Below are 47,320 nucleotides of genomic sequence, written 5' to 3'. Positions count from 1 at the left end.
AGCAAGGGCGGCCGGACCGAATATGCCCACGACGAGCAGCAGAAGGACGAACTCCTGCGCACCGTGTTCGGCGGCAAGGCCGAGATGACACGCTTCAAGGGCCTGGGCGAAATGCAGTCGGTCCATCTGCGCGAAACCACGATGGATCCGACCAAGCGCATCCTGCTCAAGGTCGACGTGCCGACCGCGGCCGACGTCGACGCCCGGCGAGAGGCCATGCGCACGGCGACCCTGGTCGAGGACCTGATGGGGCGGAAGCCCGAGAAACGCTATGCCTTCATCCAGGAAAACGCCAAGTTCGCCCGCGATCTCGACGTTTGATCCGGCCGGCGCGGTCACGTATCGTGGGGAGTTGAAAGAGGTACCAGGGAGAGGGTTCGCATGCGTTATGCGAAGAAAATCGCCGCGGCGATCGCGGCCATCATCGCTGTACCTGCGATTGCCGGCGCAGCGACCATCGGTGGCACCTACTACGCGCCTCAGTACGATTTCATCGACTTCTGGAACGCAGCCGACAACAAGACCTTCCAGGTTATCCTGGACGGCAACCCGTTCCCCAATGTCCCGGCCGACGACGTGGCGCGTCGCCTGCTGCCGACGATGCAGATCGCCAAGCCGCGCCCCAACCTGACCTTCACTTACGACAATCCGGCAGAAATGCCGCGCCCCTACTACCGGCTGGTGCTGGTGTTCGACTACGCCAACGATCTCGGCGCCGATTCGGTCTGTGCCGGCGCGCGGCGAACCGGCCCCGGGACGCCCGGCGTCTTCAAGCTTTTTGCCGTCTACTGCCGCAACGACTTGTCGCTGTCGCAGACGACTGCCTGGACACCGGCGACGGGCCCGGACGATCCGCGCATCGAGCAGCTTTTCAGAGAATTGTTCCTGGTTGTGTTCAGCGATTCAATGTCGCTCCGGCCGAACAACGGCCTCGAACGTCGCTAGGAGCAAAGCGCTCCACAGGGACTCTCTGCTAACCAGACGGCCATGGCCGCCTGGTACTTCCTTGCCGATACGATCCTGTCACGTCTCGACGCGGAGACAGCGCATGGGTTGGCGCTTCGCACTCTGAAAAGCGGGCTGCTGCCGGGTGACGGGAAGCCTGACCCGTCGTCGCTTTCCATCACGGTCTGGGGCCGCCACCTGCCCAATCCGATCGGCCTGGCCGCGGGCTTCGACAAGAACGCCGAAGTTCCCGACGCTCTGCTTGGCTTGGGATTCGGGTTCGTGGAGATCGGCAGCGTCACGCCCCGACCACAGGATGGCAATCCCCGGCCGCGGCTTTTCCGGCTGGCCGAGGACCGCGGTGTCATCAACCGCATGGGTTTCCCGGGGCAGGGTCTGGAGGCCGCCCGCTCCAGGCTCGCCGCCCGTCCCCGCCGCGGCTTCATCGGCGTCAACGTCGGGGCAAACAAGGACAGCACCGACCGCGCGGCGGACTACGTCGCCTGCAGCGTGGCCCTGGCGCCCTATGCCGACTATCTCGTCTGCAACGTGTCGTCGCCCAATACACCGGGACTGCGCAATCTCCAGGGGCGCACCCAGCTCGCGGATCTGCTCAGGCGCGTCCAGGACGCCATCGCCATGAAGCCGGTGCCGCTCGTAGTCAAGATCGCGCCCGACGCCACGGACGACGATCTCGACGATATCGTCTCGGTCTGCCGCGACCTGCGCATGGACGGCATCATCGTCGGCAACACGACATTATCGCGCCCGCCCTCGCTCCGTTCCGGGCGGCGTGCGGAAACCGGCGGCCTGTCCGGTGCTCCCCTCATGACCCTGTCGACCGGCGTCCTGCGCCGGACCGCGCAGCGCGCCGAAGGCCAGTTCCCGCTGATCGGCTGTGGCGGTGTCGGCTCGGGTGCGGATGCCTACGCCAAGATCCGTGCCGGTGCGAGCCTGGTGCAGCTCTACTCGGCCATGGTCTACGAGGGCCCGCCGCTCATCCGCCGCATCAAGAGCGAACTGGCTGCGCTGCTCGCCCGCGATGGCTTTGCCTCGGTGGCCGATGCGATCGGCGCCGACCTACGTTGAGGTTTCGTCGAGGTATTGCCCGGCGTCGAACTTGACGTAGGCGCTCCCCTCGTCGAACGCCACGCCGATCGGATTGCCACCCGACGCGACAATGTCGATCTGCTTCTGCAGCAGGATCCGCAGCATGGACACGCCCTGGTCGGACGACATCAGATGCTCCTCCGAGTGGAAGGTGATCGCGCCCTGCCCGACCTGAGCCTCGGTGTCGCCGGGAAACTTCTGGTGCTCCTCCGGGGTCAGCTCGGCCCAGGCCTTGCCGTTGTAGCGCGACTTGAACTTGGTGAGCTCGCCCTTCTCCCGGACGCGGCCGGCAACGTAGATGCGATAGTGGGTGTCATCGATCGGCAAGGTCCAGCCGATTGATTCGACCATGCCGTACTGAGCGACCTGCGGATTGGCAACGACCCGCAGGGTCGGCACCACGGCTTCGGTGACGCGACGGAAGCGCCTGCCGTCGGGACCGGGACGAATCGAGGTCGCCTTCACACTCTGGCGTCCGTACTCGAACTTCACCTTCGGGAAGGCATTCATCTGGGCGGCGAACTGCGGGCCGCTGAAGGAGCCATGCAGGATCGGAACATGGTAGGGATCGACGACGTTCTCGAAGTGCTGCAGCCAGTTGCAGGGCGCGATCGCGATGCCGCCACTGCCGATGCTGGAATCGTCGGCTTCGACGAATTCCCCCGGCTGTAGCACCTCGAGACATTCGTAGCGCGGCAGTACCGGCTTCTTGTCCGGCGGTCCGAGGTAGGCAAACACCAGACCGTAGCGTTCCTCGACCGGATACCACGGCTGGCGTACGCGCTGGCATTGCGCGCCGGTCGGATTGGGCTCGCAGGGCATTTCCAGGCAGCGCCCTTCGACGTCGAACAGCCAGCCGTGATAGCAGCAGCGAATGCCGCGCTCCTCGACCTTGCCGTAATAGAGCGTCGTGCCACGGTGGCAGCAGCGCGGATAGACCAAGCCCGCCTGCCCCTGGCCGTCACGGAACAGGATCAACTCCTCGCCCAGGATCTTGACTGGGCGTGGCGTCGCACCGGCGTCCGACGCCATGCCAACCGGGTGCCAGTAGCGCCGCAGGAGTTCGCCCATCGGCGTGCCGCGCCCCACCTCGGTGAGCTTGGCGTTGTAGGTCGGTCGCTCCAGGCCGTAGGCGGAGCGGACATTCGTGGCCGCACTCATGGTGAACTCCCTACTCGACCTTGGCGCCGGATTGCTTGATGAGGTCGGCCCAGATGGGCGTCTCGCGCGCCAGCACGGCGGCAAGTTCGCCGGGCGTGGAACCGACAGGCGTCTGCCCCTGGGCGATCATCTTCTCGGCAACCTCGGGCTGGGTGATCACGATCTTGATCTCCCGTTGCAGGCGGCTGACGATCTCCGCCGGCGTGCCGGCCGGCGCATAGGCCGCCACGAAGAGGCTGAGATCGAAGCCGGCGATCAGCTGCTCGGCAAAGGTCCCAAGCTCGGGCATGGATGCCGAGCGCTTGGCCCCGGCGACGGCAAGCGGCTTCACCCGGCCGGCTGCGATCTGCGGCTTGGCGCTGGTCGGACTGGCCCAGGTGATGTCGAGCGTGCCGTTGGCGACGTCCTGCAGAGCCGGCACGTCGCCGCGATAGGGGACGTGGCTATAGAGACCGCCCCCACTTGGACCGCTGAGGGCCTTCTCGAACATCAGGCCATAGAGATGGGCGCTCGAGCCGATACCCCAGCTGCCATAGGTCGCCGGCCGGCCCAGCCCCTTCACCCATGCCGCCATGCCCCTGAGATCGTTGAACGGGGCATCGGCCTTCACCACCACGAGGATCGTTCCCAGCGAGATCAGCGACACCGGGATCAGGTCCTTGGCGGGATCGAACGGCAGCTTGGCGTAGAGTGTCGGATTGTTGGTATGGGTCGAATTCGTCGTGATCAGGAACGTGTAGCCGTCGGGGGCTGCCTTGGCGACGATGTCCGCCCCGACGATCGTGTTGGCGCCCGGCTTGGGATCGACCAGAACCTGCTGACCCAACCGTGCCGTGAGTCCGTCGGCGATCACCCGCACGAGGGCATCGATCGCTCCGCCGGGATTGAACGGCACGACGATGCGGATGGGCTTGGTGGGCCAGGCACCCTGCGCCCATCCCGCCGAACCGAGGCCCGCCGAACCGAGGAAAGGAGCGGAAAGCGCCGCCCCGACGATGGTTCGCCGTCCGAACGCTTTGCGCGTCATGGTTTCTTCCCCCGGATGTCCGCTCGATCTTCGCTGAAACATAGCCACCGCCACGACCGATGCATAGCTCACCTGCAGCCGGGATGAGGCCTGCATCGCGGAAATCTGGGTGGCAGACGCGCTTCCGGGGAAGCCATACACTCCCGCCAAGGGAGAAGATGCCGTGCCGCTCTGGATACCGATCACGATCGCTGCCGCGCTGTGTCAGAACATTCGCACGACGATGCAGCAGAAGATTCGTGGACTGCTGAGCGTCGATGGCGCGAATTTCGTCCGCTACCTCTACGGCGCACCATTGGCGCTGGCCGCCCTCGCCTTCCTGGTTTGGGGCACCGGCCGGACGGTGCCCACGATCACGCTGGCCTTCCTCGGCCTCGTCACCATTGCGGGCGTCGCGCAGATCGTGGCGACCTCGCTGATGATCCACTCCTTCTCTCTGCGCAATTTCACCGTCGGAACCGTCTACTCCAAGACCGAGACGGTGTTCGTGGCGCTGTTCGCGACCTACATCGCCGGCGAACCGCTGGCCTTCGGCTCCTGGATCGGCATCTTCGTATGCCTGGGTGGCGTGGCGATCTTGAGCGTGCGCGGCAAGCTCTCCGACATACGCGGTGTCCTTGCCGATCTGACGCACAAGGGCGCGGTCTACGGCATCCTGTCCGGTGCGGTCTTCGCCATCGCCGCCGGCACGATCCGCGAGGCCTCCAAGCTCCTGACCGAGGGCGATTTCATGATCCGCGGCATCACGGTGCTCGCCTGCATGAACACCATCCAGGTCGTGCTGATGGCTCTCTACCTCGCACGACGCGACCGGCCGCAACTCGGCAAGGTCTGGCACAACTGGCGGTCCTCGATCTGGGTCGGCATCTTCAGCGTGCTGGGCTCGGCCGGCTGGGCGCTCGCCATGACCTTGGAGAACGCTGCCCTCGTGCGCGCCGTCGGCCAGATCGAGCTGGTCTTCACCTTCATCTCCTCGCGCCTCGTCCTCAAGGAGCGCCCGTCCCTCGGCGAGTGGATCGGCAGCATCCTCGTGGTCGGCGGCGTCGTTCTCATTCTCGTAACGCGGTGATCTCATGACCGAACAGACAAGGCCGCTCGATGGCCTGCGGGTCCTCGACTTCTCGACCACCATTGCCGGTCCACATTGCAGCCGCCTGCTGGCCGACATGGGCGCCGATGTGATCAAGATCGAGTCGCCCGAGGGCGACCTGATGCGCTCCAGGCCGGTGCAGCGCGACGGCGCCGGCACGATGTTTGGCCAGCTCAACGCCGGCAAACGCTCGATCGTGCTCGACCTCAAGCGACCCGAGGCGATTGTCGCCGTGAAGAAGCTCGTCGAGACCGTCGACATCTTGGTCGAGAATTACCGCCCGGGCGTGATGAAGCGCCTGGGCCTCGACTATCCCGAACTGGCCAAGATCAATCCCAGGCTCATTTACGGCGCCATCTCCGGGTACGGCCAGACCGGGCCCGCCGCCGGACGTCCGGCCTATGCGCCGGTGATCCATGCCTCGACCGGCTACGACATGGCCCATCTCTTCTACCAGCAGGGCCGCGAACGGCCGGACAATTGCGGCATCTTCGTCGCCGACTATGCGAGCGGCGCCTATGCCATGGGCGCCATCCTGGCGGCCGTCCATCAGCGCCATGTCACCGGCAAGGGCCAGATGATCGACGTTTCGATGTTCGAAGCGCTGGTCGGCATGCTGCTGGGCGAGGTCAATCGCGCGCAGTTCGATTTCGAGATGCCGTCGCGGCCGATGTACGGCCCGGTCGAGGCGAGCGACGGCTACGTCATGCTGGCGACGGCCAGCGAACGCACCTTCCAGGACATGGCGACCGCGGCGGGACGGCGCGATTGGCTCAGCGATCCGCGCTTCGAGAAATACGCCGACCGGCGCATGAACTGGGACAAGTTCGTCGACGAGTTCGAGCAGTGGTCCAGGACACTCACCGTCAAGGAATGCGTCGCCGCTCTCGAGAAACACGGCGTGCCCTGCTCGCCCTACCTCACCGTCACCGAAGCGCTGCAGGATCCGCAGGTCGCCCATCGCGGCTCGCTCTGCACCATCGAGGACAGCGCGGGCACTTACAAGTCGCCGGCGCCGCCTTTCCGTTTCTCGGGCTCGCCGCTGCAAAGCGGACCGAAGGTCGCCGCGCTGGGCGAGGATACCAGGCGCGTGCTCGCCGAGGCCGGCCTCAGCGCAGCCGATATCGAGGCTCTCGTAAAATGATCGATCCGCGCACCCCCATCCTGGTCGGTGCCGGCCAGATCACCGACACGGCAGGCGCGCCGTCGAGCGAGCGATCGCGCGTCGCCTTCTGCGCCGAAGCGGCGGCCCTCGCGCTCGACGATACGGGTGCCGCGATTGGCGGCCACGGCCTCGGTCACATGATCGACGCCATCGTCGTGCTGGAGTTTTTTAGCGACATCAGCCCGCGCTTCGCCTCGCCCTTCGGCCGGTCGAGCAATCCGCCCAAAAGCGTTGCTGACCGGCTGCATGCCCACCCGCGGCAGCTGCTCTACAGCCATTCCGGCGGCAACATGCCCCAGTACCTGGTCAACCGCTTCGCCGAGGAGATCGCGAGCGGCGAGACCGAGCTGGCCCTGATTTGCGGCGCCGAGCTGCTCCGCAGCACCCAGATCGCGCGCCGGACCGGACAAAAGATCGACTGGAACGAGGATCCCGGCGGCGAGCCGGAGCGGATCGGCGACAAGCGCTTTGGCTTCAGCGAAGAGGAGGCGCGCCACGAGCTCAGGGCCGCCATCCACTTCTATCCGCTGCTGGAGAACGCCATCCGCGGTGGGCTGAACCGCGACGTTCCGAGCCACATGAAGGCGATGGGTCGGCTGTTCGAGCGTCTCGCCGCCGTCGCCAAGCGCAATCCGCTGGCAACCCGCCGCGACGGCTACAGTGCCGAGGCATTGTCGACGATCTCCGAGGACAACCGCTGGATCTGCTTCCCCTACCCGCGCCTGATGAACGCCAACGCGATCATCGACCAGGCCGCCGCCGTGCTCATGACGTCGGTGGGCAAGGCCAAGGAATGGGGCATCCCGCAGGACCGCTGGGTGTTCCTGCATGGCTGCGCGGACGGAACCGACACCTGGGTCGTCTCGGAGCGCGAGAAGCTCGATACGTCGCCGGCGATCCGCGGCTGCGCCCGCATCGCGCTCGACATGGCCGGCAAGAAAGTCGCCGACGTCGATGTCTTCGATCTCTACAGCTGCTTCCCTTCGGCCGTCGAAGTGGCGATGACCGAGATCGGCATCGCCGAGGACGACCCGCGGCCGATCAGCGTCACCGGCGGCCTGCCATTCTTCGGCGGGCCCGGCAACAACTACGTCACCCATTCCATCGCCGAGATGATGACTGTCGTGCGCAAGAAGCCTGGCTCGTTCGGCATGGTGACGGCCAACGGCAACTACCTCACCAAGCATTCCGCCGGCCTTTATTCGACCGCGCCGACCAAGGGTCCGTGGCGGCGCGAGGACCCCAAGAAATTCCAGGCCGAACTCGACGCCCGGCCGAAACAGCGGGTCGAGACCAGGCCCTCCGGCACCGGCACCATCGAGACCTACTGCGTGACCTACGGCAAGGATGCCCCGGAACGTGGCTACATCCTCGGCCGGCTCGATGCGTCCGGCGACCGCTTCATCGCCATGGCGCCCCAGGAGCCGGCGATCCTGGCCGACATGCTGACGAAGGAGCAGCTTGGGCGTAAGGTATCGGTCTCCGATGAGGGCGGCCGCAACGTCTTCCGCCCGGTCTAGGCCCTGATCCTGGCGAGGAACCCATGTCCAATATCCTCAGCGCGGCCCAGATGGCCGAATTCAACGAAAAGGGATTCACCTACGCCCGCGGCCTGTTCGCACCCGACGAGGTGAAGCTCCTCACGGCGGCGATGGAGGAAGATCCCGCCGTGCGCGACAGCATCCTCGACCGCCGCGACGGCGAGGGCCGCTCGACGCGCATCGCGCTCTGGAACCGCGCCGGCGACAGCGTCTATGGTCTCGCCGCCCGCACGCACCGCATGGTCGATACGTCGGCGGCTTTGTTGGGCGGCCCAGTCTATCACTACCAGTCGAAGCTCACGGCCAAGGAGCCCGAAGTCGGCGGCGCCTGGGAATGGCACCAGGATTATGGCTACTGGTATTACAACGGCTGCCTGCGTCCCGACCTTCTCTCGGTCATGATCGCCCTCGACAAGACCGACCGGAGCAACGGCTGCCTGCAGATCGCCGCCGGCTCACACAAGCTCGGCCGTATCGACCACACGCCACTGTCGCCGACCCAGAACGAGGTCGACCCCAAGCGCCTGCCGCACATCCTGGAGAAATGCCCGATCGAGTATTGCGAACTCGACGCCGGCGACGCGCTGGTCTTCCATTGCAACGCCATCCACCGCTCCGATGCCAATCGCTCGGCCAACCGGCGCTGGACCCTGCTGATCTGTTACAACCGCGTCGACAACGACACCTTCACCAGGGTCGACGACCGCTACTATGTGCCGCTCGAGCCGGTCGACGACGAAGCCATCCGCCGCGCCGGCCTGCGCTTCGCCCGTGGCGACGGCCAGGAACACTTCGCCAGCAAGCCTTACGTCCCGGACCTGCGCAAGGCGTCGTAGTCGGCGGGGTTGCTCATGGACGTCCGCAAAGCCGCCGCGTCCGACATTGAAGCAACCGTAGACCTGGCGGAACGCAACCGGCGGCAATATCAGAAGTACCAGCCGACATTCTGGCACAAGCACCCGCAATCGGCGGCGATGACGCAGGTGTTCTTCACCAAGCTGCTGACGGAGCCCGGCACGTTCTTCCTGGTCGCCGTCGAGGGCAGCCAGTTCCTCGGCTTCCTGATCGCGCGGAAGTTTCCATCGTCTCCCGTCTTCGATCCGGGCGGCGACACCTATCTGATCGACGATTTTTGCGTGACCGAACCTCGCCACTGGCTGACGGTCGGCGAGGCCCTGCTCTCCCACGCATCCACGCTCATTCACGAGCGGGGCGCGGTTCAGATCCTGGTGACCTGCGGCGACCGGGATCTCGCCAAGGCCGAGACGTTGCGCCAATCCGACCTGACCATCGCGTCGAACTGGTGGACGAAGCCGTTGAAGTGAGCGCTATGCGCGCTAGGCGCCGAGCCGCTCCAGCGCCGTGCTGAGGCGTGCCCGCGTCTGCTCCGCCTGGCTGCGGCGCTCGCGCTGCTCCTCGACGACTTCTTCCGGCGCGCGCGACACAAAGGCCGCGTTGCCGAGCTTGGCGTCGATCTTGCCGACCTCGTCAGCCAGTTTCTTGATTTCCTTCTGCAGCCGTGCGCCCTCGGCCTTTAGATCGATCACCTCGCCGACCGGCAGCGCATAGGTCGCCTCGCCCACCACGATCTGCAGCGATGCCTTGGGGGCCGCCGTGGCGGCCTCGATGCCTTCGATGCGCGACAGCCGCTCGATGGCCGCCCGATGCCTCTCGAGCCTGGCCGCCGTCGTCGCGTCGCCGCCGATCACCAGAAGTTTGAGCTTGGCGCCGGCCGGGACGTTCAGCTCGGCGCGCGCGGAGCGGATATCGGAGATCAGTTTCACCAGCCAGCCCATTTCGGCATCGGCGGCGGCATCGAGAGCGGTGGGCACCGGCCAGGGCTGGCCGATCAGCGGGCCGTGCTCCTCGCGATGGCCGAGCTTGTCCCACAGCTCCTCGGTGATGAAGGGCATCACCGGATGCATCAGCTTCACCGTCTCGCGCAGCACAAAGGCCGTGACAGCACGTGTCTCGTCCTTCTCGGGCCCATCGGCGCCTTGAAGAATCGGCTTGGTGAGCTCGACGTACCAGTCGCAGACCACGCCCCACACGAATTCGTAGAGCGTGTTGGCAGCTTCGTTCAGCCGGAAGTCGGTCATCGCCTTGTCGATCGCCGTGTTGGCGCGCGCGAGTTCGCCCAGCATCCATTTGTTGACGGTGAGCCTGGCCGACGAAGGATCGAAACCCTTGGGCAGCGCGGCCCCGTTCATCTCGGCGAAGCGCGTCGCGTTCCAGAGCTTGGTCGCGAAGTTGCGCGCGCCCTCGACCCGGGCCGGCGCAAGCCGCAGCCGGCCGGCCTGCGAGGCCGCGAGCGACGTCATGGTGAAACGCAGCGCATCGGCGCCGTACTTGTCGATCAGCTCCAGGGGATCGATCACGTTCCCCTTGGACTTCGACATCTTCTGGCCCTTCTCGTCCGTCACCAGCCCGTGCAGGTAGACGGTGCGGAACGGCACCTCCTTCATAAAGTACGAGCCCATCATCATCATGCGGGCGACCCAGAAGAACAGGATGTCCCAGCCGGTCACCAGCACGCTGGTCGGATAGTACTTGGCGAGTTCCGGCGTCCGGTCGGGCCAGCCGAGCGTCGAGAATGGCCACAGGGCCGAGCTGAACCAGGTGTCGAGCACGTCGGGGTCGCGTTCGAGCGCGACGTCCTTGCCATAGTGGGCACGTGCCTCGACCTTCGCTTCGTCCTCCGAGACCGCGACGAACACCTTCTTGTCGGGTCCATACCAGGCCGGAATCTGATGCCCCCACCAGAGCTGGCGCGACACGCACCATGGCTGGATGTTCTCCATCCAGCGGAAGAACTCGTCACGCCCCCTCTCGGGCACGAATTTCACGCGGCCGTCGCGCGCCGCCGCGAGCGGCTCCTCGGCGAGCTTCTTGGCGTCTGCGTACCATTGCTCGGTGAGATAGGGCTCGACCGGCACGCCGCCGCGATCGCCGTAGGGCACGGCGTGGGTGTGCGGCTCGATCTTCTCGACCAGGCCCAGCTCCTCCATCTCGGCCACGATCTTCTTGCGCGCGTCGAAGCGGTCGAGGCCGCGATACTTCTCCGGTGCGTTCTCGTTCACGCGGGCGAACTTGTCGAAGATGTTGATGGCCTCGAGCTTGTGCCGCCGGCCGACTTCGAAATCGTTGAAGTCGTGCGCCGGCGTGATCTTGACCGCACCCGATCCCTTCTCCGGATCGGAATATTCGTCGGCAACGATGCGGATCTTGCGGCCGACCAGCGGCAGCACCGCATGCTTGCCGATCAGGTGCTTCCACTTGGGATCGTCGGGATGCACGGCAATGCCGGTGTCGCCCAGCATCGTCTCGGGCCGAGTCGTGGCCACGACGATGTGCTCGTCACTGCCCTCGAGCGGGTATTTGAAATACCAGAGGTGCCCTCTCACTTCCTGCGACTCGACCTCGAGGTCGGAGATCGCCGTCAGCATCTTGGGGTCCCAGTTGACCAGCCTGAGGTCTTTGTAAATCAGCCCGGCCTTGTAGAGATCGACGAACACTTTCAGGACGGCCTTCGACAGCCCCTCGTCCATGGTGAAGCGCTCGCGGCTCCAGTCGCATGAGGCGCCGAGGCGGCGGAGCTGGCCGGTGATGGTGCCGCCGGAGTAGGCCTTCCACTCCCAGACCTTGGCGAGGAACTCCTCGCGGTTGAGCAGCTTCTTGTTGGCGTCGTTCCTTGCAGCGCCTTCGACCGCGAGGCCGATCCCCTCCTGCTCGAGATTGCGCACCACGACCATCTGGGTCGCGATGCCGGCATGGTCGGTGCCGGGTTGCCACAGCACGTCGTCGCCCTTCATGCGGCGCCAGCGGATCAGCACGTCCTGCAACGTATTGTCGAGTGCATGGCCCATGTGCAGGCTGCCGGTGACGTTGGGCGGCGGGATGACGATGCAATAGGGCGGCTTGGCCGACTCCGGATGGGCACGGAAAGCCCCGGCCTGCTCCCACTCTGGGTAGCGGCGGGCTTCGATCTCTTTGGGGTCGTAGGTCTTGTCGAGCATCTGTTGCAACTTCTCTGGCCTTATAAACGAAAACGCCACGGACGGCGCCGTGGCGTTCTATTCGGGGGCGCCTCGAGGTCAGCGGCGTGTCAGCCGGACGATCTCCCGTTCGACGAACCGTTCGACCATGGGCGGCAGGTTGCGGTCGAGCCATTCCTTCAGCATCGGCCGCAGCATCTCCTTGACCAGGTCCTCGATGGTCTTGCCATTGGCATCGACGGCCGGTCCTGCATCGGGCGCGACCGGCGGCGGCACGCTCTCCTGGACGGCCTGGTTGAGCCGGGCGAACGCCGAACTGGCGACGCCCACCGCACCCGAGCCGACCAGCGCGCCATCCGGCGGCTGTTCGAAGGACGGCTGCGGCATCTCCGACGCGCGCGCCGGATCGATTCGTGGCAGCGGGATCGGCACCGGCCGGGCAGCGCCCGCGGCGGATTTCGGCTCCTCGACGAGGTCGGTCAGCATGAGGACGTCGTCGCGCCGGGCCGCCTCTGCGCCTGGCGCCAGCCGCGGCTCGGTCGGCGGAACGACGGCCGGCCGCGCCGACTGACTCAAAGGCTGCTGGTTGCCGACCTGGGCGCGCGCTTCGTCGTCGGAGATGATCTTGCGGATGGAAGCGAGGATATCGTCCATCGACGGATCGTTGTTCGCGTTTCTGGCATCGCTCATTTGCTACTGCCCCCCGCGGCGGGACTGCCAGTGGATACGTTACCGGTCGAGGCGGGGTTTGCCGTGTCGGCATTGCCCCAGCCGATCCAGCGCGAGCCCACCTCGTTATAGTACCTCTCTTCGTCGTAATATTCGACCGGAAGCGTGAGGGTCCGGGCCGTCAGGCGCCCGATGCCGGCGAGAACCCCGTAGTACGAAACCTGCACGTCGTGGCGCGCCTGGATGAGGTTGACCTGGGAGTTGAGCAGTTCCTGCTCGGCATTCAGCACGTCGAGGGTCGTGCGGGACCCGACCAGGGCCTCCTGGCGGACGCCGTTCAGGGCGACTTCGTTGGCACGGACCTGGGCTTCGAACGAGGTCACCCTGGAGCGCGACGAATCGAGCTGGCGCCAGGCGCGGATGACGTTCTCCGCCACCGCCCGGCGCGCGCTGTCGAGCTCGTTGCGCCGCTGCCCGACCAGTTCCTTTGCCTGCCGGATCTTCGACCACTCGCCGCCGCCCTGATAGATCGGGATCGTGGCCTGAAAGCCGAGGATATAGTTGTAGAACCGGTCTCCGGGAACCTGCACGTCGAACTGCTGCTGGACGGTCCCCACGAGGTTGATCTGGGGCAGCAGAGCGCCGACCGCGCTGTTCACCCCGTATGCCGCCGCCGAGATTCGGTATTGCGCGGTGACCGAGCGGGCGCCGCCGTCCATGGCGAGCGCCACTGCCTCTTCCTCGCTGCCCGGCAGCCCGCCCACCAGCGGGATCTCGCCCAGCTTGTTGGGCTTCACCCCGATCGTGCGCTGAAAGGCGGCCTCGGCGATCCGGACCTGGGTGTCGGCCTGCACGAGGTCGGCCTTGGCCAGTTCCAGTCGTGCTTCGGCCTGCGACACGTCGGTGATCGTGAGTTCGCCGACGCGGAAACGCTCGCGCGTCGCATCGAGCTGCTGGACGAGGACGCTGACGTTGTTCCGCCGCGCATCGGCGATGGCGATGTTCTGGATCAGGTCGGCATACGACGTCACCGCCGCCAGAAGGACGTTCTGCTCGGTATCGGCGAGCGCGGCGCGTTGCGCCTGGATGTTGGCCTGCGCCTGCTTGGTATTGGCGACCGTCTGGCCGCCAAGGAAGATCGGCTGGGTCAACTGAAGCACGGTGGACTTGCCGTTCAAGGTCCAGAACGTCGGTGTCTGGGCCACGCCGGGCACGGTCATTGGATAGTTGGCGTCGATGTTCTTGTTGTAGTTCAGCGACACCGACACCCGTGGCCGCCAGTTCGCGACCGCCTGGGCCAGCGTTTCATCGGTCTGGCGCAACAACGCCCGGCTCGCCAGGAGATCGGGGTTGGAGTTGTAGGTCGTCGACAGCGCCTCGATCAGGCTCTGCGATCGAGCCTCCGGCGCCGCGCCCAGTCCTGCCGCAAGCGCGAGCCCTGCGATGGCGCAGGCGTGACTCAAACCGGGCGGGATACGCATTGGACTGACTCTCATATGTGGTCGGAGCCTACCACTGCCGGAATGGGCATTGGTAGCCCCCGATCCGGTGGCCAAACCCGCTGGGCCTTCATCAAAAAGTGAAGCGTGGCGGCGGTGCAAAGCCCGGAAGCGGCGGCGTGCCGGCCTCGAACAGCGGGCGCCCTGAAGTCACGCCGCCATCCTTGATGAAAATCTGGGCCACGCCCATTGCCCCGGAAGTCCCCGACACGGTGACGGCAAGCCTGCCGCCTTCCGCCAGTTGGTCGAAGACTGCCTGGGGAACCTGCCGAACCGCGCCCTCGATCAGGATGACGTCATAGGGCGCCGAGCCAGGGCCCCCCTGCTCCAGTTTGCCCGTGACCCATTGGATGCCTGTGAGGCCGAGATCCCTGGTCGTCTGCTCGCCGGCGGCAGCCAGCGCCGGATCGCTTTCGAGCGCCGTTACTGCCTTCACGAGCCGTGCCAAAAGGGCCGCGCCATAGCCGCGGCCGGCACCGACCACGAGAGCCCGGTCTTCCGGTTGCGGTTGAAGCGTCTGGATCAGCCGGGCCAGAACCATGGGTTCCATGAGGTAGCGGCCACCGCCCAGCGGCACGTCTTCGTCGGCGTAGGCGACGGAGCGGACGGCCTCGGGCAGAAACTTCTCCCGCGGCAGCTCGCCAACGGCGGCCAGGAGCGCCGCGTTGGTCACCCGATTGGGCCTGAGCTGGCCTTCGACCATGTTACGCCGCGCGAGAGCGAAATCCGTCATCAACCAACCCCAATATATAACGGTGTTTATAGGCGGCGCGCGGCGACAGCGTCAAAGGGTGCGGAGTCGCGGTCCCGGTGCCGGCCTTGACCGCTTGGCTTGACCGGTCTGTCGCCGCATGAGTATAGCAGCCGCCGTTCCTCGCGCGGCCTGGTGGCAGAGTGGTGATGCAGCGGACTGCAAATCCGCGTATGCCGGTTCGATTCCGGCCCAGGCCTCCACAAACCGCGACGACCGATGCCCTTGCGTGGGCAGGGATGCTCTGTCAAAACATCGCGCCTTCGCGGGCTGGATACCGCCGCCCGCGCCGATTTCCATTCCGGAGTAGCTCAGCGGTAGAGCAGGCGACTGTTAATCGCCCGGTCGTAGGTTCGAGTCCTACCTCCGGAGCCAATCGGGGCCGTTCTCGCAAGAGTACGGCCCCTTTTTGCCTGTGGAGTTGCCCCCATGGCTGATCCTCCCCCGTCCGACGAGAAGGCCGAACTGGTCGATCATGTCGTGGCCTTCAAGGGCTACTTCAAAGTCGGCCGGTACTTTTTCCGGCACACGCTCTACCAGGGCGGCCAAAGCCCGGTCATCAGCCGCGAGGTCTTCGAGCGCGGCCATGCCGCCGGGGTCCTGCCCTACGATCCGTTGCGTGACGAGGTCGTCCTGATCCGCCAGTTCCGTGCCGGATCCTACGTCGCCGGACGTCATCCCTGGAGCTGGGAAATGGTCGCGGGAATCTTAGAGGAAGGCGAATCGCCCGAGGACCTCGTTCGCCGCGAGGCCGTCGAGGAAGCCGGCCTCGAGGTCGGCGATCTGATCCCGATCCACACCCTTATGGTGAGCCCCGGTGCGATGTCGGAGTCGTGTGCGCTCTTTCTCGGCAGAGTCGATGCCTCCGCTGCCGGCGGCGTGTTCGGCCTCGAGTCGGAAGGAGAGAATATTCTGGTCAAGGTCGTGCCGTTTTTTGAAGCTCGCGCCATGCTGGACCGCGGCGAGATAGAAAATGCTGCTGCCGTCGTCGCCCTGCAGTGGCTGGCTCTGCATCGCGACGAGGTCAGAAGCCGCTGGCGCCAAGCCGGTTGCGCCTGAGCCCGCTCCCTGTCTACCGTCTGCCCGGGAGCGCAGGGTTCAGCACAGTGAGCACGTCATGAACGTCCGGTCGGGTTTCATCGAAAGCATCGGCAACACGCCGCTGATCAAACTGCGCGCAGCCTCCGAGGCGACGGGCTGCGAGATCTACGGCAAGGCGGAATTCCTCAATCCCGGCGGATCGGTGAAGGATCGCGCCGCCCTCGCGATGATCCGCGACGCCGAGAAGCGCGGCGCGTTGCGCAAGGGCGGCGTGGTGGTCGAGGGCACGGCCGGCAACACCGGGATCGGCATTGCCCTGGTCGCCAATGCGCTGGGCTACCGTTCGGTGATCGTGATGCCCGAGACGCAGAGCCAGGAGAAGAAGGACATGCTGCGCCTGTGCGGCGCCGATCTTCGTCTCGTACCGGCACTCCCCTATGCCAATCCCGGCAACTACGTTCGCTACTCCGAGACGCTGGCCAGGGAAATCGCCGCCACGGAACCGAACGGCGCGATCTGGGCGAATCAATTCGATAATGTCGCCAACCGCGACGGCCACTATCGCACCACCGGCCCGGAAATCTGGGACCAGACCGACGGCAAGGTCGACGGCTTCACCTGTTCGGTCGGCAGCGGCGGCACGCTCGTGGGCGTCGCGATGGCCCTGAAGGAGCGCAATTCAGGCGTGAAGATCGCGATCACCGATCCGATGGGCTCGGCGCTTTACAACTTCTACGCCAAGGGCGAACTGAAGGCCGAGGGCAATTCGGTCACCGAAGGCATTGGCCAGGGCCGCATCACCAAGAACCTCGAAGGCGCGCCGATCGACCTCGCCTACCGGGTCACCGACGAGGAAGCCCTGCCGGTCCTGTTCGACCTGATCCAGCACGAGGGCCTCGTGCTGGGCGGCTCGACCGCCATCAACATCGTGGGCGCGATGAAGCTCGCCAGGGAACTCGGTCCGGGCAAGACGATCGTCACCATCCTCGCCGATGGCGGCAGCCGCTATCAGTCGAAGCTGTTCAACCCGGTGTTCCTGCGCGAGAAGAACCTGCCGCTGCCGTCCTGGATGAAATGACCCCGCTCGATGAGTAGAGTCGTCGTTTGCGGCAGCCTCAACATGGACGTCGTCGTGCAAAGCGCGCGGCGGCCGGCTGCGGGTGAAACGCTTCTCGGCGGCAAGGTCTCGTTCCTGCCCGGCGGCAAGGGCCTCAACCAGGCCATCGCCGCGGTCCGTCTCGGCGCCGCAACGGCAATGATGGGCGCCGTCGGCAAGGATGCGTTCGCCGATGCGCTCCGCAGCTTCCTGGCCGACAACGACGTCGATAGCTCCGGCGTGCGCGAGATCGCGGGGCACGCCACTGGCGTGGCGCTGATCCAGGTTGCCGGCGGCGACAACGCAATCACCGTCGCCTCGGGCGCCAACCTGCATCTGACGACGGCGATGGTCCGCCAGGCACCGCGTCGCGACGAGGTCTGGGTCGCGCAGTTCGAGACGCCGCTCGCCACCACGGAAGCCGTCCTCGCGCGCGCCCATGCCGCCGGCGCCCGCACCATCCTCAATCTCGCGCCGTTCGTACGGCATCCCAGCCGGCTGCTGAAGTCGGTCGACGTCGCGGTGTTGAACGAGATCGAACTCTCGCAGGCGACCGGGACCGAGCTCACGGCTGCCAGTCCGATCGCGGCGATCGTCGCGACCTGCGAGAAGCTGCGCCGAAAGGGCGCCCGCACCGTCGTGGCGACTCTTGGCCGACGGGGCGCCGTCGTGGTGACCGCGGAGGGCGCGACCCGTGTCCCTGCCTTGAAAGCCAAGGTCGTGGACACGACCGGAGCCGGTGACTGCTTCGTGGGGGCCTTGGCGGCTCGCCTGGCATCGGGTGCGACATCGGTCGAGGCGGCGCGTTACGCCAATGCCGCCGCCGCCTGTTCCGTCGAGCGATTGGGCGCGGCGCCGTCGATGCCGACAGCGAGGGAAGTTGCAGCGCGTCTGGCGAGGGCCTAAATCCCCTCCATGGTCGAAGAACTGTTCAGGCAAGACGCCTATCTCAAGGAAACCGACGCCACCGTGACCGCGCTCGAAGAGCGTGGTGTGCGGCTGGACCGCTCCATCTTCTATCCGACCGGCGGCGGTCAGCCCGGCGACACCGGCCTGCTGCGCTGGGATGGCGGCGAGGCCAAGGTCGTCGACTCGCTCAAGGCCGACGGCGGCGACGTGCTGCATGTGCTGGCACCCGATGCGCCGCGGCCGGCGGTCGGCGCAAAAATCCAGAGCGTGCTCGATTGGGACCGGCGCTATCTGCACATGCGCATGCACACCGCGCTGCATGTCATGTCGGCGGTGATCAAGGGCAACGTCACCGGCGGCCAGGTCGGCGCCGACAAGAGCCGCCTCGATTTCAATCTCGAGGGCGAGGTCCCGGCCAAGGAATGGGTGACCGAGGAGGTCAACAGGCTGATCGCGCTCGACCGGCCGGTGACGCCGCAATGGATCACCGACGAGGAGTTGAATGCGCGGCCTGAGTTGGTGAAGACCATGAGCGTGCGCCCGCCGATGGGCGCCGGCCGCGTGCGTCTGCTCGCCATCGAGGGCGTCGACCTGCAGGCCTGCGGCGGCACCCATGTCGCGCGCACCGGCGAGATCGGCCGCATCGAATGCATCAAAATCGAAAACAAGGGCAAGATGAACCGCCGGTTCGTCATTGCGCTGGCCTGAGGACTCAAACTCCTCTCCCCCGCTAGGGGGAGAGGTTGGGTGAGGGGGTTACGCACGTTCGAGCCCCCTCACCTAGCCTCTCCCCCTAGCGGGGGAGAGGAACAAGACTGCAAAGGGAAACGCACAATGAACTACGCAAGACCCGACGCGCTCGTCAGCACCGACTGGCTCGCCAGCCGCCTGGGCGCCCCCGACGTGCGCATCGTCGACGGCTCGTTCTATCTGCCGGCGCAGAAGCGCGACCCCAAGGCCGAATTCGCGCAAGCGCACATCCCGGGCGCGGTGTTCTTCGACATCGACGAGATCGCCGACGAGAAGAGCCCGCTCCCCCACATGCTGCCGCCGCCGGAAAAGTTCGCCTCGCGCGTACGCAAGCTGGGCCTGGGCGACGGCAACAAGATCGTGATCTACGACACCACGCCGATGACTGGCGCCGCCCGCGTCTGGTGGATGTTCCGCGCCATGGGCCACAAGGACGTGGCGATCCTGGACGGCGGCCTGCCGAAATGGATGCGCGAGAACCGCCCGGTGACGGACGATCCGACGCCGCCGCGCGACCGCCACTTCACCGCCCGGCTCGACAATACGCTGGTGCGCTCCGTCGACGACGTCCTTGGATTGATCGACAGCAAGCGCGAGCAGATCGTCGATGCGCGCGCCGCCGCCCGCTTCCGCGGCGAGGCGCCGGAACCGCGCGCCGGCCTGCGCGGCGGCCACATGCCGGGGGCCTACAACCTGCCCTACAACGAGCTGGTCGATCCCGCGACCGGCACCATGTTGCCGGCCGACAAGCTCGCCGCCCGCATCGCCGCGTCGGGCATCGATCCGGCGAAGAAGGTGACGGCAAGCTGCGGCTCCGGAGTCACCGCCTGCGTCGTGGGCCTCGGCCTCTATCTGACGGGTGCGCCGGAAGCAGCCATCTATGATGGCTCATGGACCGAATGGGGCGGCCGTGCCGACACGCCTATCGTCACTGGTGCCTGAAGCGGTCCCTGATCTGTTCGCCCACCAGCCGCCGCCGCGTGCCGACGGGCGGATCGCGGTCACCATCACGCATCTCGAAATGGTGCGCGCGGACTGGACCCAACGCGGACAGCCGCCCGAACTCGCCGTGGCCATCACGCGCGAAGCCGCGCCGTCGGTTGCCCTCTATCGCGATCTCTACGACCGGGTCGGCAGGCCCTGGCTCTGGTACGAGCGGCGGCTGATGTCCGACGGGGCGCTGGCGGAACTTCTCGGCGACCCCGACCACGAATTGCATGTCGCGCGCCATGACGGCGACCTCGTCGGCTATTTCGAGCTCAAGGCGGACGAGCTGGTCTTCTTCGGCCTCACGCTTGCCTATGTCGGCCGGCGCATCGGTCCCTGGCTTCTGGACCGGGCGATCGAACGGGCTTTTGCGCGCGGCACTGCGAAGCTGATCCTCAACACCAACACGCTCGACCATCCCGGCGCGCTCCGGACCTATCGCAAGGCAGGGTTTCGCATAGTGCGTAGCAAGGACAAGGAATTGCAGGATCCGCGGGTGCTGTGGCCCGAGGTCTATCGCTGGCCGCCAGCGTGAAGCCTGTGCCATAGTCGAATTCATGACCTCCAAGAAAACTTATACCCGCCCCGACACCGTTTTGGCCGTGGCCGGCCGCGACCCCGCGAACAATTTCGGCATCGTCAATCCGCCCGTCTATCACGCCTCGACGATCCTCTCGCCGACGATGGAGAAGTTCGAGAATCGAATCCCGTTCGAGGGTTTCGGCTATGGCCGCAACGGCACGCCGACCCAGAAGGCCCTTGAAGATGCCGTCGCTGCCATCGAGGGCGCGCACCGTTCCATCGCCGTGCAGTCCGGCCTCGGCGCCGTGACCGGCGCCATCGTGGGCTTCCTCAAATCGGGTGATCACATGCTGGTCACCGACAACGCCTACGGCCCGGCGCGGCGCTTCTCCAACACCACGCTCAAGAATTTCGGTGTCGAGACCACCTACTTCGATCCGATGATCGGCGCCGGCATCGAGAAGATGATCCGGCCCAACACCAAGATCGTCTATCTCGAGGCGCCCGGCTCGCAGACCTTCGAGGTGCAGGACGTCGACACCATCGCCGCCATCGCCAAGAAACATGGCGCCACGGTGATCATCGACAACACCTGGGCGACGCCGCTCTACTTCAAGCCGTTCGAGCACGGTTGCGACATCTCGGTGCACGCCGGCACCAAGTACATCGTCGGCCACTCCGACGCGATGATGGGCATCATCTCCTGCGCGACGCGGCCGCTGTTCGAGACGGCGAAGACCGCCTGCCAGTCCTTCGGCTTCCATGCCGCCCCCGACGATTGCTATCTGGCGCTCCGTGGCCTGCGCACCATGGGCGTGCGCTTGCGCCACCACGAAGTGAGCGGCATGGCCATCGCCCACTGGCTGAAGGCGCGGCCCGAGGTCGACAAGGTGCTGCACCCCGCCCTGCCCGACTGTCCGGGCCACGAGAACTGGAAGAAGCAGTTCAAGGGCTCGTCCGGCCTGTTCTCCTTCACGCTGCGCGATGGCTACAGCAAGAACGCGTTGGCCGCGATGCTGGACGGCATGGACATCTTCGGCATGGGCGCGAGCTGGGGCGGCTACGAGAGCCTGATGATCCCGGCCCATCCCGACCAGTACCGCACCGCCGTTCCCTGGCCGCAGGGCAAGCAGCTGCTCCGCGTCCACATCGGCCTGGAAGACGTCGAGGATCTCAAGACCGACCTCGCCGAAGGCTTCGAGCGCCTCAACCGGGCGCACAACGCCTAGGATCAGGCAGCGCGCCGGCAATCTCCGCAGACGCCGGTCACTTCGAGGGTCATGTCGCGGGCGGTGAAGCCGCGCCTGGCGGCGCCGGCCGTGATCGCCTCGCCGAGGTCGGCCGATTGCAGTTCCTCGGCATTGCCGCAGTCGGCGCAGATCAGGAAGAAACCGCGGTGCGCCTCGCCGGGATGGCTGCAGCCGACGAAGGCATTCATGCGCTCGATGCGGTGGATCAGGCCGTTCTCGATCAGGAAGTCCAGCGCGCGGTAGACCGTGGGCGGCGCCGAGCCGAGATCCTCGTTGCGCAGCTTGTCGAGGAGCGCGTAGGCACCGACCGGCTTGTGGCTCGACCAGACGAACTCGAGCACGCGCCGGCGCAGCGGCGTGAACCGGAGGTCCTTGGCCGCGCATAGTTTTTCGGCCGCCGCGAGGGCATCCTCGACGCAGTGCTGATGATCGTGACTGTGGACGGCAGCTTTCGTCGACTTCTTCACGAGATCCCGATTTGCCCCGATTTGCCAAGCAGAAACAGGGAGATTATACGCCCCGTTCCTTCCGGAGGCCAAGGTCGCCCCATGTCCCCAAAGATGACCCCAACCACTTACCTGCCAACCGAGATCGACACTACGCTCGCCGCCATCCAGTTCGACGCCCAGGGCCTGGTGCCCGCGATCGCCCAGCAGCACGATACGGGCGAAATCCTGATGATGGCCTGGATGGATCGCAACGCCGTCGCCGAGACCATGAGCACCGGGCGGGTCTGCTACTGGTCGCGCTCGCGCCAGGCGCCGTGGCGCAAGGGCGACACCTCGGGCCATATCCAGACTCTCGTCGACCTGCGCATCGACTGCGACGGCGACACGCTGCTGGTCCTGGTCGAGCAAACCGGCGTTGCCTGCCACACCGGCCGGCACAATTGCTTCTTCCGGGCGATCCGCGGCGGCAAGCTCGACGCCATCGCGCCGATCGTCATCGACATGACCAACAGCGGGAAGGATTGAGTTTGCCCAGCAGCGTATTTCCCCTCAGCGTATTCCCACGGCGCAGCCTGTTGGCCGCCGCCTTGTTCCTGCCCCTGGCAGCCTGTGCGGCACCCCGCACCACCACCCTGTCGCCGCGCGGCGACCGTCTGGTGCGGATGATCCAGCGGACCGGCAACGACAACATGATGGCGCCGGAAGCGCCGGCGCTGATGGGCATCACCAACGAGGGCCGCGACATCCCCGTGCGCCAGCTCGCGGGCGAAGGCACCGGCGGCCGCTACGTCGTCAGCCTGGTCAATATCCGCAAGATCCACGAATTCATCTTCCACCGCCGCCAGGGCGACGTGCTGATCCTGCACCAGAGCGACACCAAGTTCGCCAGGCTGCAGAGCGTGCGCTATCCGCGCAACGGCAAGCCCTCGGTCATCACCGATACAGCTTTCGCCGAAGCCGACTTCCAGCAGCAACTCGCCTTTTGGTTCGACCGCATTCCCGGTCGCTAGTAATGTGACGGCGCGATGACAGTCGCCGTCTCCCCTTCCCCCTCCGATCGCCGGACGCTGACCGTGTGCGGCGGGGCGCACGCCCTGCACGACGGCTTCACCGACCTGCTGAACGTGCTCTATCCGCTGCTGCAGTCGCAGTTCGGCCTGAGCTACGGCGCCATCGGTGCGCTCAAGACCGTCTATTCCGGCGCCATGGCCAGCGGCCAGATCCCCTCGGGCAGGTTGGCCGAGCGTTTCGGCGGCGTCCGCGTGCTGGCGCTCGGCACCACCCTGATCGCCGTCGGCTATTGCCTGGCAGGCTTCACCGGCTCGCTCTATGGCGTGATCGCGGGCCTGCTGCTGGCGGGCCTGGGCGGCAGCACGCAGCATCCCATCGCCTCCAGCCTCGTTGCCGCCGCCTATCACGGGCCGCGCTCGCGCACCGCCCTCGGCACCTACAATTTCACTGGCGACGTCGGCAAGGTATTGCTGCCCGCCCTGTTCGCCCTGGTTGCCGCCTCGCTCGGCTGGCAGCAGGCGATGGTCGTGATGGCGGCGCTGGCGGTCCTCGGCGCCACCATCATCCTGGCGTCGCTGAAGCCGATCGTGACGCACGGCACGGCCGAGCCCGCGAAGAACATCGCCGGCCAGGACCGGCCGTGGGCCTACTGGCTGCTGTTCTCGATCCACATCGCCGACGACCTGGTGCGCACCGGCTTCCTGATCTTCCTGCCTTTCCTGCTGCGCGACAAAGGCGCCGATCTGCCGACCATCGGCCTCGGCCTGTCGCTGATGTTCGCCGGAGGCGCCGCAGGCAAGCTGGTGATGGGCTGGGTCGGCCAGAAGCTCGGCGTCGTGCCCTCCGTCGTGCTGACCGAGGTCGCAACGACACTGCTGATCCTCGCCATCCTGCCACTGTCGCTGGAATTGGCGCTCGTGCTGCTGCCGGCAGTCGGGCTGATGCTGAATGGCACCTCCTCGGTGCTCTACGGCACGGTGCCCGAATTCATCAGCCCCGAGAAGCGCACCCATGCCTTCGCGGTGTTCTACACCGGCGGTTCGGTGGCCGGCGCCACCGGCCCGCTGCTGTTCGGCCTGATGGGCGACCAGATCGGCCTCACGACGGCGCTTGCGGTCGTGGCCTCGGTGGCCTTGACCACCGTGCCGATGGTGTGGGCGCTCAGGCCGGCGTTTCGAAGCGAGGGCGTGAGCCCGTGAATTCGGCCGGTGGCGGATTCGAGCCGCCTCCGCGTGTCGTTATCTGGCGGGCTTGATGCCGAAGGACTCCATCCGCGCGCGCCAGGCGCGCAGATGGGCCGCGACCCGCACCGCGGCTTCCTCTTGCGTCGAGGTTTCGACATCGAGCCCGAGTTGCGCAAGAGCTGCGATGACCTCCCCTTCGGCGAGAACCGCCCGGAGCTGTCGGTTCCACTCGGCCAGGGCGGGAAGCGGCGACGTTGAGGAGGCAAAGAAGCCGTACCACTCCTCCAATTGGAGGGACGGATATCCGGCGTCGGCAACGGTCGGCACGCCCGGCAACACCGACACCCGCGCGCGCCCGGACGTCACCAGGATCTTCACCCTGCGGTCGTAGTTGTGCTGCATCAGCGTGGCGACGCTGCCCAACCCGGCGGGAATCCTGTCGGCCTTCAAGGCAGCGACGAGACGCGACGCACCGCGGTGGGGAACGTCCTCCAGGTCGAGGCCGATCTCTCGGCCCATCATCATGCTGTAGATCTTGAGATAGGCGTCGGTCGTCGTGGTGCCCAACCGTGCACGCGACGGCGGGCCCGCCTTCAGCCACGCGACATACTCGGCGAATGTCGAGACGCCTGTCCCGGGCGAGACGGCCGTTGCGATCTGGAAGGTCCCGGCCACCGTGAGCGGCACGAGGTCGCTTTGGGAATCGAACGGGAACGCGGTGCCGGCCAGCTTCGAAGCGAGCGTCGTCGACGGCAGGAAAGCCACGACCGACCCCAGGCTCAGGTCTCTCCTGAAGATCTCACCCGCAGCCGCATCGGCGACACTGCGCATATTGTGGACGGCAACGCGGCGGCCAATCCGCAGTTCGAGTTGCGGCGCGATGGCCCGTGCTATGAGTTCGGCGCCGCCGCCGGCGGCGAACCCCACCAGGATGCGGAGTGGCTTGTCGGGAAGCGCGGTTTGGGCGCGCCCCCGGGCTGGGACGACCGCCGGCGCGGCGCAGACGGCCCCCAACACGACCAGCGAACGACGGCGAGATAGCCCCCTGATGTTGGCCACCGATCTGTACACGCGACGAATGCGTGGCGCGCGCTGCACCGGATATGAAGCGACAAGCGACCCAAGGCGATACCGCTCGCGCTTACCTATCGTACCCCGCGGCAGCTTGGCCAGAGGACCACCTTCGAGCTGGATCAGACTTCAGGCAGTGGACCAGATGGCCGTGCAATATCGGTTTCTGCCTTTATACCTTCAAAATAGCCATTTGATTGCTTCTTGCGGTGCCGACGCAATCTTGGGCATGCAATATGCAAACGAATCGACACAACCTATCGGCTAGTCACTCTTCCTGCCAACCCGCGGACGCGATCAGCGTCCCCTGCCCTCGGGAAGCGAACAGTTCGCATTGAGAGATCATCGCAGTTGGCTGGCCGAAGAGGGCCGCGCGCCAAGTCGAACTAAATCTGCGTCCGTTTCTTTTACTATCGACCTATTCCGAGTATCATCTGTTCGACTTTGGTCGATAACAAACCCGCCGTTTGGAGTTGGCTCTGGCCAGCCACGCGAGATTGTCGTGATACCCAAGACTTCATGGCGCACCACTACACTACTGGCGGTTGTATCGCTCTTCGCAGCGAATGGCGCCGGCGCCCAAACTGTGCCTGGGACATCCCAGACCCAATCCCCGGCCACGACCGAACCGACCGACGAAATGCGCAAGGCCTACGACGCGGCCTTCCAGGAAACGCTCCGCAAGCCCTCGGATCCGGCCACACTCGTCGCTTTCGCCGAGATCGCCATCAAGACCGGCGATCTCGAGGGGGCGATCTCGGCGCTCGACCGGCTGCTGCTCATCGACGCCGACCAACCCGAGGTGAAGCTCGAGCTCGGCGTGCTGTATTTCCGGCTCGGCTCCTTCGAGGCGGCACGGGGCTATCTCGACGAAGCGCGATTGTCCAAGCGTGCCTCACCCGCCCTCAGGGAGCGCGCGACGTCATACCTGAAGGAGATCAAGCGACCCTGAACGCGAGGCAAAAAAGGTCACGGCAAATTCAATGCAGGCACGAAAGGTGTGGTTACCGACATCTGGGAAGGGCGGCGGACCGGGATCCGTCGATTGAAGGGACGTCATGAGAAGTTCTGGTTCGCGAATTCTTGCGGCCATAGTCATTGGCCTGCTGTCAGCGTCGCCTGCGTGGGCGCGCGTCGGTGTGGCATCGGTCGTCGACGGCCAGCCGAAGGGCCTGCCGCCGGAGGGAAAGGAACGCATTCTTCACGTCGGCAACGACATGCAGTTCAATGAGCGGGTCACCACCGGTGCCAACGACAAGGCGCATATCGTCTTCCTCGACGGATCGTCCCTGACGGTCGGCCCGAACAGCGTGCTGACGATCGACAAGTTTGCCTACGATCCGGAGCGCAAGACCGGCGAACTCGCGTTGAACGCATCGCGCGGTGTCTTTCGCTTCGTCGGCGGCGCCATCAGCAAGAACTCCGAAGTCACGATCAAGACCCCATCGGCCACCATGGGCATCCGCGGCGGCATCGCCACCTTCGCGGTGGCCGCCACCGGCGCGACCACGGCCAACTTCCTGTTCGGCGGATCGATGACGGTGACGAGCCAGGGCGTGACACGGACGACGACGCAGCCAGGCTCCCAGATCCTGGCGCCTGTGGGCGCGCCTCCGGCGCCGCCGGCGCCGATCCCGCCTGGCGGCCTCGGCAACAGCAACTCCTTCCAGAGTGCCGGAGGCAATCAGCAGGGTGGCGGCGGCCCGGGCGGTGGCGGTCCGGGCGGTGGCGGTCCGGGCGGCGCAGGCCCCGGCGGTGGCGGCGGTCGTCCGTCCGCCGCTGCGATCGGGGCTGCTTTCGCGAACTCGGGATTGAGCCGGTCGAATTCGGCGATTGCTCCGGCCGCCGCCCTGGCGGCCGTGCCCGCTGCGCAGCAGGCACAATTGAAGGTTGCGGCCGCGCCGCCGGCAGCAGCGGCCACGACGCAAACCGCCGCCGCGGCACAAACGGCTGCCACGCCCCAGACCGCCGCGGGCTCGCAGGTGGCGGCTGGTCCTACACAAGGTGCCGGCCCCCTTCAGGGCGCCGGGCCGCTCCAGGGAGGAAGCCCGCAGCAGGCAACAGGCGCGCCGCAGGGCGCGGGACCGACGCAGGGATCCGGACCGCTCCAAGGCGCGGGCCCGCTGCAAGGCGCTGGCCCGTTGCAGGGCGCCAGCCCCCTTCAAGCCGCAAGCCCGCTGCAAGAGGCAGGCCCTCTCCAGGCCGCTGCGCCGGCGCAGGCCGTCGCCCCGCCGCCGGCATTGGCGGCTGGTCCCGTGGCACCCCTTCCAGGCTTGGCACCGGCCACCACCCAAACGCTGAACAGCCTTCTGGCCGGCATCATGGCTGGCCCCAATCCGCTGAGCCCACAGACCCTCGCTGTCCTCGTCAGCACGCTGACGCCACCGCCGCCGGCACCGCCGCCGGCACCGCCGGCGCCACCGGCGCCGCCGGCGCCGACAATCACGTTTACGCCACCGCCCCCGACGGCCCCGGCGCCGGCACCTCCCCCGCCGACCTCCCTGCCGCCGCCGAGCTACGACACAGGGAAGCAAGCGCAAGTCAGTCCGCAGTAGGTTGAGACCCTGCCGCCAACCTGCATGCGATCCATCGCACTTTCGCCCACCCGGAGCTGGGCAACGACGCTATCATGTGGCTGTTCTGCTTCGGCAAGGCGCGCCACCTCATCTGGCATACGCCGGCCCGCAAGCTGACATTCGCGGGGGAGTCTGCGTCAGATGCGGATGAGCTGGTTCTTTGGCGGCGCCGGCGTCAGGCGCGCGCCCATCATCATCGCGCTGCTCGTGCTGATCAATGCGCTCTTCCTGCGCACGGTGGATCCCATCTTCTTCTCGAGGATGCGGGACTTCGCCTTCGACAGTTTCCAGAGGATGCAGCCTCGGGAATACTCACCCGACACGCCGGTGAGGATCGTCGATATCGACGAGGCCGCCCTCGCCGCCCACGGCCAATGGCCCTGGCCGCGCAACGTCATTGCCCAGCTCGTCGAAAAGCTCACGAAGAACGGGGCCGCGGTGGTCGCCTTCGACGTCGTCTTCGCCGAGTCGGACCGCTCGTCGTTGAGCCGCATGACCACGACCCTGGGTGGCTTTGGCGACGCCGAAGCGGGCCGCAGGCTCACCGCGGCCCAGGACAACGATGCGACCTTCGCCGCCGCGATCACCCGCTCGCGGGTCGTGGCGGGCTTCGGCTTCGATTCAAAAGGGAGCAAGGATCCGCCACGCCGGTTCTTCGGCGTCGCCTTCGCGGGCGACAACCCCAGTCAGTTTCTGCCGATCCAGTCCGGCGCGGTGAAATCCCTGCCGCTGCTGGTGGCCGCCGCCAAGGGCAACGGCAGCGTCAACACCGACCACGAGAGCGTGGTGATCCGGCGCGTGCCCACGATGTTCCGCCTCATCGGCCAGGACGGGCTGTTCCCGGCCCTGTCGATCGAGGCGCTTCGCGTTGCCCAGGGCGCGAGCACCTATGTGATCAAGTCGTCGGGGGCGAGCAGCGAGATGTCGTTCGGCCAGAAGACCGGCATCGTCGCCCTCAGGATCGGCGACATCCAGGTGCCGACGGACGCCCAGGGGCGGGTTGCACTCTTCGACACGGGGCATCGCGAGGAGCGCTTCATCTCCGCGCGGTCCGTTCTCGCCGACGAAGTCCCGGCGGGCGAGCTCGACGGCCGGATCGTGTTCATCGGCACCAGTGCGATCGGCCTCAAGGACCTGCGCAATACGCCGGTCCAGGACGCGGTCCCCGGCGTCGAGGTCCATGCCCAACTCACCGAACAGATGATCGAACAGAAGTTCCTGGCCCGGCCGGACTATGCCGACGGGGCCGAGCTGCTCTATCTGGCGGCGATCGGAGCGCTCTTCGTCTGGCTGTTGCCGCGGCTGTCGGCGATCAGGATGGCCGGTGTCGCCGCAACCTTCATCGCCGTCGGTGCCCTGGCGCCGTGGTTTGCCTATTCTCATTTTCAGCTGCTGCTCGATCCGGTCTTTCCGCCGGTCACGCTGGCGGCGATCTATGTCAGCGGCTCGGTTCTCGCTTTCATGGGGGCGGAACGCGATCGACGCGAGATACGCGGCGCGTTCAGCCACTATCTGTCACCCGATGTCGTCGAGCAGCTCGCGCGGAATCCCGAGCTGCTGCAGCTGGGTGGCGAACTGCGCGAAATCACCGTGATGTTCACCGATATCCGCGGCTTCACCACGATCTCCGAGCAGTTCGACCCGCCCGGCCTGACCCGCTTCATGAACCGCTTCCTCACGCCGATGACGGACCTGATCCTTGGCGACAAGGGCACGATCGACAAGTACATGGGCGACGCGATCATGGCGTTCTGGAACGCGCCCCTGACGGTCGAAGATCATGCCGCGTGCGCCGGCAGGACGGCACTTGCCATGCAGGCACGACTGCGCGTCCTGAACGAGGAGTGGAAAGCCGAGGCCGAAAGGGAAGGACGCCGTCACACTCACGTGGCCATTGGCATAGGATTGAACACCGGCCGGGCGTCGGTGGGCAATTTCGGATCGGAGCAGCGCTTCACCTATTCCTGCCTCGGCGACGAGGTGAACCTCGCCTCCCGTCTCGAGGGGCAGTGCAAGACCTACTCTGTCGACATCATCATCGGCAGCAATACCGCCGCCCAGATCGGTGCATTCGCGATGATCGAACTCGACCTGATCATCGTGAAGGGCAAGACCGAGCCCGAGTGCATCCACGCCCTGATCGGCGACGCCGATTTCGCGAAATCGCCGAGCTATCTGACGCTGGTCGACCGGCAGGCGTCGTTCCTCGCGGCCTATCGCAGCGGCGCTTTCGCCGAGGCGCTCGAATCGATCGATGCCTGCCAGGCGGCGGCGGAGGCCGCGGGCTGGCGGCAGGGATACTACGCCATGATGCGCGAGCGGATCGGCGCACTGATTGAGAATGTGCCGCCGGACTGGACGGGCGTGTACGTCGCCAGGGAAAAGTGAAGCCGCAGGTCGAGGCGCCGGGAAAACTGCGTGGACCACCATGCCTTCCCCGGAATCCGACGGAATGCGAGTGTTCGCAAGGCTACACGTACATCTGGAGAATGTCGGGTTACGGCAGGATGGGACTGGGGCCGGATAATGCATGCGATGAAGACGATTGAGGCCTGCGACGCACGACCGTCGAGGCCGAGAATAGGTCCGATGGCGCTGTTGACGCTGCTGGCCGTCCTGTTGCTGTGGGCGCTGCCTGCATCCGCGCAACGGGTCGACTGCGGCAACGGCAGCTGGTGCCCGAAAGACAACGCCTGCCTTTTGGGCGGCCTGTGCGGCCGCGTGGTCGAGGTGGCGCCCGGCAGCGTGCGCATATCGAACGGCACCTATTGCGATCCCGGCTGGCGCGAACACCGCTACCGGCCCGGCAGCTGCCTGGCGCCGGGCTATGTCGACTGCGCCAACGGCATGATGTGCCCGCCGCCGAACGCGCAATGCGGTGAGGATGGCAAGTGCAGTGGCGGCCCGCCGGACACGGGCCCGATGTGCGGCGATGCACGCTGCGCCGAGGGCCGTGTCTGCTCGAGCGCTGGAAAATGCATGAACTCCGCGATCCTGCAGGATTGCGGGAACGGCTCGGTCTGCTCGCGCCATGCGGCGTGCAAGCAACCGAGTGGCTGCGTGTACGTAGCGCCGGAGCGCACTCGCCAGCAGCGGTGACGCTTTCGACTGTCGCTACGCTTGCATCTCAGAACGAGCGCGAAACCATGCGTTGGTGGACTATCTGACTTCGGCGCATGGCAGGGCCCAAACAATCACCGAATTCGGCTTAGCCACAACTTGTCGACTAGGAAGCCTACGGCGATGCCGTCAATCTACCCGCGAGAACTTTCGAGATGAAACGTGACATCGAGAGCCGTGCAATGTCGATACATCGGATGGTGCGCCTTCAGTTGGTCGTCGCCTTGACCTTGACCTTCACCGGCACGTAGCCCGACCGCCACGCATAGATCAGGATCGGCACCGCAGCACCGGTCTGCCGGAAGATGCCGCACGTCGCCTCGATCTGCCCTGACGCCCCCACCCCGCGGTTCGGACCGCTCCAGTTGACCACCTCCGCACCGGGCGAGCCGCCATGCTGGACGTGCAGGACGGCGCCAGGCGGCAGGTCCTCCCAGGAGATCGTCATCGTCGTGGTGACGACGCTGCCCATCGTGAAGTAGTCGTAGCCGATCAGGATACCCGGCACCGTGGGCGGCGAGATCGCCGCCGACTTCTGGACCGTGCCCTGATCCAGCTCGATGACCTCGGTCCAGTACGGCGAATTCGGCGCGAAGCCGACCTGCGCATTGGCATAGTCGATCAGGATCCGGTTGAAGAGCGCCGTGATCCCGCCGGTGTTGATGCTGTCGTTGCCGTACGGCATGTATTGCCCGCCATTCTGGTACATCACCAGGGTAAGGCCCTGGACCGACGCGGGCAGGAGATGGGTGTCGATCGTATAGGCGTAGGATGGCGAGCCACCCGACTGCGCCAGCCCGATGTCCAGCCGCGCCGCGGTGCAGCTGGGCGCGGGAACGGAGCCCCCGGCCCAGGCCGGACAGGTGACAGACTCCGGCCAGGTCTTGTCCCACACCAGGTTGTTGGGGTCGCCCAGGTAGGCCGAGGTGCCTCCCGTGTCGATCACCGCGCAGATGTAAAAGGCGGGCGGGCCCGGCCACTGCGTCGCCTGTCCGCCGATGGCCAGCGACGTCGGAATGACCGACATCCAACCGAGGTTGGGCGTTATCGCCATCGTGGTGAACCCCTTGGGCTGCGACGGATACAGCATCATCAGGGAACCGTCGGTCAGCGTCAGGCTGCCGTCGTCGGCGAACATCGTCCTGGCCGGCGCAAAGACGACTTCGACGCACGGGTACGAGGCGTTGTAGGAGAGCGGCGCCTGCAACGGCGGCTTGCCCGGAAGAGGTACGTTCCCTCGTTGCGATGACCACGGCGAGAGACATCCCAGGCCGAAATTCGCGGTTCGCGTGCCGTACATGTTGTTGCCGGTACAGGCGTAGAACACACAGTTCGCGATCTCGTAGAACGTCCCATCCGTTGTCGGAATCTGAATCGGACCCTGGACGACTTTCGCCGGGGCTCCCCATGGTTCCGTGGTCGTCCCCAGCAACTGGTATCCGTTGGCCTCGGTGAGCTGCTCGCCATAAGGCACGATCAGCGTGGCATTGCCGGAGTCGACGAGGAGATCCGGCTGGACCACTCGGAGCGCCCGGGGAAGCGGACACCGCAGCTGGATGTAGGAGTCGAAGCCCCCGTCCGTGGATACCGTTGTGAGCCGGATGGCGATGGGCATTCCGTCGTCGACCCGCTTGCCGCCGGACTCCGGCCGCCGCGAGACCAGCGCTTCGATCCTGCTGCGGGCGAGATCGCGCTGCTCGTCGGTCGCGATCACATTGGGATGCAACGTTGGCGGGGAAAAGGACATCGCGGAAGCCTTCCTCTTGGGGCGCGAATGGACGACGGGCATCGTGCCAGCAAAATGCTGGCACGTTATACAACCGGCCTACAAGATAGTCCCTATTTACACTATCCTATCCTTCTGATATTCCTGCCGCGGAAAGTGAGGAATCACAGGAGGATCATATGACTGCACGGGAAGCCCTCGAGCTCTGGGAAGCCTACGGCGATTGCGTGAGCCTGCCGCAGCTCTATCGCCCGTTATCGCGACCGATCGGCGACGTGAAACAGGCCATTCCGTGTCCCACGGCCCGCTGCCGCAGACACCGGATTCGGCAGTGTGGCCAATGACTTGGCTGAAGCGGCGCCAGAGGTCGGCGACGTGAACCCGTGTCCCACGGACTCAGCTGACTCAGGCGCCGTGTACTGGTCCCATCGGCCTGAGCCGCATGCCCTTGCGCAGGAACTTGTAGGGCATGTCGACCGGATCGGTGATGTGGGCGCCGGGCGACTGCACCACCAGGATGGTCTCGGCGATGGGCTGGAAGTCGGCGCGGAAATGGACCGTCGATTTCAGCGCCAGGATCGGCACATCAGCGGGCTCGACGCCGACGGTGCGGAACATCTCCTGGTCGGCCGCCTGCACGCGCTTGCACGCCAGCACGGCGGAGACACCCGACGCCTCGTCGGTGACCAGCGCCATCGGCCCGATCTGGAATTTGGCACCACCGTAGAACGGCCCGGTGCCGGTGAAGATGCCGTCGCTGAGCTTGACCACGCGCCAGTCGGCCTCGACGGGCTTCTCGCCGGCATAGCCCACCACCGCGCCGATGCCGCGGCGCATGATGTTGCCTTCGCCGGTCTCGACCGCCGCCTTGGCCGATTCCTCGTCCACGATCATGCCGATCACGGCGCCCCTCGCCTTGTGACGCATCAGCGCCGCCAGCAGACCGACCGTGTCGGACGTCCCACCCGCTCCCGGATTGTCCTGCACGTCGGCCAGAACGATCGGCTTCTTGGCCTTCTTCGAAAGCTCGATCGCGCGCAGCGCCGCCTGGTCGGGGTCGAGCAGTTCGCCGGCAAAAGCCTTCTCCTGAGCCTTTACCGTGGCCGCGAGCTTGTCGGCCGCGGCCTCCACTGCCTCCTTGTCATGGCCATAGACCACGAGCGCGGGGCCGCACTGGGCGATGTCGGCCGGTGGAAAGCCCGGCGTGTGGGTCACGCTCACGATGCCCTGGTTGTGGCTCTTCTCGCCCGCTTCCAGCTCGCCCACGAGATCGAAGATCGCCTTGGCCGGCTCGATGAAGGTGCACTGCCAGACCAGCGGAATCAGGAAATCGAGCTGGCGGTAGGCGCGATAGACCGGCCGCTTTTCCGTGAGCAGCTTGTCCAGCAGCTCGACGGCGCGCTTGCCGGTCACCGCCATGTCGATGTGCGGATAGGTGCGGTAGCCCACCAGCGCGGTCGCGAGGCTGGCCATCTCGGGCGTGAGGTTGGCGTGATAATCGAGACTGGCCACGATCGGCAGCTCGTTGCCGACGATGCCACGGATGCGGGCCAGCAGCTCGCCTTCGCCGTCCTCGGTGTTCTCCGCCACCATGGCGCCGTGCAGGTCGAGATAGACCGCATCGAACGGCCCGTGCTTTTTCAGGTCCTCGTCGAACAGCGCCCACATCTTCTCGTAGGCATCCTCGGTCACGTACGACGCCGGCGCTGCCGCCGCCCAGGCGAGCGGCACGATCTCATGGCCGAGTTCAGCCAGGCGTTTCACCGCGCCGGCGATCGGAATGTTGAAGCCCTCGACGCCCGCGATCATCTCGGGCCCGCGCAGCAGCGGCGGCCAGGCATCGGCGAGCACGAACTCGTCCCACGTCGCCTGCTGCGGCGCGAAAGTATTGGTCTCGTGCTGGAATCCACCCACGGCAATACGCGCCATCAGCCTCGTCTCCCTCTTCGCGCGCCCATCGGCCGCGGTGATCTACTCGAAATCGTCGGGCCGAAGCTCGATCGGCGCGCCGTGAGGCGTGCGATCGGCGGCGTGGTCCCAGGCGTTGTAGTAGCGCGCCAGGGTCTTCTCGTCGGCAATGCCCTTCTCCGCGACCAGGCGTTCGAGCGCCTTGAGCCAGTGCCGGTAGTAGGTCTCCCCGGTGTCCGGGTCGCCGGCTTCCTGCGCGCGCTTGATCTCGGAACTGAGCGTCGCCGCCCATTCCGGCCAGGTGAACAGGCCGCGGGCATGCAACGCCAGCGCCATGGCGAAGGCCTGGGCCTCCCACGGCTCACGAAACACCGGACCTTCCACGTTGCAGGGAAGACCCGGAACGGCGGCTGGATCGATCATGCCTTACGCCGGCTCGAGATAGGGCTCGAACGCATCGATCGAGATCTTGAGCGTCGGGTCGGCCTCCGCGCCCCAGATCTCGCTTCCGTCGAACACCACCGTGTAAAGCCATTGCGGATCGTCGCCCTTGTCGGCCGCGACCGAATCGGGATAGGCGTGGCAGCCGTGGATCAGTTCGACCACGCCCTGCTTGTCACGCGCATAGCGCGGCAGCCGGGTGTGGCCCTGCGGGTTGATGTTCACCGTCCGCACGCGATCGCCCGGCTTGAAGCGCGCCGGCGCCTGCTGCTGGCGAAAGAACGAGCTGCGCGCCAGCCCTGCCCGCACCACATCGAGCGTGAGCTTGTGCTCCAACGGCTTGGCCTGATGCAGCGCGTGGCCGGCGGCCAGCTCGTCCGGCGTGATGTAACCGCGGGCCACCAGGTTCTTTTCCATCGCCAGTTCCCAGCGCTGGTAATAGGAGACCGCGAGATAGACCTGCGCCGGCAGCGTCTCCTGGGCGTAGCGCGAATGGTCGATGTGCCAGGCGCCGGCGTAGCCCATGGCGCGCTGCATCGCGAGCACGCGGCCTTCCCAGCGGGCGTGGAACGGCGGCTCGTTCGGCTCGGCCTCGACCTTGCCGAAGCCGTCCATGCCGCCCATGTCGTGGATGCCATTCATTGCGCGAGCTCCCCGGGCTTGCGGGCGAGGCCGGTGCCGATCATGGAATCGCGGGTGACGAGGTCGGCGAGACGTTCCTCGCTCCAGCCCTCGGTCCCGGCGGGCCGCATCGGCAGCACGATGAAGCGCGTCTCGGCCGTCGAATCCCAGACGCGGACTTCGGTTTCCTTCGGCAGCGCGACACCGAAATCGGCGAGGACGCCGCGCGGATCTTTTACCGCGCGCGAACGGTAGGGCGCGGACTTGTACCAGACCGGCGGCAGCCCGAGCACTTCCCACGGATAGCAGGAGCACAAGGTGCAGACGATCATGTTGTGTCTCTCAGGCGTGTTCTCGACGGCTACCAGATGATCGCCGACTTTGCTGACGTGGCCGAGTGCGGCGACCGCCTTCGAGGCGTCGCTGAGAAGCGCCTGGCGGAAAACGGGATCGGTCCAGGCCTTGGCCACGACGACGGCGCCGTTGCGCGGCCCGATCTTGGTCTCGTAGGTCTCGACGATGGCATCGAGCGCCGCCGGATCGACGTATCCCTTCTCGGTCAGGATGGTTTCCAGGGCACGCACGCGAAGCTGCGTCTCCGACAGTTCCGAGCCGTGGTCGTCGTGGTGGTCGTGATCGTGGTCAGCCATGGAAAGCTCCGTCGACTGCAAATTACGGGCAAGCATACATCGACCGGGCGCTCCCGGTCAGCCCTTGGCTCAGCCCTTCCCTGTGGCGTCCTCGATCGCCTTGAGCAGCACCGGCCAGTATTCCTTGCCGTGACCGAGTTCCACCGCCCGCTCCATCAGCTCGCGGGCGACGTCGGCGCCCAGCGCCGGCACGCCGTGCGCCTCGGCCATCTCGATGGCGTAGCCGAGGTCTTTCAGCGCGTACTCGCTCGAGAAGGCGCGCTCGGGGAAGACGCCCGGCAGCATCGCCTTCATGCCGTGATTGCGCAGCGCGAAAGAGTCCGCCGATCCCTTGGTCAGCGTCTCGAACAGCACCTTGCCGTCGACGCCCTGGGCGCGGGCGATGGCGAGCGCCTCACCCAGCGCCACCACGGTCTGGAACAGGATCATGTTGTTCAGGATCTTGACTGTCTGGCCCGCGCCGGCGGCGCCGCAGTGCGTCACCTCGCTCGCCATGTGGCGCAGCAACGGTTCGATGCGGGCGAAGCACGGCGGCGTGGCGCCGACCATGATCGACAGCGTACCGTCGATCGCGGCCTGGCGCGTGCGCGCGACCGGCGCGTCGGCGAAGGCCGAGGCCCTGCCCTCGAATTCCTCGTAGAGCTGCTGCGCGAGACGCGGCGGCGCCGTGCTGAGATCGATCACGGTCCAGCCGAGCTTTGCCTTCGAGACCAGCCCGCCCTCGCCCAGGCAGACCTGCTCGACTTCCTTGCCGCCCGGCAGCGACAGGAAGATCGTGCGGCAGGTCGTGGCGATCTCATCGAGCGAGGCCGTCTTGACGCCGTCGGCCTCGAGCCGCTTCAGCGGCGCCGGATCGCGGTCGGCCGCCAGCACCGTCATGCCGCTTTTCTTCGCCAGGTTGCGGCACATCGGCTCGCCCATGGTGCCGACGCCGATAAATCCGATCATGTCCGTCATGTCAGTCCACTATGAAAAGTTTGGCGCCGTCCCTGGTGAAGGAACGGTGGGCGAGATCGCCGTCGGCCACCTGGTAGCTCTGGCCCTGCTTCAGCACGACGGTGCGCCCGTCGGCCAGCTCGGTGTGCAACTCGCCTTCCAGCACCAGCAGGACATGGCCCTTCAGGCACCAGTGGTCGGCGAGATAGCCCGGCGTGTACTCGACCATGCGCACGCGGATATTGTTGAAATTCCGGGTCCGCCAGAACGCCTTACCGGTCTCGCCGGCATGTTCCGTGCGTTCCACGTCGCTCCAGTCGGTCGTCCCGAAGGGTATGTCGAACATCAGCATGGGTTCGGTCTAGCACGAAAGCGGGCGTCAGCCCCAACCTGCCAATGCCTTCTCCAGGCTCTCCGGCCCGCGATAGAGCATGGCGCGCCAGCCGGCGGCGCGGGCGGCATCGACGTTCTCGGCCTTGTCGTCGACGAACAGGATCGACTGCGCCACGGTGACACCCATGCGCGCCTGCGCGGCGGTGTAGAAGACGCGGTCGGGCTTGCAGACGCCCAGCGCCGCCGAATAGACGATCTCGTCGAAATGCGCGCCGAGCCCGCCCTGCTCCCGCAGGTAGGCGATGCGGTGATGTTCCTGGTTGGAGGCGGCGAAGCAGCGGCCGCCGGTGCGCTGACGCCAGCCATCGGTTTGCGCCAGCACGCCGCGGTCGATGACGCAGTCCTTCTCGAACCAGTAGGCCACGAACTCTTCCAGACGCCCGGCCAGGCCCAGCGGCTCGAGATAGTCCTGCAGGGCCACATAGAGATCGAGCCGGCCGCGCAGCACTTCGAGGAAATCGCGGCGGAAGAAGCCCTGCTGGATCGCCGCGTAGTCGAGATCGAGGTCGGCCTTCAGCGTGGCGTACCAGGGGTGCGCCGATTCGGGCTGGGCGAGCGAGATGACACCATCGATGTCGAGGACGAGGACGGGGCTGGAACTCATGTCCCGGTATGCTACAGCACCCGGCCGTTTTCGGGAAAATGCCTTGAAACTCGTCGTCCCCGCCCTCGAATATCTCGACGCCTATGCCGATGCGCTCCGGCGCGGCTTCTGGTCGGACAATATCCGTCGCGAGGAGTCCGCCCGCGAGGAGCTGGAGATGATCGCCGCCGATCCCGCCGCCTTCGTGGCCTCGCTCGACGATCCCGAGGCAAAGAGCGGACCAATCAAGTTGGCGGACGGCAGCACGGTGAAGCGCCTGCCGGGCTACCGCCGCTGGATGTGGGACGACGGTTTCTGCGGCTCGGTGAACTTCCGCTGGCAGCCCGGCACGTCCGACCTGCCGAAATACGTGCTGGGGCATCTTGGCTATACCGTCGTGCCATGGAAGCAACGGCGAGGCTATGCCACGCAGGCGCTGGCGTTGATGCTGCCGGAGGCTCGCAAGCTCGGTCTAAAACACGTCGACCTCACCACCGATTTCGACAATCTTCCGTCGCAGAAGGTGATCACCGCCAACGGCGGCTACCTGGTCGAGCGCTTCACCAAGATGGCCAGCCACGGCGGCGGCGAGACATTGCTGTTCCGCATCGCGCTCTAGCGGGCGACGCGAACGACGGTTTCGGCCATCGCCGACAGCAGCGACAGGCCACGCGCTTTCAGCGCCCGCGACGAATCCTTGCCGCCGATCTGGCCGTCCAGCAGCAGGCTGATGAAGCCGTGCACCGAGGCGCCGGCGAAGTCGGCCATGCGCTGCTTGATCTCGCCCGAGGCGTGCGGAATGACCGCCTCGACAGCGGCGGCATGAAGGTTACGGACCGCCTCGGCGGCGGCCGCCAGGGCCGGCGTCTCGAGCCGGTTGGCCTCGCGGCTGAACATGAGCTGGAACAGGGCCGGGTTGCCGGCGGCGAAGGCCATGTAGCCGACACCCTGGGCGACCAGACGGCTGGTCGAACCGCCCTCGACCGCCTCGCCGTCCGCCCGCTCGGCCTCGGCTGTCATGGCCGCAGCGAGTTCCTGGAACCCCCGGGTGGCCAGTTCGGCCAGCAGGTCGTCGATCGAGGCGAAATGGTAGGCGGGCGCGGCGTGGGAAACGCCCGCCCGGCGGGCGCATTCGCGCAGCGTGAAGCCGCGGATGCCCTTTTCCTCTAGAAGCGCCCGTCCGGACGCCGCCAGAGCCTCGCGAAGCTGGCCGTGATGATAGGGCTGGGCCTTGGGACGGGCCATTTTGCCTCCGACAAGATATTGCGCACCGAATCTTGACGATGGAAAGAGGCAGAAATCTGGCTGACTCCGCCCCCACTCCTGTGGCTCTGTCGTGGCTCGCCAGCAGGAGGAAGCGGGGAAATGTCGTTCGAAGCCTGGGCTGCCTTCACAGCAGCGTCGACCATTTTGTTGATCATCCCGGGGCCGACCGTGCTGCTGGTCGTCTCCTATGCCCTGGGACAGGGCTGGCGTACGGCGCTGCCCATGGCCGTCGGTGTCGCCCTGGGCGACTTCACGGCCATGACGCTCTCCATGCTGGGGCTGGGGGCGCTCCTCGCCACGTCGGCCACGCTGTTCACGGCCCTGAAATGGCTGGGGGCGGCCTATCTGGTCTATCTCGGCATAAAACTCTGGCGGGCCGGCGACACGCTCGATGCCCAGCCCCGCACCGACGCCGTCTCGGCCGCCAAGATGCTGGGTCATGCCTGGCTGGTGACGGCACTCAACCCCAAGAGCATCACCTTCTTCGTGGCCTTCCTGCCCGCCTTCCTCGACACCCAGGCCGATTTCCTGACCCAGATGCTGGTCTTCGAGACGACCTTCCTGGTGCTGGCCTTCGCCAACGCCTTTGGCTACGCCCTGGTGGCCTCCAAGGCACGGCGCTTCGCCGGCAATCCGCGCGCGATCGGCATCGTCAACAAGGTGGGCGGCGGCCTGCTGGTCAGCGCCGGCGTGGCGACGGTCACGCTGAGCGGCGTCGGGAGGTAGTGGCGAGCCCGGCTGGATTCGAACCAGCGACCACCAGCTTAGAAGGCAGGTGCTCTATCCCCTGAGCTACGGGCCCGAAATATCAGAATAGCACGCCAGCGACGGCTGCGCCGTCAGTGCGTCCAACGCCCGACGCGGGTGTAGGCAAAATTGTCGGCGTAGGCCTTCGGTCTGACCGGCCGCGCATGGGGCTGTTCGACCGTGTATTGCCAGCCGTTCTTCTCGGCGTGGGCCTTGGCTTCCTCGAGCGTCGCGAAATGGAGCTTCACCTGCTCCATGGTGTCGCGTGAACTGGTCCAGCCCATCAGCGGATCGACCTGCTTGGGCGATGGCTCGGGCTCGAGCACCCACTCATGGGTGTTGCCCATTCCGGACTGCATGGCCGTCTTGGCCGGCTTGAAGATGCGAACCTTCATGAACTCCAATACTCCGCTCGCGGGGCCGTGGTCGGGGCGGCCGGATTTGAACCGACGACCTTCTGCGCCCAAGGCAGACGCGCTACCAGACTGCGCTACGCCCCGCCGCAAGGACTTGCAGGCGGGGGACTTCTACCAGCGGCGGCGGTCCCTCGAAAGCGCAAATTCCGGGTGCTACACTGGGCCATGTTCGATCAAACCCCCGAGGAAGGCCGCCCCGGCCGAGCGCCTTCGGTCAATGTCCTGGGCGGCACGCTGCAGCCCTGCTCCGTCCAGCCGATCACCGGCTTCTATCGCGACGGCTGCTGCAATACCGGCGCCGAGGATGTCGGCCTGCACACGGTCTGCGTGGTCACGACGGCGGCGTTCCTGGCCTTCTCGAAGGCCCACGGCAACGACCTCAGCACCGCCTTACCGCAATATGGCTTTCCCGGCCTGAAGCCGGGCGACCGTTGGTGTCTGTGCGCCGCCCGCTGGAAGGAAGCCCTCGACGGCGACGCCGCGCCGCAGGTCGTGCTCGAGGCCACCCATGTGGCGACCCTGCGCGTCGTGTCACTCGACGAGCTGAAGAAGTACGCCTTCAAGCCAAACTAGAAAATTCCGTCGACCTCGCCATCGGCAGTCAGGCCGATGCGCTCCGCTGCCGGAACACGCGGCAGGCCGGGCATGCTCATGATGTCGCCGGCCATGGCGACCACGAAGCCCGCCCCCGCCGACAGGCGCACCTCACGGATCGGCAGCGTATGCCCGGTGGGCGCGCCGCGCAGGTCGGGGTCGGCGGCGAAGCTGTACTGGGTCTTGGCGATGCAGACCGGCAGCTTGCCATAGCCCGTCGCCTCCAGCGCCTTCAGCCGGCGCTGCGCCGTGCCGGCGATGGCGATGCCTGAGGCGCGGTAGATCTCCTTCGCCACGGTCTCGATCTTCTGCGCCAGCGGCAGGTCGTCGGCATAGAGCGGCTTGAAGGCCGCCTTGCCCTCGTCGAGCGTGGCCACGACGGCACGCGCCAGGCTTTCAGCGCCAGCACCACCTTTGGCCCAATGCTCACAGAGATAGGCCTTGGCGCCGGCGGCGGCGCACTTGTCCTCGATCAGCTTCAGTTCGGCCGGCGTGTCGCTCAGAAACCGGTTGATGCCGACCAGCACCGGCAGGCCGAACTTGGCGAGGTTCTCGACGTGGCGCAGCAGGTTGGGCAGTCCGCGCTCGACCGCGCCCAGGTCTTCCTTGTCGAGCATCTTCTCGTCGGCGCCGCCGTGCAATTTCAGCGCCCGCACCGTGGCCACGACCACGGCGAGCTCGGGTTTCAACCCGGCCTGCCGGCATTTGATGTCGAGGAATTTCTCGGCACCGAGGTCGGCACCGAAGCCCGCTTCTGTGACGACATAGTCGGCCAACGCCAGCGCCGCCCGCGTGGCGATCACCGAGTTGCAGCCGTGCGCGATGTTGGCGAAGGGCCCGCCATGGATCAGCACCGGATTGTTCTCCAGCGTCTGCACCAGGTTGGGCTTGGCCGCGTCCTTCAGGACTGCCGCCATGGCGGCGGCCGCCTTGAGGTCGCCCGCGGTGACGGCTTTGCCCTCGCGCGTTTCCGCCACGACGATACGGCCGAGCCGCTGTTCGAGGTCGGCGAGGTCGCGCGCGAGGCAGAGGATCGCCATCACCTCGGACGCGGTGGTGATGTCGAAGCGAGTCTGGCGGGGAAAGCCGTTGGCGACGCCGCCGAGGCTGGTCACCATGTCGCGCAGGGCGCGGTCGTTCATGTCGAGCACGCGCGGCCAGAACACCCGCCGAGCGTCGATGCCGAGCGCATTGCCCCAGTAGATATGATTGTCGAGCATCGCCGCGAGCAGGTTGTGCGCCGTCGTGATGGCGTGGAAGTCACCGGTGAAATGCAGGTTGATCTCGGCCATCGGCACGATCTGCGCCTGACCGCCGCCGGTGGCGCCGCCCTTCTGGCCGAAGCAGGGACCTAGGCTGGGCTCCCTGAGCGCAATGGCCGTCTTCTTGCCGAGCCGGCAGAGGGCATCGCCCAGGCCGATCGTCGTGGTGGTCTTGCCCTCGCCCGCCTTGGTGGGATTGATCGCCGTCACCAGGATCAACCGGCCGGGCTTGCGGCCTTCCAGGGATTTCACGAAGCTGGCGTCGAGCTTGGCCTTGTCGCGGCCATAGGGTTCCAGCGCATCGGCCGGAATGGCCAGGCGCGCGGCGACCTCGTTCATCGGCTTCTTGATTGCGCGCCGCGCGATCTCGATATCTGACATACGGCTTCCCCAAACCCCTTTTCAATTGGGCGCGACCCTAGCGAGGCCGGCGTTCCGAGCCAACAGGAGAGACCATGAAGAGCTGGGCACAAATCGACGGTGCGCTGGCCGACTATGTCGATGCCAACTGGCTGCGCGAAAGCACCGTCAAACGCCGGCTGCGCGAGGAGACGGCTCGCCTGCCCCAAGCCGGCATGCAGATCTCGGCCCACCAGGGCCAGCAGCTCGGCCTGATGACACGCGCGATCGGCGCCCGGCGCGCGGTCGAGGTCGGCACCTTCACCGGCTACTCCTCGCTCTGCATCGCCGAAGCGTTGCCCTCTGACGGCAAGCTCTGGTGCTGCGACGTGAGCGAGGACTGGACCAAGGTGGCGCGGCGCGCCTGGAAGGAGGCCGGCCTCGACGGACGCATCAAACTCACCATCGGGCCGGCGCTGGGCACGCTCGACTGGCTGCTGGCCCAGGGTCTGTCGGGTCAGCTCGATCTCGCCTTCATCGACGCCAACAAGGAAGACTACGATGCCTACTACGAACGTTGCCTCAAGCTCGTGCGCAAAGGCGGGCTGGTGCTGATCGACAACGTGCTGTGGCGCGGACGTGTCGCCAACCTGGCGCACGTCGACGCCGACACGACGGCAATCCGTGCGCTCAACGCCAAACTCAAGGCCGATGAGCGCGTCGATCTCGCCCTGTTCGCCGTCGGTGACGGCATGACCTGCGCGCTGAAGCGGATCTAGGCGTTGCCGAAGATGGCGTGCCTGACCTTGTCGCCAGGCTTGATGCCCAGCAGCTTGGCACTGCCGCCGTTGATCTCGAGCACGCCGCGCACCGGGAACTTGCTGGGAATGGTGTCGGTCGACAGCGGCACGGCGTTGGAATGGATGTGCCGGATCGTGCCGTCAGCGGCGATGAAGATCATGTCGAGCGGAATCAGCGTGTTCTTCATCCAGAAGCTGACGGGCAGCTCCTGGTGGAAGTCGAACAGCATGCCTTCGTAGGGACCGAGACTCTTGCGAAACATCAGGCCGTGCGAACGCTCGGTATCGTTGGTCGCCATGTCGACCTCGAATTTGAGGTCGCGTCCGCCGGTCGCGACGACCAGCGACGAGCGCTTGAACTTGACGTCGCTGCCCTGCGCGAGTGCCGTCCCCGCCGCCAGGGCGAAGGGAGCTGCGAAAAAGACCCGGCGGCCGAGCCGTCGATTGAAGCCTGCAAATGCCATGCTCATGGGATAGAGCCTGCGGACCGATTTCGTCAAACTCAAGACACTTGCGTGACAGCGGGGCGCTTCCCATAGTGTCGGCCAATCATCGGGGGGAGCCGCGTCGCGGCTGAGAGGTTCGCAAGAACGACCCCGGGAACCTGATCCGGTTAATGCCGGCGTAGGGACTGGTGACTTTCGTGGTGGCTTCTCCTTCCCTTTCCGTGCGTGGCGCGCGCATCGCCTTCGGCGACCGTGTGGTGGCGAACAATCTGACGCTGGAATTTCCCGGCGGCCGGACGACGTGCCTGCTGGGCCGCAGCGGCGTCGGCAAGACGTCGCTGCTGCGCTGGCTGGCCGGGCTCCTGCCGGGCGCCGAACGGGCCGCGCCACTCGCCTACATGGCGCAACGCGACCTCCTGCTGCCCTGGCTCAACCTGCTGGACAATGTCCTGCTCGGCCATCGTCTGCGCGGCGACGCGGTCGCGCTCGGAGCCGCCGGGCCGAGGGCACGAACGCTGCTGGCGGAAGTCGGTCTCGGCCATCGACTGGGCGACCGCCCCGAGACGCTGTCGGCAGGCATGCGCCAACGCGCGGCGCTCGCGCGCACGCTCTGCGAGGACCGGCCTGTCGTGCTGATGGACGAGCCGTTCGCCCATCTCGATGCGGTGACTCGATTGGAGCTGCAGGATCTGGCAGCGCGGCTGCTCGCCGGCCGGACGGTGGTGCTGGTGACGCACGATCCCCTCGAGGCGCTGCGTCTCGGCCATCAGGTACGCGTCCTGTCGGGAACGCCCTTCACCGTCGGTCCGGTGATCGAGCCTCCGGGGCCGATGCCGCGCGATCCCGCCGATCCGACGCTGCTCGGCCTGCAGGGTCGACTGATCGCCCAACTGCGGAACACGGCATGAGGCCGTTGATCACCGCGATCGGCCTGCTTCTCGCCTGGGAAGCGCTCACCTGGGCAACCGGCGTGCCGGTCTACATCCTGCCACCGCCATCGCGTGTGGCCGTCGTGCTGGTCGAGCGCTTCGACCTCTTGATGGAACAGGCGGCCTGGACGGCGGCCGAGATGATACTGGGCCTGGCGCTAGGACTGGTCCTGGGCGCGGTGCTGGCCGTGGTCTTTGCCGCCTCGGCGGGTTGGCGGCGCTGGGCGTTGCCACTCGTCATCGTCTCCCAGGCCATTCCGGTGATCGCCATCGCTCCGCTACTCGTGCTCTGGCTGGGCTACGGCATGGCCTCGAAGGTCGCGATGGCGGCCCTGGTGATCTTCTTCCCGGTCGTCAGCACCCTCTATGATGGGCTGCGCCGCACCGACCAAGGCTGGCTCGACCTCGCGCAGACGATGGATGCCTGCCCCCGCGCGGTGCTGCTGCAGATCCGCCTGCCCGCTGCCCTGCCCGCCTTCGCCTCCGGAGCCCGCATTGCCGCCGCCGTGGCGCCGATCGGCGCGGTGATCGGCGAATGGGTCGGCGCGAGCGCCGGCCTCGGCTACCTGATGACCCAATCGCTGGCCCGCGGGCAGACACCACTCGCCTTTGCCGCGCTCTTTCTGCTCTGTCTGCTCGGTCTCGCGCTCTACCACGCGACCGACCGGGCAGCCCGACGACTGGTTCCCTGGCAATCGCCTCAAGGAGAGTGAATATGCGCATCCTGCTTCAAGCCATCCTGGCTCTCACCCTTGCCTGCATGGCCTTGCCCGCCATGGCGCAGGAAAAGGTCCGCGTCCTGCTCGACTGGTTCGTCAATCCCGACCATGCGGCGCTGGTCGTGGCCAAGCAGCGCGGCGTCTTCGCCAAGCACGGCCTCGACGTCGAGCTGATCGCACCGGCCGATCCCAATGCACCGCCCAAGCTGGTGGCGGCAGGCCAGGCCGACTATGCCGTCTCGTATCAGCCGACCTTGCAGATGCTGGTGGCCGAAGGACTGCCGCTGGCGCGCGTCGGCGTACTCGTCGCCCAGCCACTCAATTCGCTGGTTGCCCTGGAAGACAGCCCGGTGAAGACCCTCGCCGACTTCAAGGGCCGCAAGATCGGCTATTCGATCGCCGGCTTCGACGAGGCCCTGCTGGGTGCAATGCTCGAAAGCGCCGGCCTCACGTTGAAGGACGTGACGCTGATTAACGTCAATTTCGCGCTGACCACGGCGCTGATGAGCAAGCAGGTCGACGGCGTGATCGGCGCCTTCCGCAATTTCGAGCTCAACGATCTCGAGTTGAACAAGGCCAAGGGCCGCATCTGGCTGGTCGAGAAGAACGGCGTGCCGGCCTACGACGAGCTGATCCTGGTGGCCAAGCGCGAGACTGTCGACGTGGCGCGCACGAAGAAGCTGCTGGCCGCGATCGCCGAGGCGACGGCGTGGCTAAAAGCCAATCCGGCCGAAGCCTGGGCGATCTTCTCCAAATCGGGCAAGGAGCTCGACAACGACCTCAACCGGCTCGCCTGGAAGGATACGCTGCCGCTGCTGGCTGACGATCCCGTGGCCCTCGACCGGGCACGCTACGAAACCTTTGCGGCCTTCCTGGTGAAGCGCGGCCTGATCAAGCAGGCGCCCGCGACCGCCAGCTACCTGCGCGACATGCGGTGAACGACCTCAGGCCGCCCGGATCTCGATGACCTGAAGCCCCTTCTGGCCCTCGGCGACGCGGATCATCACCTTCTGGCCGGGCGCCAAGGCATCCATGCCGTGCCGCCGCAGCACCGCGGCATGGACGAAAATATCGCCATCGGCGGCCTCGCGGGTGACGAAGCCGTAGCCGCGCTCGTTATTGTACCATTTGACCAGGGCAACGATGTACTCGCCCATGGCGACACCGTCCGGTATCGGCGGCGGCTTGGGCACGACGGCGACGGCGGTCGACAAATCGACGTCGAGCACCTTCATGACCTGCCAGCCCTTGGGGCCGCGCACGCCGGCGCAAACAACGGTGGCACCGGGCTTGAGATCCTCATGCCCGGATTGCCGAAGTGTCGTCACATGCAAGAACGCGTCGCTATTGTCGATGTCGAGGGCTAGAAATCCGTACCCTTTGACTGCGTTGAACCACTTAACTTTACCACGCAGCTCAACTGAACCCGCGTCCCCGCTCGCTTCCCCCTGGTGGGTCGTCATTCAACGATCCCTTTTGTTATTTGGAAATCCTATCATTCCGGTGAGCGGACGCAACAGTCCTTGTGGCCGGCCACCGGGGCCAGTTAGACGACATTGCCAATGCAACAAGGAGACATCATCCGATGTTCAAAGCCGATCTGTTCAAGGGAAAGCGCTTCCTCG

49 protein-coding genes, 4 tRNA genes, 1 pseudogene and 1 riboswitch are annotated in these 47,320 nt (G+C 66.3%); of the genes and pseudogenes, 31 read left to right on the top strand and 23 right to left on the bottom strand.

Going from position 1 to position 47,320, the window contains the following annotated elements; genetic code table 11:
* The 3 genes and pseudogenes from EPO55_RS17310 to EPO55_RS17300 all read left to right on the top strand — a co-directional run.
* A pseudogene (locus tag EPO55_RS17310) lies at positions 1–321 on the top strand (DNA topoisomerase IV subunit B); the annotation flags it as partial.
* A gap of 60 nt (positions 322–381) precedes the next feature.
* Positions 382–945 carry a hypothetical protein gene (locus EPO55_RS17305; protein ID WP_296338287.1) on the top strand — a complete coding sequence of 188 codons (564 nt, stop codon included), beginning with the start codon at positions 382–384 and terminating at the stop codon, positions 943–945.
* A gap of 42 nt (positions 946–987) precedes the next feature.
* Complete coding sequence (locus EPO55_RS17300) at positions 988–2,034, top strand: quinone-dependent dihydroorotate dehydrogenase (protein WP_296338286.1); 1,047 nt, start codon at positions 988–990, stop codon at positions 2,032–2,034.
* Here the strand turns inward: EPO55_RS17300 and EPO55_RS17295 are convergent.
* A complete protein-coding gene (locus tag EPO55_RS17295; RefSeq protein WP_296338285.1) occupies positions 2,026–3,216 on the bottom strand; it encodes an aromatic ring-hydroxylating dioxygenase subunit alpha in 1,191 nt (396 codons plus the stop codon). The two genes, EPO55_RS17300 and EPO55_RS17295, sit on opposite strands and share 9 nt — an antisense overlap.
* A 10-nt stretch (positions 3,217–3,226) precedes the next feature.
* Positions 3,227–4,243 (bottom strand): tripartite tricarboxylate transporter substrate binding protein, encoded by a 1,017-nt coding sequence (locus tag EPO55_RS17290; protein WP_296338284.1) that lies wholly within the window; start codon positions 4,241–4,243, stop codon positions 3,227–3,229.
* Positions 4,244–4,406: 163 nt separating this feature from the next.
* Here EPO55_RS17290 and EPO55_RS17285 point away from each other — a divergent pair, with 163 nt between their 5' ends.
* From EPO55_RS17285 to EPO55_RS17265, 5 genes are read left to right on the top strand one after another with little or no spacing between them, the layout of a single operon-like run.
* Entirely contained in the window at positions 4,407–5,312 is a 906-nt protein-coding gene (locus EPO55_RS17285; RefSeq protein ID WP_296338283.1) for an EamA family transporter, read from the top strand.
* A gap of 4 nt (positions 5,313–5,316) precedes the next feature.
* A complete protein-coding gene (locus EPO55_RS17280; RefSeq protein WP_296338282.1) occupies positions 5,317–6,477 on the top strand; it encodes a CaiB/BaiF CoA-transferase family protein in 1,161 nt (386 codons plus the stop codon).
* Positions 6,474–8,018 (top strand): acetyl-CoA acetyltransferase, encoded by a 1,545-nt coding sequence (locus tag EPO55_RS17275; protein ID WP_296338281.1) that lies wholly within the window; start codon positions 6,474–6,476, stop codon positions 8,016–8,018. The genes EPO55_RS17280 and EPO55_RS17275 overlap by 4 nt, the downstream gene beginning before the upstream one ends.
* Before the next feature lie 23 nt (positions 8,019–8,041).
* Entirely contained in the window at positions 8,042–8,875 is an 834-nt protein-coding gene (locus EPO55_RS17270) for a phytanoyl-CoA dioxygenase family protein (protein ID WP_296338280.1), read from the top strand.
* Positions 8,876–8,890: 15 nt separating this feature from the next.
* Positions 8,891–9,364, top strand: coding sequence for an N-acetyltransferase (locus tag EPO55_RS17265; protein ID WP_296338279.1), 474 nt, complete (start codon positions 8,891–8,893; stop codon positions 9,362–9,364).
* Between the two features lie 12 nt (positions 9,365–9,376).
* On the opposite strand, the gene EPO55_RS17260 is transcribed toward EPO55_RS17265, so the two are convergent.
* The 4 genes from EPO55_RS17260 to EPO55_RS17245 all read right to left on the bottom strand — a co-directional run bounded on the left by EPO55_RS17260 (position 9,377) and on the right by EPO55_RS17245 (position 14,935).
* Positions 9,377–12,055, bottom strand: coding sequence for a valine--tRNA ligase (locus tag EPO55_RS17260; protein WP_296338278.1), 2,679 nt, complete (start codon positions 12,053–12,055; stop codon positions 9,377–9,379).
* 78 nt (positions 12,056–12,133) lie between these two features.
* Positions 12,134–12,724 (bottom strand): DUF2497 domain-containing protein, encoded by a 591-nt coding sequence (locus tag EPO55_RS17255; protein WP_296338277.1) that lies wholly within the window; start codon positions 12,722–12,724, stop codon positions 12,134–12,136.
* Positions 12,721–14,184: a TolC family outer membrane protein gene (locus EPO55_RS17250; protein WP_296338276.1), complete on the bottom strand. Its 1,464-nt coding sequence runs from the start codon at positions 14,182–14,184 to the stop codon at positions 12,721–12,723. Before EPO55_RS17250 ends, EPO55_RS17255 begins: the two co-directional genes overlap by 4 nt.
* Positions 14,185–14,275: 91 nt before the next feature.
* Positions 14,276–14,935 carry a protein-L-isoaspartate O-methyltransferase gene (locus EPO55_RS17245; RefSeq protein ID WP_296338275.1) on the bottom strand — a complete coding sequence of 220 codons (660 nt, stop codon included), beginning with the start codon at positions 14,933–14,935 and terminating at the stop codon, positions 14,276–14,278.
* A 147-nt stretch (positions 14,936–15,082) separates the two neighbouring features.
* Between EPO55_RS17245 and EPO55_RS17240 the strand changes: the two genes are divergently transcribed.
* The 9 genes from EPO55_RS17240 to metC all read left to right on the top strand — a co-directional run bounded on the left by EPO55_RS17240 (position 15,083) and on the right by metC (position 21,487).
* Positions 15,083–15,156 (top strand) — tRNA-Cys (locus EPO55_RS17240).
* Positions 15,157–15,253: 97 nt separating this feature from the next.
* A tRNA-Asn gene (locus tag EPO55_RS17235) sits at positions 15,254–15,328 on the top strand.
* Between the two features lie 54 nt (positions 15,329–15,382).
* Positions 15,383–16,012 carry an NUDIX domain-containing protein gene (locus EPO55_RS17230; RefSeq protein ID WP_296338274.1) on the top strand — a complete coding sequence of 210 codons (630 nt, stop codon included), beginning with the start codon at positions 15,383–15,385 and terminating at the stop codon, positions 16,010–16,012.
* Between the two features lie 58 nt (positions 16,013–16,070).
* Positions 16,071–17,072, top strand: coding sequence for a cysteine synthase A (locus EPO55_RS17225; protein WP_296338273.1), 1,002 nt, complete (start codon positions 16,071–16,073; stop codon positions 17,070–17,072).
* A 9-nt stretch (positions 17,073–17,081) separates the two neighbouring features.
* Entirely contained in the window at positions 17,082–17,996 is a 915-nt protein-coding gene (locus tag EPO55_RS17220) for a ribokinase (RefSeq protein ID WP_296338272.1), read from the top strand.
* Positions 17,997–18,005: 9 nt separating this feature from the next.
* Positions 18,006–18,707: an alanyl-tRNA editing protein gene (locus EPO55_RS17215; RefSeq protein ID WP_296338271.1), complete on the top strand. Its 702-nt coding sequence runs from the start codon at positions 18,006–18,008 to the stop codon at positions 18,705–18,707.
* Between the two features lie 126 nt (positions 18,708–18,833).
* The gene (gene sseA / locus EPO55_RS17210) at positions 18,834–19,691 is read left to right on the top strand and encodes a 3-mercaptopyruvate sulfurtransferase (RefSeq protein ID WP_296338270.1); all 858 of its coding nucleotides are present in this window, start codon (positions 18,834–18,836) and stop codon (positions 19,689–19,691) included.
* On the top strand, positions 19,684–20,271 hold the full coding sequence (locus tag EPO55_RS17205; protein WP_296338269.1) for a GNAT family N-acetyltransferase: 588 nt from the start codon (positions 19,684–19,686) through the stop codon (positions 20,269–20,271). The genes sseA and EPO55_RS17205 overlap by 8 nt, the downstream gene beginning before the upstream one ends.
* A gap of 22 nt (positions 20,272–20,293) precedes the next feature.
* On the top strand, positions 20,294–21,487 hold the full coding sequence (gene metC / locus EPO55_RS17200) for a cystathionine beta-lyase (protein WP_296338268.1): 1,194 nt from the start codon (positions 20,294–20,296) through the stop codon (positions 21,485–21,487).
* 2 nt (positions 21,488–21,489) lie between these two features.
* On the opposite strand, the gene EPO55_RS17195 is transcribed toward metC, so the two are convergent.
* A complete protein-coding gene (locus tag EPO55_RS17195) occupies positions 21,490–21,975 on the bottom strand; it encodes a Fur family transcriptional regulator (RefSeq protein WP_296338267.1) in 486 nt (161 codons plus the stop codon).
* Positions 21,976–22,056: 81 nt separating this feature from the next.
* Here EPO55_RS17195 and hisI point away from each other — a divergent pair, with 81 nt between their 5' ends.
* From hisI to EPO55_RS17180, 3 genes are read left to right on the top strand one after another with little or no spacing between them, the layout of a single operon-like run.
* Entirely contained in the window at positions 22,057–22,482 is a 426-nt protein-coding gene (gene hisI, locus EPO55_RS17190; RefSeq protein ID WP_296338266.1) for a phosphoribosyl-AMP cyclohydrolase, read from the top strand.
* Between the two features lie 50 nt (positions 22,483–22,532).
* A complete protein-coding gene (locus EPO55_RS17185; protein ID WP_296338264.1) occupies positions 22,533–22,967 on the top strand; it encodes a hypothetical protein in 435 nt (144 codons plus the stop codon).
* Positions 22,968–22,982: 15 nt separating this feature from the next.
* Complete coding sequence (locus tag EPO55_RS17180; RefSeq protein WP_296338263.1) at positions 22,983–24,167, top strand: MFS transporter; 1,185 nt, start codon at positions 22,983–22,985, stop codon at positions 24,165–24,167.
* A gap of 39 nt (positions 24,168–24,206) precedes the next feature.
* Here the strand turns inward: EPO55_RS17180 and EPO55_RS17175 are convergent, their stop codons facing one another.
* Positions 24,207–25,169, bottom strand: coding sequence for a tripartite tricarboxylate transporter substrate-binding protein (locus EPO55_RS17175; protein ID WP_296338262.1), 963 nt, complete (start codon positions 25,167–25,169; stop codon positions 24,207–24,209).
* A 694-nt stretch (positions 25,170–25,863) separates the two neighbouring features.
* On the opposite strand from EPO55_RS17175, the gene EPO55_RS17170 reads away from it, so the two are divergent.
* From EPO55_RS17170 to EPO55_RS17155, 4 genes are all read left to right on the top strand, one after another.
* Positions 25,864–26,175 carry a tetratricopeptide repeat protein gene (locus EPO55_RS17170; protein ID WP_296338261.1) on the top strand — a complete coding sequence of 104 codons (312 nt, stop codon included), beginning with the start codon at positions 25,864–25,866 and terminating at the stop codon, positions 26,173–26,175.
* 187 nt (positions 26,176–26,362) lie between these two features.
* Complete coding sequence (locus tag EPO55_RS17165) at positions 26,363–27,778, top strand: FecR family protein (RefSeq protein ID WP_296338260.1); 1,416 nt, start codon at positions 26,363–26,365, stop codon at positions 27,776–27,778.
* A gap of 168 nt (positions 27,779–27,946) precedes the next feature.
* Entirely contained in the window at positions 27,947–30,187 is a 2,241-nt protein-coding gene (locus EPO55_RS17160) for an adenylate/guanylate cyclase domain-containing protein (RefSeq protein ID WP_296338259.1), read from the top strand.
* Positions 30,188–30,388: 201 nt separating this feature from the next.
* Positions 30,389–30,898, top strand: coding sequence for a hypothetical protein (locus EPO55_RS17155; RefSeq protein WP_296338258.1), 510 nt, complete (start codon positions 30,389–30,391; stop codon positions 30,896–30,898).
* A gap of 229 nt (positions 30,899–31,127) precedes the next feature.
* Here EPO55_RS17155 and EPO55_RS17150 read toward each other — a convergent pair whose 3' ends face one another.
* From EPO55_RS17150 to EPO55_RS17115, 8 genes are all read right to left on the bottom strand, one after another.
* Positions 31,128–32,666 (bottom strand): hypothetical protein, encoded by a 1,539-nt coding sequence (locus EPO55_RS17150; protein WP_296338257.1) that lies wholly within the window; start codon positions 32,664–32,666, stop codon positions 31,128–31,130.
* A gap of 384 nt (positions 32,667–33,050) precedes the next feature.
* A complete protein-coding gene (locus tag EPO55_RS17145; RefSeq protein WP_296338256.1) occupies positions 33,051–34,574 on the bottom strand; it encodes a M81 family metallopeptidase in 1,524 nt (507 codons plus the stop codon).
* A 42-nt stretch (positions 34,575–34,616) separates the two neighbouring features.
* Positions 34,617–34,976 (bottom strand): nitrile hydratase accessory protein, encoded by a 360-nt coding sequence (locus EPO55_RS17140; RefSeq protein ID WP_296338255.1) that lies wholly within the window; start codon positions 34,974–34,976, stop codon positions 34,617–34,619.
* Positions 34,977–34,979: 3 nt separating this feature from the next.
* On the bottom strand, positions 34,980–35,636 hold the full coding sequence (gene nthB, locus EPO55_RS17135) for a nitrile hydratase subunit beta (RefSeq protein ID WP_296338254.1): 657 nt from the start codon (positions 35,634–35,636) through the stop codon (positions 34,980–34,982).
* A complete protein-coding gene (nthA, locus tag EPO55_RS17130) occupies positions 35,633–36,265 on the bottom strand; it encodes a nitrile hydratase subunit alpha (protein ID WP_296338252.1) in 633 nt (210 codons plus the stop codon). The genes nthB and nthA overlap by 4 nt, the downstream gene beginning before the upstream one ends.
* A 69-nt stretch (positions 36,266–36,334) precedes the next feature.
* Complete coding sequence (locus tag EPO55_RS17125; protein ID WP_296338251.1) at positions 36,335–37,222, bottom strand: NAD(P)-dependent oxidoreductase; 888 nt, start codon at positions 37,220–37,222, stop codon at positions 36,335–36,337.
* A 1-nt stretch (position 37,223) separates the two neighbouring features.
* A complete protein-coding gene (locus EPO55_RS17120) occupies positions 37,224–37,553 on the bottom strand; it encodes a DHCW motif cupin fold protein (protein WP_296338249.1) in 330 nt (109 codons plus the stop codon).
* A 27-nt stretch (positions 37,554–37,580) separates the two neighbouring features.
* Entirely contained in the window at positions 37,581–38,198 is a 618-nt protein-coding gene (locus EPO55_RS17115) for an HAD-IA family hydrolase (RefSeq protein WP_296338247.1), read from the bottom strand.
* A 43-nt stretch (positions 38,199–38,241) separates the two neighbouring features.
* On the opposite strand from EPO55_RS17115, the gene EPO55_RS17110 reads away from it, so the two are divergent.
* Positions 38,242–38,796: a GNAT family N-acetyltransferase gene (locus tag EPO55_RS17110; RefSeq protein WP_296338245.1), complete on the top strand. Its 555-nt coding sequence runs from the start codon at positions 38,242–38,244 to the stop codon at positions 38,794–38,796.
* On the opposite strand, the gene EPO55_RS17105 is transcribed toward EPO55_RS17110, so the two are convergent.
* Positions 38,793–39,422 (bottom strand): TetR/AcrR family transcriptional regulator, encoded by a 630-nt coding sequence (locus EPO55_RS17105; protein ID WP_296338243.1) that lies wholly within the window; start codon positions 39,420–39,422, stop codon positions 38,793–38,795. The genes EPO55_RS17110 and EPO55_RS17105 overlap by 4 nt on opposite strands.
* A gap of 120 nt (positions 39,423–39,542) precedes the next feature.
* Between EPO55_RS17105 and EPO55_RS17100 the strand changes: the two genes are divergently transcribed.
* On the top strand, positions 39,543–40,169 hold the full coding sequence (locus EPO55_RS17100; protein ID WP_296338242.1) for a LysE family translocator: 627 nt from the start codon (positions 39,543–39,545) through the stop codon (positions 40,167–40,169).
* On the opposite strand, the gene EPO55_RS17095 is transcribed toward EPO55_RS17100, so the two are convergent.
* From EPO55_RS17095 to EPO55_RS17085, 3 genes are all read right to left on the bottom strand, one after another.
* Positions 40,170–40,245, bottom strand: a tRNA-Arg gene (locus EPO55_RS17095).
* 37 nt (positions 40,246–40,282) lie between these two features.
* Complete coding sequence (locus EPO55_RS17090) at positions 40,283–40,585, bottom strand: ETC complex I subunit (RefSeq protein WP_296338240.1); 303 nt, start codon at positions 40,583–40,585, stop codon at positions 40,283–40,285.
* Between the two features lie 28 nt (positions 40,586–40,613).
* Positions 40,614–40,690, bottom strand: a tRNA-Pro gene (locus tag EPO55_RS17085).
* Between the two features lie 81 nt (positions 40,691–40,771).
* Between EPO55_RS17085 and EPO55_RS17080 the strand changes: the two genes are divergently transcribed.
* Entirely contained in the window at positions 40,772–41,179 is a 408-nt protein-coding gene (locus EPO55_RS17080; protein ID WP_296338239.1) for a DUF2237 domain-containing protein, read from the top strand.
* On the opposite strand, the gene EPO55_RS17075 is transcribed toward EPO55_RS17080, so the two are convergent.
* Positions 41,176–42,843, bottom strand: coding sequence for a formate--tetrahydrofolate ligase (locus tag EPO55_RS17075; protein WP_296338237.1), 1,668 nt, complete (start codon positions 42,841–42,843; stop codon positions 41,176–41,178). The two genes, EPO55_RS17080 and EPO55_RS17075, sit on opposite strands and share 4 nt — an antisense overlap.
* Before the next feature lie 74 nt (positions 42,844–42,917).
* On the opposite strand from EPO55_RS17075, the gene EPO55_RS17070 reads away from it, so the two are divergent.
* Positions 42,918–43,580 (top strand): class I SAM-dependent methyltransferase, encoded by a 663-nt coding sequence (locus EPO55_RS17070; RefSeq protein WP_296338235.1) that lies wholly within the window; start codon positions 42,918–42,920, stop codon positions 43,578–43,580.
* Here the strand turns inward: EPO55_RS17070 and EPO55_RS17065 are convergent.
* Complete coding sequence (locus EPO55_RS17065; protein WP_296338234.1) at positions 43,577–44,071, bottom strand: DUF192 domain-containing protein; 495 nt, start codon at positions 44,069–44,071, stop codon at positions 43,577–43,579. The two genes, EPO55_RS17070 and EPO55_RS17065, sit on opposite strands and share 4 nt — an antisense overlap.
* A gap of 75 nt (positions 44,072–44,146) precedes the next feature.
* A riboswitch (TPP riboswitch) is annotated at positions 44,147–44,250 on the top strand.
* On the opposite strand from EPO55_RS17065, the gene EPO55_RS17060 reads away from it, so the two are divergent.
* The 3 genes from EPO55_RS17060 (at position 44,248) to EPO55_RS17050 (ending at position 46,633) form a co-directional block, all read left to right on the top strand.
* The gene (locus tag EPO55_RS17060; RefSeq protein WP_296338233.1) at positions 44,248–44,955 is read left to right on the top strand and encodes an ATP-binding cassette domain-containing protein; all 708 of its coding nucleotides are present in this window, start codon (positions 44,248–44,250) and stop codon (positions 44,953–44,955) included. (Overlaps the previous riboswitch by 3 nt.)
* Positions 44,952–45,689 (top strand): ABC transporter permease, encoded by a 738-nt coding sequence (locus tag EPO55_RS17055; RefSeq protein ID WP_296338230.1) that lies wholly within the window; start codon positions 44,952–44,954, stop codon positions 45,687–45,689. The genes EPO55_RS17060 and EPO55_RS17055 overlap by 4 nt, the downstream gene beginning before the upstream one ends.
* Positions 45,690–45,691: 2 nt before the next feature.
* Positions 45,692–46,633, top strand: coding sequence for an ABC transporter substrate-binding protein (locus tag EPO55_RS17050; RefSeq protein ID WP_296338228.1), 942 nt, complete (start codon positions 45,692–45,694; stop codon positions 46,631–46,633).
* Positions 46,634–46,639: 6 nt separating this feature from the next.
* Here EPO55_RS17050 and EPO55_RS17045 read toward each other — a convergent pair whose 3' ends face one another.
* On the bottom strand, positions 46,640–47,158 hold the full coding sequence (locus EPO55_RS17045; RefSeq protein ID WP_296338227.1) for a cold-shock protein: 519 nt from the start codon (positions 47,156–47,158) through the stop codon (positions 46,640–46,642).
* Positions 47,159–47,320 lie beyond the last annotated feature (162 nt).

The sequence above is a fragment of the Reyranella sp. genome (assembly GCF_004296935.1).
Taxonomy (GTDB): Bacteria; Pseudomonadota; Alphaproteobacteria; order Reyranellales; family Reyranellaceae; genus Reyranella.
Note: the sequence above shows the minus strand (reverse complement) of the source record. Positions and strands in the feature narration are given on the sequence as shown.

Coding starts and splice junctions, on each gene's coding strand:
- EPO55_RS17305 (WP_296338287.1), top strand. CDS start 382: ATGCGTTATGCGAAGAAAATCGCCGCGGCGATCGCGGCCATCATCGCT.
- EPO55_RS17300 (WP_296338286.1), top strand. CDS start 988: ATGGCCGCCTGGTACTTCCTTGCCGATACGATCCTGTCACGTCTCGAC.
- EPO55_RS17295 (WP_296338285.1), bottom strand. CDS start 3,216: ATGAGTGCGGCCACGAATGTCCGCTCCGCCTACGGCCTGGAGCGACCG.
- EPO55_RS17290 (WP_296338284.1), bottom strand. CDS start 4,243: ATGACGCGCAAAGCGTTCGGACGGCGAACCATCGTCGGGGCGGCGCTT.
- EPO55_RS17280 (WP_296338282.1), top strand. CDS start 5,317: ATGACCGAACAGACAAGGCCGCTCGATGGCCTGCGGGTCCTCGACTTC.
- EPO55_RS17275 (WP_296338281.1), top strand. CDS start 6,474: ATGATCGATCCGCGCACCCCCATCCTGGTCGGTGCCGGCCAGATCACC.
- EPO55_RS17270 (WP_296338280.1), top strand. CDS start 8,042: ATGTCCAATATCCTCAGCGCGGCCCAGATGGCCGAATTCAACGAAAAG.
- EPO55_RS17265 (WP_296338279.1), top strand. CDS start 8,891: ATGGACGTCCGCAAAGCCGCCGCGTCCGACATTGAAGCAACCGTAGAC.
- EPO55_RS17260 (WP_296338278.1), bottom strand. CDS start 12,055: ATGCTCGACAAGACCTACGACCCCAAAGAGATCGAAGCCCGCCGCTAC.
- EPO55_RS17255 (WP_296338277.1), bottom strand. CDS start 12,724: ATGAGCGATGCCAGAAACGCGAACAACGATCCGTCGATGGACGATATC.
- EPO55_RS17250 (WP_296338276.1), bottom strand. CDS start 14,184: ATGCGTATCCCGCCCGGTTTGAGTCACGCCTGCGCCATCGCAGGGCTC.
- EPO55_RS17245 (WP_296338275.1), bottom strand. CDS start 14,935: ATGACGGATTTCGCTCTCGCGCGGCGTAACATGGTCGAAGGCCAGCTC.
- EPO55_RS17230 (WP_296338274.1), top strand. CDS start 15,383: ATGGCTGATCCTCCCCCGTCCGACGAGAAGGCCGAACTGGTCGATCAT.
- EPO55_RS17225 (WP_296338273.1), top strand. CDS start 16,071: ATGAACGTCCGGTCGGGTTTCATCGAAAGCATCGGCAACACGCCGCTG.
- EPO55_RS17220 (WP_296338272.1), top strand. CDS start 17,082: ATGAGTAGAGTCGTCGTTTGCGGCAGCCTCAACATGGACGTCGTCGTG.
- EPO55_RS17215 (WP_296338271.1), top strand. CDS start 18,006: ATGGTCGAAGAACTGTTCAGGCAAGACGCCTATCTCAAGGAAACCGAC.
- sseA (WP_296338270.1), top strand. CDS start 18,834: ATGAACTACGCAAGACCCGACGCGCTCGTCAGCACCGACTGGCTCGCC.
- metC (WP_296338268.1), top strand. CDS start 20,294: ATGACCTCCAAGAAAACTTATACCCGCCCCGACACCGTTTTGGCCGTG.
- hisI (WP_296338266.1), top strand. CDS start 22,057: ATGTCCCCAAAGATGACCCCAACCACTTACCTGCCAACCGAGATCGAC.
- EPO55_RS17180 (WP_296338263.1), top strand. CDS start 22,983: ATGACAGTCGCCGTCTCCCCTTCCCCCTCCGATCGCCGGACGCTGACC.
- EPO55_RS17170 (WP_296338261.1), top strand. CDS start 25,864: ATGCGCAAGGCCTACGACGCGGCCTTCCAGGAAACGCTCCGCAAGCCC.
- EPO55_RS17160 (WP_296338259.1), top strand. CDS start 27,947: ATGAGCTGGTTCTTTGGCGGCGCCGGCGTCAGGCGCGCGCCCATCATC.
- EPO55_RS17155 (WP_296338258.1), top strand. CDS start 30,389: ATGGCGCTGTTGACGCTGCTGGCCGTCCTGTTGCTGTGGGCGCTGCCT.
- EPO55_RS17150 (WP_296338257.1), bottom strand. CDS start 32,666: ATGTCCTTTTCCCCGCCAACGTTGCATCCCAATGTGATCGCGACCGAC.
- EPO55_RS17145 (WP_296338256.1), bottom strand. CDS start 34,574: ATGGCGCGTATTGCCGTGGGTGGATTCCAGCACGAGACCAATACTTTC.
- EPO55_RS17140 (WP_296338255.1), bottom strand. CDS start 34,976: ATGATCGATCCAGCCGCCGTTCCGGGTCTTCCCTGCAACGTGGAAGGT.
- nthB (WP_296338254.1), bottom strand. CDS start 35,636: ATGAATGGCATCCACGACATGGGCGGCATGGACGGCTTCGGCAAGGTC.
- nthA (WP_296338252.1), bottom strand. CDS start 36,265: ATGGCTGACCACGATCACGACCACCACGACGACCACGGCTCGGAACTG.
- EPO55_RS17125 (WP_296338251.1), bottom strand. CDS start 37,222: ATGACGGACATGATCGGATTTATCGGCGTCGGCACCATGGGCGAGCCG.
- EPO55_RS17120 (WP_296338249.1), bottom strand. CDS start 37,553: ATGCTGATGTTCGACATACCCTTCGGGACGACCGACTGGAGCGACGTG.
- EPO55_RS17115 (WP_296338247.1), bottom strand. CDS start 38,198: ATGAGTTCCAGCCCCGTCCTCGTCCTCGACATCGATGGTGTCATCTCG.
- EPO55_RS17105 (WP_296338243.1), bottom strand. CDS start 39,422: ATGGCCCGTCCCAAGGCCCAGCCCTATCATCACGGCCAGCTTCGCGAG.
- EPO55_RS17100 (WP_296338242.1), top strand. CDS start 39,543: ATGTCGTTCGAAGCCTGGGCTGCCTTCACAGCAGCGTCGACCATTTTG.
- EPO55_RS17090 (WP_296338240.1), bottom strand. CDS start 40,585: ATGAAGGTTCGCATCTTCAAGCCGGCCAAGACGGCCATGCAGTCCGGA.
- EPO55_RS17080 (WP_296338239.1), top strand. CDS start 40,772: ATGTTCGATCAAACCCCCGAGGAAGGCCGCCCCGGCCGAGCGCCTTCG.
- EPO55_RS17075 (WP_296338237.1), bottom strand. CDS start 42,843: ATGTCAGATATCGAGATCGCGCGGCGCGCAATCAAGAAGCCGATGAAC.
- EPO55_RS17070 (WP_296338235.1), top strand. CDS start 42,918: ATGAAGAGCTGGGCACAAATCGACGGTGCGCTGGCCGACTATGTCGAT.
- EPO55_RS17065 (WP_296338234.1), bottom strand. CDS start 44,071: ATGAGCATGGCATTTGCAGGCTTCAATCGACGGCTCGGCCGCCGGGTC.
- EPO55_RS17055 (WP_296338230.1), top strand. CDS start 44,952: ATGAGGCCGTTGATCACCGCGATCGGCCTGCTTCTCGCCTGGGAAGCG.
- EPO55_RS17050 (WP_296338228.1), top strand. CDS start 45,692: ATGCGCATCCTGCTTCAAGCCATCCTGGCTCTCACCCTTGCCTGCATG.
- EPO55_RS17045 (WP_296338227.1), bottom strand. CDS start 47,158: ATGACGACCCACCAGGGGGAAGCGAGCGGGGACGCGGGTTCAGTTGAG.